At 69.5% G+C, this 57,671-nt stretch carries 51 protein-coding genes, 1 tRNA gene and 1 pseudogene (2 of these 53 only partly in view); 36 read left to right on the forward strand and 17 right to left on the reverse strand.

From position 1 onward, the window contains the following. The 4 genes from OHB49_RS26155 to OHB49_RS26170 form a co-directional block, all read left to right on the forward strand. A protein-coding gene (locus OHB49_RS26155) for an anti-sigma factor family protein (protein ID WP_329163449.1) crosses the window boundary here: on the forward strand, positions 1-10 show its final stretch. 908 nt of this gene lie to the left of the window's left edge; the window shows 10 of its 918 coding nt (coding positions 909-918); its start codon lies beyond the left edge, outside the window; the stop codon is at positions 8-10. 129 nt (positions 11-139) lie between these two features. Beyond that, positions 140-2,548 (forward strand): HelD family protein, encoded by a 2,409-nt coding sequence (locus OHB49_RS26160; protein WP_329163450.1) that lies wholly within the window; start codon positions 140-142, stop codon positions 2,546-2,548. A 404-nt stretch (positions 2,549-2,952) separates the two neighbouring features. After that, positions 2,953-4,389: an NAD-dependent malic enzyme gene (locus OHB49_RS26165; protein ID WP_030971145.1), complete on the forward strand. Its 1,437-nt coding sequence runs from the start codon at positions 2,953-2,955 to the stop codon at positions 4,387-4,389. 421 nt (positions 4,390-4,810) lie between these two features. Then, positions 4,811-5,092, forward strand: coding sequence for an HU family DNA-binding protein (locus OHB49_RS26170; RefSeq protein WP_003968811.1), 282 nt, complete (start codon positions 4,811-4,813; stop codon positions 5,090-5,092). 236 nt (positions 5,093-5,328) lie between these two features. Here OHB49_RS26170 and murA read toward each other — a convergent pair whose 3' ends face one another. Beyond that, complete coding sequence (murA, locus tag OHB49_RS26175; protein WP_030922987.1) at positions 5,329-6,669, reverse strand: UDP-N-acetylglucosamine 1-carboxyvinyltransferase; 1,341 nt, start codon at positions 6,667-6,669, stop codon at positions 5,329-5,331. 277 nt (positions 6,670-6,946) lie between these two features. On the opposite strand from murA, the gene OHB49_RS26180 reads away from it, so the two are divergent. The 13 genes from OHB49_RS26180 to OHB49_RS26240 all read left to right on the forward strand — a co-directional run bounded on the left by OHB49_RS26180 (position 6,947) and on the right by OHB49_RS26240 (position 21,991). Next, a complete protein-coding gene (locus OHB49_RS26180; RefSeq protein WP_030971143.1) occupies positions 6,947-7,507 on the forward strand; it encodes a YqgE/AlgH family protein in 561 nt (186 codons plus the stop codon). A gap of 29 nt (positions 7,508-7,536) precedes the next feature. Continuing rightward, positions 7,537-7,830 (forward strand): DUF3039 domain-containing protein, encoded by a 294-nt coding sequence (locus OHB49_RS26185; protein ID WP_063756076.1) that lies wholly within the window; start codon positions 7,537-7,539, stop codon positions 7,828-7,830. Between the two features lie 229 nt (positions 7,831-8,059). Further along, positions 8,060-9,364, forward strand: a complete 1,305-nt coding sequence (locus OHB49_RS26190) for an extracellular solute-binding protein (RefSeq protein WP_329163454.1) — start codon at positions 8,060-8,062, stop codon at positions 9,362-9,364. Positions 9,365-9,366: 2 nt separating this feature from the next. After that, entirely contained in the window at positions 9,367-10,329 is a 963-nt protein-coding gene (locus OHB49_RS26195; RefSeq protein WP_030971139.1) for a carbohydrate ABC transporter permease, read from the forward strand. Continuing rightward, positions 10,326-11,165, forward strand: coding sequence for a carbohydrate ABC transporter permease (locus OHB49_RS26200; protein ID WP_030971138.1), 840 nt, complete (start codon positions 10,326-10,328; stop codon positions 11,163-11,165). Before OHB49_RS26195 ends, OHB49_RS26200 begins: the two co-directional genes overlap by 4 nt. A 4-nt stretch (positions 11,166-11,169) precedes the next feature. Beyond that, complete coding sequence (locus OHB49_RS26205; RefSeq protein WP_329163459.1) at positions 11,170-12,804, forward strand: beta-N-acetylhexosaminidase; 1,635 nt, start codon at positions 11,170-11,172, stop codon at positions 12,802-12,804. A gap of 295 nt (positions 12,805-13,099) precedes the next feature. Next, positions 13,100-13,996, forward strand: coding sequence for an FAD binding domain-containing protein (locus OHB49_RS26210; protein WP_329163461.1), 897 nt, complete (start codon positions 13,100-13,102; stop codon positions 13,994-13,996). Further along, entirely contained in the window at positions 13,993-15,585 is a 1,593-nt protein-coding gene (locus OHB49_RS26215; protein ID WP_329163463.1) for a 2Fe-2S iron-sulfur cluster-binding protein, read from the forward strand. Before OHB49_RS26210 ends, OHB49_RS26215 begins: the two co-directional genes overlap by 4 nt. Next, positions 15,582-17,918 (forward strand): xanthine dehydrogenase family protein molybdopterin-binding subunit, encoded by a 2,337-nt coding sequence (locus OHB49_RS26220; RefSeq protein ID WP_329163465.1) that lies wholly within the window; start codon positions 15,582-15,584, stop codon positions 17,916-17,918. Before OHB49_RS26215 ends, OHB49_RS26220 begins: the two co-directional genes overlap by 4 nt. Before the next feature lie 101 nt (positions 17,919-18,019). Then, positions 18,020-18,544, forward strand: coding sequence for a hypothetical protein (locus tag OHB49_RS26225; protein ID WP_329163467.1), 525 nt, complete (start codon positions 18,020-18,022; stop codon positions 18,542-18,544). 52 nt (positions 18,545-18,596) lie between these two features. Continuing rightward, the gene (locus OHB49_RS26230) at positions 18,597-20,093 is read left to right on the forward strand and encodes a WXG100 family type VII secretion target (protein WP_329163469.1); all 1,497 of its coding nucleotides are present in this window, start codon (positions 18,597-18,599) and stop codon (positions 20,091-20,093) included. Positions 20,094-20,121: 28 nt separating this feature from the next. After that, positions 20,122-21,504: a type VII secretion-associated serine protease mycosin gene (mycP, locus tag OHB49_RS26235; protein ID WP_329163471.1), complete on the forward strand. Its 1,383-nt coding sequence runs from the start codon at positions 20,122-20,124 to the stop codon at positions 21,502-21,504. A gap of 328 nt (positions 21,505-21,832) precedes the next feature. Further along, positions 21,833-21,991, forward strand: coding sequence for a hypothetical protein (locus OHB49_RS26240; protein WP_329163473.1), 159 nt, complete (start codon positions 21,833-21,835; stop codon positions 21,989-21,991). 354 nt (positions 21,992-22,345) lie between these two features. Here the strand turns inward: OHB49_RS26240 and OHB49_RS26245 are convergent, their stop codons facing one another. Further along, the gene (locus OHB49_RS26245) at positions 22,346-23,527 is read right to left on the reverse strand and encodes an acyltransferase family protein (RefSeq protein WP_329163475.1); all 1,182 of its coding nucleotides are present in this window, start codon (positions 23,525-23,527) and stop codon (positions 22,346-22,348) included. Between the two features lie 569 nt (positions 23,528-24,096). On the opposite strand from OHB49_RS26245, the pseudogene OHB49_RS26250 reads away from it, so the two are divergent. Then, a pseudogene (locus OHB49_RS26250) lies at positions 24,097-24,222 on the forward strand (GntR family transcriptional regulator); the annotation flags it as partial. A gap of 236 nt (positions 24,223-24,458) precedes the next feature. On the opposite strand, the gene OHB49_RS26255 reads toward OHB49_RS26250, so the two are convergent. Continuing rightward, positions 24,459-24,530: transfer RNA gene (locus OHB49_RS26255), tRNA-Cys, on the reverse strand. A 239-nt stretch (positions 24,531-24,769) separates the two neighbouring features. Between OHB49_RS26255 and OHB49_RS26260 the strand changes: the two genes are divergently transcribed. From OHB49_RS26260 to OHB49_RS26275, 4 genes are all read left to right on the forward strand, one after another. Continuing rightward, a complete protein-coding gene (locus tag OHB49_RS26260; protein WP_329163476.1) occupies positions 24,770-26,233 on the forward strand; it encodes an MFS transporter in 1,464 nt (487 codons plus the stop codon). Positions 26,234-26,521: 288 nt separating this feature from the next. Next, a complete protein-coding gene (locus OHB49_RS26265; protein WP_037852094.1) occupies positions 26,522-28,303 on the forward strand; it encodes a DEAD/DEAH box helicase in 1,782 nt (593 codons plus the stop codon). A gap of 508 nt (positions 28,304-28,811) precedes the next feature. After that, the gene (locus OHB49_RS26270) at positions 28,812-29,453 is read left to right on the forward strand and encodes an IclR family transcriptional regulator (RefSeq protein WP_030971111.1); all 642 of its coding nucleotides are present in this window, start codon (positions 28,812-28,814) and stop codon (positions 29,451-29,453) included. A gap of 145 nt (positions 29,454-29,598) precedes the next feature. Beyond that, complete coding sequence (locus tag OHB49_RS26275; protein ID WP_329163479.1) at positions 29,599-30,387, forward strand: S16 family serine protease; 789 nt, start codon at positions 29,599-29,601, stop codon at positions 30,385-30,387. A 65-nt stretch (positions 30,388-30,452) separates the two neighbouring features. Here the strand turns inward: OHB49_RS26275 and OHB49_RS26280 are convergent, their stop codons facing one another. The 7 genes from OHB49_RS26280 to OHB49_RS26310 all read right to left on the reverse strand — a co-directional run bounded on the left by OHB49_RS26280 (position 30,453) and on the right by OHB49_RS26310 (position 37,046). Continuing rightward, positions 30,453-31,745: an MFS transporter gene (locus tag OHB49_RS26280; RefSeq protein WP_329163481.1), complete on the reverse strand. Its 1,293-nt coding sequence runs from the start codon at positions 31,743-31,745 to the stop codon at positions 30,453-30,455. Between the two features lie 315 nt (positions 31,746-32,060). Continuing rightward, positions 32,061-32,669: a winged helix-turn-helix domain-containing protein gene (locus OHB49_RS26285; RefSeq protein WP_030971102.1), complete on the reverse strand. Its 609-nt coding sequence runs from the start codon at positions 32,667-32,669 to the stop codon at positions 32,061-32,063. Between the two features lie 79 nt (positions 32,670-32,748). Next, positions 32,749-33,639 (reverse strand): glycine betaine ABC transporter substrate-binding protein, encoded by an 891-nt coding sequence (locus tag OHB49_RS26290; RefSeq protein ID WP_329166628.1) that lies wholly within the window; start codon positions 33,637-33,639, stop codon positions 32,749-32,751. 101 nt (positions 33,640-33,740) lie between these two features. After that, on the reverse strand, positions 33,741-34,664 hold the full coding sequence (locus tag OHB49_RS26295; RefSeq protein WP_078852672.1) for an ABC transporter permease: 924 nt from the start codon (positions 34,662-34,664) through the stop codon (positions 33,741-33,743). Beyond that, a complete protein-coding gene (locus OHB49_RS26300) occupies positions 34,661-35,917 on the reverse strand; it encodes an ABC transporter ATP-binding protein (protein WP_030971094.1) in 1,257 nt (418 codons plus the stop codon). The genes OHB49_RS26295 and OHB49_RS26300 overlap by 4 nt, the downstream gene beginning before the upstream one ends. Beyond that, a complete protein-coding gene (locus OHB49_RS26305; RefSeq protein ID WP_030923046.1) occupies positions 35,910-36,557 on the reverse strand; it encodes an ABC transporter permease in 648 nt (215 codons plus the stop codon). Before OHB49_RS26305 ends, OHB49_RS26300 begins: the two co-directional genes overlap by 8 nt. 15 nt (positions 36,558-36,572) lie before the next feature. Continuing rightward, the gene (locus OHB49_RS26310) at positions 36,573-37,046 is read right to left on the reverse strand and encodes an Lrp/AsnC family transcriptional regulator (RefSeq protein ID WP_030923048.1); all 474 of its coding nucleotides are present in this window, start codon (positions 37,044-37,046) and stop codon (positions 36,573-36,575) included. Between the two features lie 121 nt (positions 37,047-37,167). Between OHB49_RS26310 and hppD the strand changes: the two genes are divergently transcribed. Then, positions 37,168-38,313 carry a 4-hydroxyphenylpyruvate dioxygenase gene (hppD, locus tag OHB49_RS26315; RefSeq protein ID WP_313937525.1) on the forward strand — a complete coding sequence of 382 codons (1,146 nt, stop codon included), beginning with the start codon at positions 37,168-37,170 and terminating at the stop codon, positions 38,311-38,313. 290 nt (positions 38,314-38,603) lie between these two features. On the opposite strand, the gene OHB49_RS26320 is transcribed toward hppD, so the two are convergent. Next, positions 38,604-40,268: a tetratricopeptide repeat protein gene (locus OHB49_RS26320; protein WP_443079563.1), complete on the reverse strand. Its 1,665-nt coding sequence runs from the start codon at positions 40,266-40,268 to the stop codon at positions 38,604-38,606. A 97-nt stretch (positions 40,269-40,365) separates the two neighbouring features. On the opposite strand from OHB49_RS26320, the gene OHB49_RS26325 reads away from it, so the two are divergent. Then, the gene (locus tag OHB49_RS26325; RefSeq protein ID WP_329163486.1) at positions 40,366-41,733 is read left to right on the forward strand and encodes an FAD-binding oxidoreductase; all 1,368 of its coding nucleotides are present in this window, start codon (positions 40,366-40,368) and stop codon (positions 41,731-41,733) included. 41 nt (positions 41,734-41,774) lie between these two features. Here OHB49_RS26325 and OHB49_RS26330 read toward each other — a convergent pair whose 3' ends face one another. Beyond that, positions 41,775-42,251 (reverse strand): SsgA family sporulation/cell division regulator, encoded by a 477-nt coding sequence (locus tag OHB49_RS26330; protein ID WP_329163488.1) that lies wholly within the window; start codon positions 42,249-42,251, stop codon positions 41,775-41,777. A 212-nt stretch (positions 42,252-42,463) separates the two neighbouring features. Between OHB49_RS26330 and OHB49_RS26335 the strand changes: the two genes are divergently transcribed. Both OHB49_RS26335 and OHB49_RS26340 read left to right on the forward strand, forming a co-directional pair. After that, complete coding sequence (locus tag OHB49_RS26335; protein ID WP_030971084.1) at positions 42,464-44,077, forward strand: RDD family protein; 1,614 nt, start codon at positions 42,464-42,466, stop codon at positions 44,075-44,077. A 108-nt stretch (positions 44,078-44,185) separates the two neighbouring features. After that, positions 44,186-44,956, forward strand: coding sequence for an RDD family protein (locus OHB49_RS26340; protein WP_329163490.1), 771 nt, complete (start codon positions 44,186-44,188; stop codon positions 44,954-44,956). A 12-nt stretch (positions 44,957-44,968) separates the two neighbouring features. Here OHB49_RS26340 and OHB49_RS26345 read toward each other — a convergent pair whose 3' ends face one another. Then, a complete protein-coding gene (locus OHB49_RS26345) occupies positions 44,969-45,316 on the reverse strand; it encodes a hypothetical protein (RefSeq protein ID WP_329163491.1) in 348 nt (115 codons plus the stop codon). Positions 45,317-45,686: 370 nt separating this feature from the next. On the opposite strand from OHB49_RS26345, the gene OHB49_RS26350 reads away from it, so the two are divergent. Beyond that, positions 45,687-48,083: an immune inhibitor A domain-containing protein gene (locus OHB49_RS26350; RefSeq protein WP_329163492.1), complete on the forward strand. Its 2,397-nt coding sequence runs from the start codon at positions 45,687-45,689 to the stop codon at positions 48,081-48,083. A gap of 124 nt (positions 48,084-48,207) precedes the next feature. Beyond that, a complete protein-coding gene (locus OHB49_RS26355; RefSeq protein ID WP_030971076.1) occupies positions 48,208-48,540 on the forward strand; it encodes a hypothetical protein in 333 nt (110 codons plus the stop codon). Positions 48,541-48,677: 137 nt separating this feature from the next. Here the strand turns inward: OHB49_RS26355 and OHB49_RS26360 are convergent, their stop codons facing one another. After that, on the reverse strand, positions 48,678-49,262 hold the full coding sequence (locus OHB49_RS26360) for an isochorismatase family protein (RefSeq protein ID WP_329163493.1): 585 nt from the start codon (positions 49,260-49,262) through the stop codon (positions 48,678-48,680). Between the two features lie 167 nt (positions 49,263-49,429). Further along, the gene (locus OHB49_RS26365) at positions 49,430-50,758 is read right to left on the reverse strand and encodes a nicotinate phosphoribosyltransferase (protein ID WP_329163494.1); all 1,329 of its coding nucleotides are present in this window, start codon (positions 50,756-50,758) and stop codon (positions 49,430-49,432) included. A gap of 79 nt (positions 50,759-50,837) precedes the next feature. Here OHB49_RS26365 and clpS point away from each other — a divergent pair, with 79 nt between their 5' ends. The 7 genes from clpS (at position 50,838) to OHB49_RS26400 (ending at position 55,729) form a co-directional block, all read left to right on the forward strand. Further along, positions 50,838-51,152: an ATP-dependent Clp protease adapter ClpS gene (gene clpS / locus OHB49_RS26370; RefSeq protein ID WP_030971071.1), complete on the forward strand. Its 315-nt coding sequence runs from the start codon at positions 50,838-50,840 to the stop codon at positions 51,150-51,152. A gap of 64 nt (positions 51,153-51,216) precedes the next feature. Then, positions 51,217-51,798, forward strand: coding sequence for a DUF2017 domain-containing protein (locus tag OHB49_RS26375; RefSeq protein ID WP_030971068.1), 582 nt, complete (start codon positions 51,217-51,219; stop codon positions 51,796-51,798). Between the two features lie 378 nt (positions 51,799-52,176). Beyond that, positions 52,177-53,616, forward strand: a complete 1,440-nt coding sequence (locus OHB49_RS26380; protein ID WP_329163495.1) for an amino acid permease — start codon at positions 52,177-52,179, stop codon at positions 53,614-53,616. 89 nt (positions 53,617-53,705) lie between these two features. After that, entirely contained in the window at positions 53,706-54,137 is a 432-nt protein-coding gene (locus OHB49_RS26385) for a M67 family metallopeptidase (protein WP_329163496.1), read from the forward strand. Between the two features lie 135 nt (positions 54,138-54,272). Beyond that, a complete protein-coding gene (locus tag OHB49_RS26390) occupies positions 54,273-54,398 on the forward strand; it encodes a putative leader peptide (protein ID WP_256223732.1) in 126 nt (41 codons plus the stop codon). Between the two features lie 102 nt (positions 54,399-54,500). After that, positions 54,501-54,779 carry a MoaD/ThiS family protein gene (locus OHB49_RS26395; RefSeq protein ID WP_030971063.1) on the forward strand — a complete coding sequence of 93 codons (279 nt, stop codon included), beginning with the start codon at positions 54,501-54,503 and terminating at the stop codon, positions 54,777-54,779. Beyond that, positions 54,779-55,729 (forward strand): PLP-dependent cysteine synthase family protein, encoded by a 951-nt coding sequence (locus OHB49_RS26400; RefSeq protein WP_030923093.1) that lies wholly within the window; start codon positions 54,779-54,781, stop codon positions 55,727-55,729. The genes OHB49_RS26395 and OHB49_RS26400 overlap by 1 nt, the downstream gene beginning before the upstream one ends. 185 nt (positions 55,730-55,914) lie before the next feature. Here the strand turns inward: OHB49_RS26400 and OHB49_RS26405 are convergent, their stop codons facing one another. Then, positions 55,915-56,394, reverse strand: a complete 480-nt coding sequence (locus tag OHB49_RS26405; protein ID WP_030971061.1) for a type II toxin-antitoxin system PemK/MazF family toxin — start codon at positions 56,392-56,394, stop codon at positions 55,915-55,917. Between the two features lie 182 nt (positions 56,395-56,576). Here OHB49_RS26405 and OHB49_RS26410 point away from each other — a divergent pair, with 182 nt between their 5' ends. Then, complete coding sequence (locus OHB49_RS26410) at positions 56,577-57,329, forward strand: MBL fold metallo-hydrolase (RefSeq protein ID WP_329163497.1); 753 nt, start codon at positions 56,577-56,579, stop codon at positions 57,327-57,329. A gap of 80 nt (positions 57,330-57,409) precedes the next feature. Here OHB49_RS26410 and OHB49_RS26415 read toward each other — a convergent pair whose 3' ends face one another. Then, on the reverse strand, positions 57,410-57,671 hold the final stretch of the coding sequence (locus OHB49_RS26415) for a PTS transporter subunit EIIC (protein WP_329163499.1). Its footprint extends 989 nt past the window's final position; 262 of the gene's 1,251 nt are visible here — the last part of the coding sequence; its start codon lies off the right edge, out of view — the gene reads right to left on this strand; its stop codon occupies positions 57,410-57,412.

Below are 57,671 nucleotides of genomic sequence, written 5' to 3' on the forward strand. Positions count from 1 at the left end.
CGACGCATAACCGCCCGACCGGGCCCGACGCACAATCGAGACCTCCCACGAGCCATATCGGTGCTCGTGGCAGGTGCGCGGCGGGGCTTCCTTCGCATAGGGTTGACGGCTGCCCAATGCACGTCAGAAGGGGGCCTCGGTGGCCGCGCAGGATGCCGCTGTCGATTCGTTGCGGGACCGGGAAATCGGTGTCGAGCAGGAACATCTCGACCGTGTTTATCACCGCCTCGAGGAGAAGATCCACGAGGCGGAATTTCTCATGAACGACGCCGTCAAGCGCGGCCAGGTCGGTACGCCCGGCGCGCTCGCGGAGCGTGATGCCCAGGTGTTCCGGGCCGGGATCCACCTCAACCGGCTGAACAGCGAGTTCGAGGACTTCCTCTTCGGGAGGATCGATCTGCTGCTTGGCAAGGACGGCGAGCGCGGCCCGGACGGCGCGTTCACCTCCGTCGAACCGGCCGACGACGCCGTGCGCGACGACAGCACGGCCGAAATCGCGGAGACGCTCCACATCGGCCGGATCGGGGTCCTCGACTCCGACTACGCGCCGCTGGTCATCGACTGGCGGGCACCGGCCGCCGCGCCGTTCTACCGGTCGACGCCGAAGGACCCGGGCCGGGTGGTACGCCGCCGGGTCATCCGCTCCAAGGGCCGCAAGGTCCTCGGGGTCGAGGACGACCTGATGCGCCCGGAGCTGACCTCGTTCAAGGACGGGGACAAGCTGCCCGTCATCGGCGACGGCGCGCTGATGGCGGCGCTCGGCCAGGCCCGCAGCCACACCATGCGCGACATCGTCTCGTCCATCCAGGCCGAGCAGGACCTGGTGATCCGGGCGCCCGCCGCCTCCGTCACCGAGGTCTCCGGCGGCCCCGGCACCGGCAAGACCGCCGTCGCCCTGCACCGCGCCGCGTATCTGCTCTACCAGGACCGGCGGCGGTACGCGGGCGGCATCCTCGTCGTCTCGCCGACCCCGCTGCTCGTCGCGTACACCGAAGGCGTGCTGCCCTCGCTCGGCGAGGAGGGACAGGTCGCGATCCGCGCGGTCGGCTCGCTCTCCGACGAGGCGGCGGGCGTCGAGGGTGCCACCACGTACGACGAACCGGCCGTCGCCCGGATCAAGGGGTCCTCCCGGATGCTCCAGGTGCTGCGCAAGGCGGCCCGCGGGGCGCTGGAACAGCCCCGGACCCCGGGCGTGCCCCAGGGCGGACAGGACGGCCAGCTGTCGTTCGGTGACGAGGAGGGTACCGACGGCTCCGAGGACGAGACGGCCGCGCCCCTCACCACCCCCACCCACCTTCGCGTGGTCGCCTTCGGCGCCCGCGTCGAGCTGAATGCCGACGAGCTCCACCGCATCCGGCAGTCCGTACTCGGCGGCACCACCCCGGTCAACCTGCTGCGCCCCCGCGCCCGCAGGCTGCTGCTGGACGCCCTGTGGAACAAGTCGTCGGGCCGGGGCCGCTACACCGACCCCGAGCTGGCCGCGGAACTGCGCTCCTCCTTCGACGAGGACGTCTCCACCGAGACGCCGTTCGTCGACTTCCTGAACGCCTGGTGGCCCGAGCTCACCCCGCGCGGGGTGCTCGCCGCGATGGCCGACGAGAAGCGGCTCGGCCGCTGGGCGCGCCGGGTCCTCAACCAGGGCGAGGTGCGCCGTCTCGCCCGTTCACTGAAGCGGCTCGACAGTGCGGGCCGGGGTCCCCTGTCCGTACACGACGTGGCGATCCTCGACGAGCTGCACGCACTGCTCGGCACCCCGCACCGGCCGAAGAAGAAGCGTGAGTTCGATCCGCTGGACCAGCTCTCGGGTCTGGAGGAGCTGATGCCGCAGCGCGAGGAGACCCAGCGCGAGCGGGCCGAGCGGCTCGCGGCGGAGCGTACGGAGTACACGCACGTCATCGTCGACGAGGCGCAGGACCTCACGCCGATGCAGTGGCGCATGGTCGGCCGCCGCGGCCGTACCGCCACCTGGACCATCGTCGGCGACCCGGCGCAGTCCTCCTGGTCCGATCCCGACGAGGCGGCCGAGGCGCGCGACGAGGCGCTCGGCAACCGCCCGCGCCGCCGCTTCACCCTCACCGTCAACTACCGGAACCCGGCGGAGATCGCGGAGCTCGCGGCGAAGGTCCTGACGCTCGCGATGCCCGGAATGGAGTCCCCGGCCGCGGTCCGTTCGACGGGAGTGCAGCCCCGCTTCGAGGCCGTACGCGACGGCGATCTGGCCGGGGTCGTACGGGAGGAGGCGCGGCGGCTGCTCGGCGAGGTGGACGGCACGGTCGGTGTCGTCGTCGCGATGAACCGGCGCGCGCAGGCCCGCAAGTGGCTCGCGGAGCTCGGCGACCGGGTGGTGGCGCTCGGCAGCCTGGAGGCGAAGGGCCTGGAGTACGACGCCACGGTCGTCGTCTCGCCGGCGGAGATCGCCGACGAGTCGCCGGCCGGTCTGCGGGTGCTGTACGTGGCGCTGACCCGCGCGACGCAGCAGCTCACGGTGGTGTCGGGGGAGCGGGACCTGCCCGACGAGGACGGAGTTCCGGATCTGCTCAGGGACTGACGGACAAGTCAACCTGCGATGCGGGAATCACTTATCCCGGGGACTTTGTTAGCCTGGTGTCGGCACCGGCTCGATCCAAGCCCCCGGGCCCAACCTTCGTCGCTACGAGCGACCACTTGCCGCGAGGCGAGCATGGCGGGTCGGTGCCGCTCAAGTGAAAAAGACAGACCCGCGTCACCTTCCGGTGGCGCGGGTCTGTTTTTGTCGGTGGCCTGGTCCGGCGGTCGCGGCCGGGGCTGCCAGGGTTCCACCAAGAGATCAAATCTCGTATGGTGGAAAACACTTTCCGAAGAGTGGCAGTCATTACCGGCTACCGGCCAGTAGGTGCGAACATCGGGAAGCGTGTCCGAGGCGAGCGCCCCGGCCGCGCAGCAATGAAGCTAGGGAAAGCGAAGGACTCGGCCATGGCAACGGCGCCCAGCGTCTCGTACTCGATGACGGTCAGGCTGGAGGTGCCCGCGAGCGGTACAGCGGTCTCCCAGCTCACCACGGCCGTGGAGTCCTCCGGCGGTTCGGTCACCGGCCTCGATGTGACCGCTTCCGGTCACGAGAAGCTGCGGATCGACGTCACCATCGCGGCATCCTCCACCGCGCACGCGGACGAGATCGTCGAAGGCCTGCGCGACATCGAAGGTGTCGTGCTGGGCAAGGTCTCCGACCGTACGTTCCTGATGCACCTCGGCGGCAAGATCGAGATGGCGTCCAAGCACCCCATCCGCAACCGTGACGACCTCTCGATGATCTACACCCCGGGTGTGGCGCGGGTCTGCATGGCGATTGCCGAGAACCCCGAGGACGCTCGACGTCTCACCATCAAGCGCAACTCCGTCGCAGTTGTGACGGACGGCTCCGCCGTACTCGGCCTCGGCAACATCGGTCCGATGGCGGCCCTGCCGGTGATGGAGGGCAAGGCGGCCCTCTTCAAGCGGTTCGCCGGCATCGACGCCTGGCCGATCTGCCTGGACACCCAGGACACCGACGCGATCGTCGAGATCGTCAAGGCGATCGCCCCCGGCTTCGCGGGCATCAACCTGGAGGACATCTCCGCACCCCGCTGCTTCGAGATCGAGGCACGGCTGCGCGAGGCCCTCGACATCCCCGTCTTCCACGACGACCAGCACGGCACCGCGATCGTCGTGCTGGCCGCCCTGACCAACGCACTGCGCGTGGTGGGCAAGGGAATTGGGGACGTACGCGTCGTCATGTCCGGCGCCGGAGCGGCCGGTACGGCCATCCTGAAGCTGCTCATCGCCGCGGGCGTCAAGCACACCGTCGTCGCCGACATCCACGGTGTGGTGCACGCGGGTCGCGAGGACCTGGTCTCCGCCGACCCCGACTCGCCGCTGCGCTGGATCGCCGACAACACCAACCCGGAGTCGATGACAGGCACGCTCAAGGAGGCCGTCGTCGGCGCCGACGTCTTCATCGGCGTCTCCGCTCCGAACGTGCTGGACGGCAACGACGTCGCGGCGATGGCGGACGGCGCGATCGTGTTCGCGCTCGCGAACCCGGACCCCGAGGTGGACCCGGCAATCGCCCGCCAGACCGCGGCAGTTGTGGCCACCGGGCGCTCCGACTTCCCGAACCAGATCAACAACGTGCTGGTCTTCCCGGGTGTCTTCCGCGGTCTGCTGGACGCTCAGTCCCGCACGGTCAACACGGAGATGATGCTCGCCGCGGCCGGCGCCCTCGCCGAGACGGTTGCCGAGGACGAGCTGAACCGGAACTACATCATCCCGTCGGTCTTCAACGACAAGGTCGCGGGCGCGGTCGCCGGGGCCGTCCGCACGGCCGCGAAGGCCGCTGGAGGCGCTGTGACGGGCTCGGGGAACTCCATGTGAAGCCACGGCTTCCCTTACCCGCCACGGCCCCTGCCGGGGGCTGTGGCGGGCCGCGGCGCCCCCCACGTAGGCCCGTCCCACGGCGCGTCGCGGGTCGCGGGGCCCCAAACGCCCCTTTAGGGTGGGCGGGCAGCGAGCCCCGCAGGACCCCGCACCCGCTGTGGACCCGCCGCGGGGCGCTCCAGCATCTGCTGAGGGCCGCTTCAGGGAGTCGACGGAACGTCACCACGACGAGGCAGTGGCGGCTTTCGTGTGACTCCGGAGGGTGCCGGATTGGCTTTCCCGCCGCAGGTGGGGGCAGGATGCGTATTCGGGCGCGAGGGTCTGACGTCAGACCCGGGTCCGGGGACTGTCCGAGGGCCCTGGCAGCATCGGCTTCGATCTCACGCCTCACAGGCAAGAAGAACACGGGAGTAACAACATGAACCGCAGTGAGCTGGTGGCCGCCCTGGCCGACCGCGCCGAGGTGACCCGCAAGGACGCCGACGCCGTGCTGGCCGCGCTCGCCGAGACCGTCGGTGAGATCGTCGCCAAGGGCGACGAGAAGGTCACCATCCCCGGCTTCCTGACCTTCGAGCGCACCCACCGTGCCGCTCGCACCGCTCGTAACCCGCAGACCGGCGACCCGATCAACATCCCGGCCGGCTACAGCGTGAAGGTCTCCGCGGGCTCGAAGCTCAAGGAAGCCGCCAAGGGCAAGTAAGCCCCGTAGGCACGACGGAGGGCGGTCACCCCGACCAGGGTGACCGCCCTCCGGCGTGTGCAGGCCACAGAATCCGCTGCAAGGGCGCTGTGAGCCTCTGTGAGGCCACTGCCGGGCCGTAGCGAGGTTCTGGCGGCGAAAGGCCGTGTGCGCAGGGCTGGCCGGCGAACGAGAAGCGGGGGCCCGGGGCAGTGCCCCGAACCCCCGCGTCGGCCCTGGCCGTCGGGCGCCCGCCCTCAGACCAGTGACCCGCCGGGCAGCTCCACCTTCGCGCCCAGCTTCTCCAGCTTGTCCATGAAGTTCTCGTAGCCACGGTTGATCAGGTCGATGCCGTGCACCCGGGACGTGCCCTGCGCCGCCAGCGCGGCGATCAGGTACGAGAACCCGCCGCGCAGGTCCGGGATGACCAGATCCGCGCCCTGCAGCTTCGTCGGCCCGGACACGACCGCCGAGTGCAGGAAGTTCCGCTGGCCGAAGCGGCAGTCGGAGCCGCCCAGGCACTCGCGGTAGAGCTGGATGTGAGCCCCCATCTGGTTGAGCGCGGACGTGAAGCCGAGCCGGGACTCGTACACCGTCTCGTGGACGATGGACAGGCCCGCGGCCTGCGTCAGCGCCACCACCAGCGGCTGCTGCCAGTCGGTCTGGAAGCCGGGGTGCACGTCCGTCTCCAGGGCGATGGCGTTCAGCGCGCCGCCCGGGTGCCAGAAGCGGATGCCCTCGTCGTCGATCTCGAAGGCGCCGCCGACCCGGCGGAACGTGTTCAGGAACGTCATCATCGAGCGCTGTTGTGCGCCGCGCACGTAGATGTTGCCCTCGGTCGCCAGCGCCGCGGACGCCCAGGAGGCCGCCTCCAGGCGGTCCGGGATCGCCCGGTGCGTGTAACCGTCGAGCCGGTCGACACCGGTGATCCGGATCGTCCGGTCGGTGTCCATCGAGATGATCGCGCCCATCTTCTGCAGCACGCAGATGAGGTCCTCGATCTCCGGCTCCACGGCCGCGTTGGACAGCTCGGTGACACCCTCGGCGAGCACGGCCGTCAGCAGCACCTGCTCGGTGGAGCCCACCGACGGGTACGGCAGCCGGATTTTCGTACCGCGCAGCCGCTGAGGGGCCTCCAGGTACTGGCCGTCCGCCCGCTTCTCGATCGTCGCGCCGAACTGCCGCAGCACGTCGAAGTGGAAGTCGATCGGCCGTCCGCCGATGTCACAGCCGCCGAGTCCCGGAATGAACGCGTGGCCCAGCCGGTGAAGCAGCGGACCGCAGAAGAGGATCGGGATGCGCGACGAGCCCGCGTGGGCATCGATGTCGGCGACGTTCGCGCTCTCGACATGGGTGGGGTCCAGGATCAGCTCACCCGGCTCGTCACCGGGGCGGACCGTCACACCGTGCAGCTGCAGCAGGCCCCGCACGACCCGCACATCGCGGATGTCGGGCACATTGCGCAGCCGGCTGGGCCCGCTGCCGAGCAGCGCGGCGACCATCGCCTTCGGCACCAGGTTCTTGGCGCCTCGGACGCGGATCTCGCCCTCCAGCGGGGTTCCGCCGTGGACAAGCAGGACATCGTCTGTGCCGGTCATGAATCTCGCGTTCCGGAGTGGTCGGGCAGGGGGCCAACCGAAAGGGTAATGGGCAGGTACCCCCCTTCCATAAGGCTACGGGGGGTGTACGAATGTCATGAATCCGCTATAACACGTTCTGCTGGCCGAGCCTTGCGGAGGGTCACCATCCACAAGCGCCTCCCGGACCGTGCGCTCTCCGTGCACCCGTGCGCCCTGAGCTGCGCTCCGGCCCCCTTCGGCGCCCGGCGTACCACTTGGTCCCCATGGAGGGCGAAGATGCGGGATCATTTCTGCCATGACCGAGGTGTCCTCGCTCACAGGGCGACTGCTCGTGGCCACGCCCGCCCTGGCGGACCCGAATTTCGACCGGGCGGTGGTGCTGCTCCTCGACCACGACGAGGAGGGCTCGCTCGGCGTGGTCCTGAACCGCCCGACCCCGGTCGGTGTCGGTGACATCCTCGTGTCCTGGGCCGACCTGACCGCCGAGCCGGACGTCGTCTTCCAGGGCGGCCCCGTCTCGCTCGATTCGGCGCTCGGCGTCGCGGTGATCCCTGGCGACGAGGGGCCGCTCGGCTGGCGGCGGGTGTACGGGGCGATCGGTCTGGTGGACCTGGAGGCGCCTCCGGAGCTGCTGGCGGCGGCGCTCGGCTCGCTGCGGATCTTCGCCGGATACGCGGGCTGGGGGCCCGGACAGCTGGAGACCGAGCTGACCGAGGGGGCCTGGTACGTGGTGGAGTCCGAGCCCGGAGACGTCTCCTCGCCGCGTCCGGAACAGCTGTGGCGGGCGGTCCTGCGCCGTCAGCGCAGCGAGCTCGCCATGATCGCCACCTATCCGGACGACCCTTCGCTCAACTGAAGCCCGGGCCTTTCAGTACCCTGGCTGTTATGAGCACTCTTGAGCCCGAGCGCGGGGCAGGTACGGGGACCCTCGTAGAGCCGACGCCGCAGGTGTCGAGCGGCGACGGCGACCACGAGCGCTACGCCCATTACGTCCAGAAGGACAAGATCATGGCGAGTGCCCTGGAGGGCACCCCCGTGGTGGCACTGTGCGGGAAGGTCTGGGTACCGGGGCGTGACCCCAAGAAGTATCCGGTCTGTCCCATGTGCAAGGAGATCTACGAGTCCATGGGCGCCGGTGGCGACAAGGACAAGGGCAAGGGCGGCAAGGACAAGAAGTAGTCCGTCCCCGACCGTTCGGGCCGAGGCCCCCGGGAGCGCGCTGACGCGTGCTCCCGGGGGCCTTTTCGTATGCCCTTTCGTAGGCCCTGGGTTGTTTGCCCGTATCGCTCGGTCACAGATTGGTTGAGACCACTTGTCGGCGTCCGTGACCGCTCCTACTCTCCTGCCAGTTGTGGAGAACGAAACGCGCGTTGCATATGTTGCAACGCTCAATCGGTAGGGGTTCCGGATGAAGCTTTCCGCCCGAATTGCCGCCCCGGTCGCGGCGCTTGTGCTGGCCGGCCTGACCGCCACCGCCTGCGCGCCGCAGACCTCCGACACCGGCGCCAAGGGGGACGAAAAGACCGGGACGCTGCGCGTGTGGCTGTTCCAGGAGGTCGGCAACAAGCCCAAGGAGCAGGTCGTCGACGCGGCGGTGGCCGACTTCGAGAAGACCCACAAGGGTGCGAAGGCGGAGATCGAGTACATCCCCGTCGACACCCGCGCCCAGCGCATCAAGGCCGCCTTCAACGATCCCAAGAGCGCCCCGGACCTCATCGAGTACGGCAACACGGACACGGCCGGCTACGTCAAGGACGGTGGACTCGCCGATGTGAGCGAGGAGTTCGCGGCCTGGGACGAGGCCAAGGACACCGACCCGACCGCGAAGCAGTCGGTGACGGTCGGCGGCAAGGTGTACGGGGCGCCGCTCTTCGTCGGCGTACGCGCGCTGTACTACCGCACCGACATCTTCAAGGACCTGGGCATCGAACCCCCCAAGTCGCAGGCCGAACTCATCTCCACCGCCAAGAAGATCCACAAGAAGAAGCCGGAGCTGTACGGCCTCGCCGTCGGTGGCGCGTACACGTACGGCGCGATGCCGTTCATCTGGGCGAGCGGCGGCGAACTCGCCACCGAGAGCGGTGGTACGTACAAGGCGGCCATCAACAGCGACCGGGCCCGCAAGGGCATCGAGGCGTACACCTCGCTCTTCGGTGACAGCAACTGCCCGGCCGCCAAGTGCGCCGCTATGGGCGGCAATGCGACGGTCACCGCCTTCGCCTCCGGCAAGGCGGCCATGGCGATCGGCGGCGACTTCAGCCACGCGGCCGTCGAGGCGGGCTCGGTGAAGGGCAAGTACGCGGTGGTTCCGCTGCCCGGCGCGTCCGAAGGATCGATCGCCCCCGCGTTCGCGGGCGGGAACAACATCGGCGTACTGAAGAGCAGTTCGCACCGCACTCTCGCCGTGGACCTGATGAAGTCGCTGACCGGCAAGCAGACCCAGGAGAAGCTGTTCGACGCGATGGGCTTCCTGCCGACGTACACCGATGTGCGGGCCACGGTCGCGCAGAAGGAGCCGTTCGTCGAACCGTTCGTCAAGACGCTGGGCGCGGGAGCCAAGTTCGTCCCGGCCTCGCCGGGCTGGGGCCAGATCGACTCCTCGCTGATCCTGCCGACGATGTTCCAGGAGATCGTCAGCGGCCGTAAGGACGTGGCACAGGCCTCGGACGACGCGGCGAAGAAGATGGACGCGGCGTTCGCCGACGCGGGCTGACGATGACGGCGAACAGCACGGCGTACAAGGCTCCTGCGGCGGCCGGGACGGGCAGCACGCCCCGGCGCCGCCTCTCCCGGGGACCGGCTCGCCGCCCCGGCTGGACCCCCTGGCTCTACCTGCTGCCCGCGCTCGTCCTCCTCGGCGGGCTCCTCCTCTACCCGATCTACCAGCTCGGCCTGATCTCGTTCCTGGAGTACACCCAGGCCCAGGTCAGCGGCGGTGAACCGACCACCTTCCAGGGGTTCGGGAACTACGCGACGCTCTTCGGCGACAGCCAGTTCTGGCAGGTGCTCCTCGCGACCGTGGTCTTCGCCGCGGCCTGTGTGCTCGCCACCCTGCTGGTCGGCTGCGCGCTCGCCGTCCTGCTGACGCGCGTTCGGGCCCTGCCCCGGCTCGCGCTGATGCTGGCGGCGCTCGGCGCCTGGGCGACGCCCGCGATCACCGGCTCCACCGTCTGGGTGTTCCTTTTCGACCCGGACTTCGGACCGGTCAACAGGGTGCTGGGGCTGGGCGACTTCTCCTGGACGTACGGGCGCTACAGCGCCTTCGCCCTGGTGCTCCTCGAAGTGCTCTGGTGCTCGTTCCCGTTCGTGATGGTGACGGTGTACGCGGGCATCCGGGCGATCCCCGCCGAGGTACTGGAGGCGGCCGCGCTGGACGGCGCCTCGCAGTGGCGGATCTGGCGGTCGGTCATGGCGCCGATGCTGCGACCGATCCTCGTCGTCGTCACCATCCAGTCGATCATCTGGGACTTCAAGGTCTTCACGCAGATCTATGTGATGACGGGCGGCGGCGGCATCGCGGGCCAGAACCTGGTGCTCAACGTGTACGCGTACCAGAAGGCGTTCGCGTCCTCGCAGTACAGCCTGGGCTCGGCGATCGGGGTCGTGATGCTGGTGATCCTGCTGGCCGTCACGCTGGTCTATCTGCGCCTGGTACGGCGCCAGGGGGAGGAACTGTGAGCGTGCTGCGCATCCGTCGTCCGGGCAGGCTGGCCGCCGAGGCCGCCGCGCTCCTGATCGCCGCCGTGGTCGCCTTCCCGCTGTACTGGATGGTGCTCTCCGCACTCAAGCCGGCGGGAGAGATCCAGTCCACCGACCCCCGGCCGTGGACGCTGTCGCCGTCCCTGGACTCCTTCCGCCGGGTCCTCGAACAGCACGATTTCGGCCGCTACTTCCTCAACAGCCTGATCGTCGCCGGCACGGTCGTCGTCGCGTCCGCACTGGTCGCCTTTCTGGCGGCGACGGCGGTGACCCGCTTCCGCTTCCGGTTCCGCACCACCCTGCTGATCATGTTCCTGATCGCACAGATGGTGCCGGTGGAGGCGCTGACCATCCCGCTGTTCTTCCTGATGCGGGACTTCGGCCAGCTCAACACGCTCGGTTCGCTGATCCTGCCGCACCTCGCCTTCTCGCTGCCGTTCGCGATCTGGATGCTGCGCGGCTTCGTCAAGGCCGTCCCGGACGCACTGGAGGAGGCCGCCTACATCGACGGCGCGAGCCGCACCCGCTTCCTGTGGCAGATCCTCTTCCCGCTGGTCCTCCCGGGGCTCGTGGCGACCAGTGTCTTCTCGTTCATCTCGACCTGGAACGACTTCCTGTTCGCCAAGTCCTTCCTCATCAGCGACACCTCGCAGTCGACGCTTCCGATGGCGCTGCTGGTCTTCTTCAAGCCGGACGAGAACGACTGGGGAGGGATCATGGCAGCCTCGACGGTGATGACCGTCCCCGTTCTGGTCTTCTTCGTACTCGTACAGCGACGCCTGGTCTCGGGGCTGGGCGGAGCGGTTAAGGACTGACGTCATGGACATGGAACTGATCCCGGCACCGGTGAGCGTCGGCGACCAGGGACGGTGCGGCTTCCTGATGGACCGGGGCACGACCATCACCGGGCAGGACGGCACCGAGTCCACCGAGCGCTGGCTCCGCTCCACGCTCGGCGCCGCCTTCGGCCTGTCGCTCCCACCGGGCGACGAGGGCAAGGACAACACCATCCTGCTGCGCATCGACCCGGCCCTGGAGCCCGAGGGCTACCGGCTGTCCACCGGGACCGGCCAGAGCGTCGTGATCACCGGCGGCAGCCCCGCCGGGGTCTTCTGGGGCGCCCAGACCCTCCGGCAACTCCTGGGACCGGAAGCCTTCCGCCGGGCTCCCGTCTCCGACGGCGTTCCCGCGCGCATTCCGTTCGCGGACATCGAGGACCGGCCCCGCTTCTCCTGGCGCGGCATGATGCTCGACGTCTCGCGGCACTTCCTGCCCAAGGACGATGTCCTGCGCTACCTCGACCTCCTCGCCGCCCACAAGCTGAACGTCTTCCACTTCCACCTCACCGACGACCAGGGCTGGCGGGTGGAGATCAAGCGCTACCCGAGGCTCACCGAGGTCGGCTCCTGGCGCTCCCGTACCAAGCACGGGCACCGGGCCTCGGAGCTGTGGGACGAGACCCCGTACGGCGGCCACTACACCCAGGACGACATCCGCGAGATCGTCGCGTACGCCGCCGAACGGCATATCCGCGTCGTCCCCGAGATCGACATCCCGGGCCACTCGCAGGCCGCCATCAGCGCATACCCGGAACTGGGCAACACCGACGTCATCGACACCACCACCCTCTCCGTGTGGGACACCTGGGGCGTCAGTCCGAACGTACTCGCGCCCACTGACGACACCCTGCGCTTCTTCGAAGGCGTCTTCGAGGAGCTCCTCGACCTCTTCCCGGCCGCCACCTCGCCGTTCATCCACGTCGGCGGGGACGAGTGCCGCAAGGACCAGTGGAAGGAGTCCCCGACCGCCCAGGCCCGCATCAGGGAGCTCGGCCTGGCCGACGAGGACGAGTTGCAGTCCTGGTTCATCCGGCACTTCGACCGCTGGCTCACCGCGCGCGGCCGCCGACTCATCGGCTGGGACGAGATCCTCGAAGGCGGCCTCCCGGACGGCGCGGCCGTGTCGTCGTGGCGCGGGTACGCGGGCGGCATCGCCGCAGCCGAAGCGGGGCACGACGTGGTGATGTGCCCGGAGCAGCAGGTGTATCTGGACCACCGTCAGGACGGCGGCCCCGACGAACCGATGCCCATCGGGTACGTGCGCACCCTCGAGGACGTCTTCCGCTTCGACCCCGTACCGCCGGGCCTGACCGAGGAGGCGGCCGGTCACATCCTCGGCACCCAGGCCAACGTGTGGACCGAGGTCATGCAGAACCGGTCGCGCGTCGACTACCAGGTCTTTCCGCGGCTCGCGGCCTTCGCCGAGGTCGCCTGGTCGGCACTGCCCGCCCCCGCCGACCGGGACTTCGCCGACTTCGAACGGCGAATGACGGCGCACTATGCCCGACTTGACGCGCTCGGCGTCGAGTACCGCCCGCCGGGCGGCCCGTTGCCGTGGCAGCGACGCCCCGGCGTTCTCGGACGCCCGATCGAGGGGGCGCCCCCGAACGTGTGAGCCCGGCCGCAGTGCGGGTCCGGCCACCACGGTTCCTGGGAACGTGGTGGCCGGTAAGCGTCCACCGCACGAACGGAACAAGTCGTACAACCATGGCTGAAGAGTGCCAATTCACACTCTGCGCCGAAGAGGTGCGAAACGGGACCATCTTCCAGATCGGGGACGGATGCACCCTTCGCGGACCCTCGCGTCGGTCCGATCGGAAGATGTGCCAGAGTTGCCACGTCCGGCCTTCGAGCACGTACCGTACGGCGAAACAAGCCGGACGCCGGGACACCGGGAAGGGGCAGCTGGGTTGACCACGCACGCACCGCAGGCGGCGCAGTCCGTGACGCTGCCCGCCTCGCTCGACGAGGCCGTGGCAGCGCTCGGCGCCATGCCTGCCGCCGTTCCCGTGGCCGGTGGCACGGATTTGATGTCGGCCGTCAACAAGGGGCTCCTGCGCCCCTCCGGGCTGGTCGGCCTCGGCCGGATCAGTGAGCTCCGCGGCTGGCACTACCAGGACGGTCACGCCCTGCTCGGCGCCGGCCTCACCCACGCCCGGATGGGGCGGCCCGACTTCGCCGCCCTGATCCCCGCCCTGGCCGCTTCCGCGCGCGCTGCGGGCCCGCCCCAGATCCGTAACGCCGGGACACTCGGCGGCAACATCGCCACCGCCGCCCCGACCGGCGACGCCCTGCCGGTGCTCGCCGCCCTGGAGGCCGAGCTCGTCATCGCGGGACCCGGCGGCGCCCGCCGCGAGATCCCCGTCTCGCACCTGCTGGCCGGCCGCGAGATGCTGGAGCCCGCGGAGCTGATCGGCTTCGTCCGCGTACCGCTGCTGCACGCGCCGCAGGTCTTCCTGAAGGCGACCGGCCGCACCGGCCCCGGCCGGGCCACCGCATCCGTCGCGATCGTCCTCGACCCGGCCCGGCGTGGGGTGCGCTGTGCGGTCGGCGCCATAGCGCCGATGCCGCTGCGCCCGCTGGAGGCCGAGCGGTGGATCGCCTCGCTGATCGACTGGGACGGTGAACGGGGCCTGGCATCCGACGCGCTGGCCGCGTTCGGCGAGTACGTCGCGGCGGCGTGCATCCCGGACCAGGCACCGCCCGCCGACGGGGGCGAGGCACCACCGCTGCCGCCCGCCGTACTGCATCTGCGGCGCACGGTCGCCGCGCTCGCCCGACGCGCGCTGGGGAGGGCACTGTCGTGAGCAACAACAACCACGAGGACCACAACGAGCAGCACGGGGGCTGGCAGCCGACCCCGCAGGGCGGTGAGTACGACTCCGAGGCCACCGCCTTCGTCCACCTGCCGCCGGAGGACCTGGCGAGCGCGCCGCTGGCTGCCCCCGGCCATGGCTACGTGCCGCCGATGATCCTGCCGCTGACCCCTGCGGCCGGGCTCGACCCGGCGGCGACGGGCAGCTGGGTGGTCCGGACGCAGGGCCCGCCGGAGGGCGGCGCGGAGCAGCAGGCGCAGGGCACGGTGCATTGGCCGGATCCGAACCAGCAGCAGCACGGGTACCCGCAGCACGAGCAGCACTCGGCGGCCGAGCAGTACGCCCAGCACGAGCAGCACTCCGCGGGCGAGCAGTACGCCCAGCACGAGCAGCACTCCCCGGGCGAGCAGTACGCCCAGCACGAGCAGCACGGTGAGCCGCCGGCCGCGACGGGCCAGTGGGACTTCGCCGAGGCGACGGCCGCAGAGCCCCTCGGCCACACCGGCCAGTGGACGATCCCGGTCGCCGAGGGCGACCTCCCGGACGAGTCCGGTGAGTTCACGACCTCGGCGCTGGCCTCCCAGTGGTACGGGGACCGGACGCCGCCGGCCACGCTGCCGGGCGGCGCCCCCGCGCCGTGGGCGACGCAGCCGGAGCCGGCCCCCGAGTCCCCCGAAACGGCCGTGGGGACGCCGGCGCACGGTGTGGACCTCACGCAGGCGCCTGTCCCGGAGTCCACGCGCGTCCACGTGCAGCGCGATGCGGACGCCGAGCTGCCGACGGAGCCGGCCGCCGACCCGACGGCGGACCTCGTGCCGGACCTGGTCCCGGACCCGGCCCCGGACCTGGTCCCGGACCTCTCCACGGACCTGGTCCCCGGCGTCGAGACCGACACCGACACCCCCGCCGCCGCACTCGCTGCGGAGGAGGTCCCGGCCGACGCACCGCCCCTCGACACAGCGAGCGAGCACCCCGCCGCCTCCTACGTCCTGCACGTGAACGGCGCCGACCGCCCGGTCACCGACGCCTGGATCGGCGAGTCGCTGCTCTACGTGCTGCGCGAGCGGCTCGGCCTCGCCGGTGCCAAGGACGGCTGCTCGCAGGGCGAGTGCGGTGCCTGCAACGTCCAGGTCGACGGCCGGCTCGTCGCCTCCTGCCTGGTCCCCGCGGCCACGGCTGCGGGCAGCGAGGTCCGTACGGTCGAGGGCCTGGCCGTCGACGGCGAGCCGTCCGACGTCCAGCGGGCCCTGGCCAACTGCGGCGCCGTCCAGTGCGGCTTCTGCATCCCCGGCATGGCCATGACCGTCCATGACCTGCTGGAGGGCAACCACGCCCCCAGCGAGCTGGAGACCCGCCAGGCGCTCTGCGGCAACCTGTGCCGATGCTCCGGTTACCGCGGCGTGCTCGACGCCGTGAGCGAGGTCATCGCGGGCCGCGAGGCCAGCGCCGAAGCCGCCGCCGTGCCAGGCTCCACGTCCCCGTCCGCGGAAGCGCACGCCGACGAGGCGCGCATCCCGCACCAGGCAGCCCCGGGTGCCGGTAGTGTCCAGCCACATCTGCAGGACGGAGGCATGGCGTGAGCAACGACGCAGCCACCGCGGCCAACGCGACCCGCACGACACTCACCACCCCGCCGGTCGACAGCCCCGACACCGAGCCGCCCGTGTTCGGCCTCGGCGCCTCGCTGCCGCCCGCCGACGCCCGTGCGAAGACCGAGGGCACCTTCCCGTACGCGGCCGACCTCTGGGCCGAGGGACTGCTGTGGGCGGCGGTGCTGCGTTCCCCGCACCCGCACGCCCGAATCGTGTCCATCGACACCAGCGCCGCCGCCGAGATGCCGGGCGTACGCACGGTCGTCACGCACGAGGACGTCCCCGGCGACGGTGCGTACGGCCGCCGGGTGGTCGACCGCCCGGTCTTCGCGTCCGAACTGGTCCGCCACCACGGCGAGCCGATCGCCGCCGTCGCCGCCGACCACCCCGACACGGCCCGCCTCGCCGCGGCGGCGATCGTCGTCGAGTACGAGATCCTCGAACCGGTCACCGACCCGGAGAAGGCCTTCGAGGCCGAGCCCCTGCACCCCGACGGCAACCTGATCCGTCACATCCCGCTGCGCTACGGCGACCCGGACATCGCGGGCGAGGTCGTCGTCGAGGGCCTGTACCGCATCGGCCGCCAGGACCCGGCCCCGATCGGTGCCGAAGCCGGACTCGCCGTGCCCCGCCCGGACGGCGGCGTGGAGATCTACACCGCCTCCACCGACCCGCACACCGACCGCGACCTCGCCGCCGCCTGCTTCGGTCTGGAACCGGACCGGGTGAAGATCGTCGTCACCGGTGTCCCCGGCGCGACCGGCGACCGCGAGGACCCGGGCTTCCAGCTGCCGCTCGGCCTGCTCGCCCTGCGTACCGGCTGCCCGGTCAAACTGGCCGCCACCCGCGAGGAGTCCTTCCTCGGCCACGCCCACCGCCACCCGACGCTGCTCCGCTACCGCCACCACGCGGACGCGGAGGGCCGACTGGTGAAGGTGGAGGCGCAGATCCTCCTCGACGCGGGCGCGTACGCCGACGCCTCGTCCGAGTCCCTGGCCGCAGCGGTGGCCTTCGCCTGCGGTCCGTACGTCGTTCCGCACGCCTTCATCGAGGGCTGGGCGGTCCGTACGAACAACCCGCCGTCCGGCCATGTGCGGGGCGAGGGCGCGATGCAGGTCTGCGCCGCGTACGAGGGACAGATGGACAAACTGGCGGCGAAGCTGGGCATCGAACCGGCCGAAGTCCGCCTGCGCAACTCCCTCTCGACCGGCGACATCCTGCCCACCGGCCAGACCGTGACGTGCCCCGCCCCGGTCGCGGAACTCCTGCGAGCGGTACGGGACTTCCCGCTCCCCACACTCCCGAAGGACTCTCCCGAGGACGACTGGCTGCTGCCAGGCGGCCCGGAGGGCGCGGGCGAGCCGGGCGCGGTGCGCCGCGGCGTCGGCTATGCACTGGGCATGGTCCACATGCTCGGCGCCGAGGGGGCGGACGAGGTGTCCACGGCCACGGTCAAGGTCCACGACGGCGTTGCCACGGTCATCTGCGCGGCGGTCGAAACCGGCCAGGGTTTCTCGACCCTGGCCCGCCAGGTGGTCCAGGAGACCCTGGGCATCGAGGAGGTCCTCGTGGCCTCGGTCGACACCGACCAGCCCCCGGCCGGCCCCGCCACGCACGGCCGTCACACCTGGGTCTCCGCCGGAGCCGTCGAACGGGCCGCCAAGATGGTCCGTACCCAGCTCCTCCAACCGCTGGCCCACAAGTTCGGCATGTCCACGGAGCTGCTCCAGATCGCCAACGGCAAGATCACCTCGTACGACGGAGTGCTGTCCACGACGGTCACGGAAGCGATGGACGGCAAGGAGCTCTGGGCCACCGCCCAGTGCCGCCCCCACCCCACCGAGCCACTCGACGAGTCCGGCCAGGGCGACGCCTTCGTCGGCCTCGCCTTCTGCGCGGTCCGCGCGGTCGTGGACGTCGACATCGAACTCGGCTCGATCCGCGTGGTGGAGATGGCCGTCGCCCAGGACGTCGGCCGGGTCCTCAACCCGTCCCAGCTGGCGACCCGTATCGAAGCGGGCATCACCCAGGGCATCGGCACGGCACTGACCGAGAACCTCCGCACGGCCCGCGGTCTGATCCGCCACCCCGACCTAACGGGTTACGCACTGCCGACGGCGCTTGACGCTCCGGACATTCGCATCGTCAAACTCGTCGAGGAACGCGACGTGGTGGCCCCCTTCGGCGCCAAGCCCGCCTCGGCGGTCCCGGTGGTGACGTCCCCGGCAGCGGTGGCCGCGGCAGTCCGCGCGGCGACGGGCCGCCCGATAAACCGCCTCCCGATCCGACCGCAGGCGGCTGTGGCGGCGGTCAACTCCTGACCGATTTGCGTTGCACATGCAACACGGAGATGCGCGCTGTCACCGCTGCTGACTACAGTGATCCCCAAAGCTGAAGGAAGCTGCATACGGGGGAGGGTGCTGTGCTGCCGAGTGACGCCGGGGGATCGGCGGAAACACCGGGCGGGCCGTTCGGGTCCGTCGTCGGTTTCGCGCAGAACGCGGTCGGCGAACTGGTCACCGAGCTTTCGTCGTTCACGAAGTTCCGCGACCGGATCGACGAACTCCTGCGCGACCTCAAGGCATCGCCCGCCGGACCGAAGAAGGTGGGCGAAGAGCCCATGGTCCGCACCCAGTTCGGCGGCGGCCACAGCGGTTGGGCCGAGGCGGCCGATCTGTTCCTCTCGTATCAGACGGTCATCACCCAGCTCGAATCGCTGTCGAAGCTGCTGTCGGACTCGATAGAGGGCATGGGCATCGCGGTGCTCGCATCCCACAAGGGCTACGAGAACCTCGACGTGGACATCCGGCGCCGCATGCTCGCGATCAACGACAACGCGCAGGAGCACTACGGGGGTTCGTACGACCCGACGGTGCCGGCCAAGCAGCACACCGACCAGGGGGCGGCGGCGAAGCCGGCGCCCGGCGAGTCCACCGGGACCATCTGACCGATGAAGACGACGATCAGCGGCTTGGCACGGGCATAGACGGGGGCACGAGATGGACCACGGGGAAAGCGGCTCGGGTACGCCGTTCGAGAGCATGTCCCACGAGGAGATGCTGACGTGGCTGGACCAGGCCAACAGCGGGGCGATACAGGGCGCGGCCGACCGACTGGTGAGCGCGGCCACGGAGATCCGCAAGATCGCGGAAGACCTGAAGGTCCGCCCGCAGTGGGTCGAATGGAAGGGCGAGGGCGCCGACGCATTCCGCACATGGAGCGCGGACCTGGCCAACTCCACGTTGCGCCTGGGTGATTACAGCGAGGGCGCGTCGAAGTGGCTGACGCAGGCTTCGAACGCGATTGCGTCGGCCCAGGCGGCGATCCCGCGCACCCAGGCCGGTGCACAGGCCAACTTGGACGCGGCGTTGGCGGCGCGCAATGACCCGGACGCGTCGGCGGTTGCGCAGAAGTCGGCCGAGACGCTGATCGCAACCCAGGAGGCGAACCGCCAGGAGGCGGCTGCGCAGATGCGGAAGCTGGCGCAGACGTACTCGTTGTCGGCGTCGCAGATGGACGGACTGGAGAAGCCGGCATTTCCGCCGCCGCCGCAGGCGATTGTGCCGCCTGACGAGGACCGTCGTGGCGGAGAAGGCGATGTGGGGCTTCGCGAAGCCGGGCAGAGTTCCAGTACCACGGGCAAGGATTATGGATTGGCGGCAGAGGGGCAGAGCCGCGAATCATCGGGCGGTGTGGCTACACCCTCAGGGAACACGGTGGCGTCCCAGTCATTGAGCCACGCGTCCGTGGCACGGCCGGTCGGCATGGGGATTGACGGAGTCGCCGCGCTCCAGGATCCCCCGTCAATTTCGTCCGTGCCCCCATCGGGCGTGCCCCGGGCAAGCCCGTCCGAAAGTATTTTTCCTGCAACGGGAGTTGTCGTTCCTCCCGCCTCTGGTGGCGGCCTCGCGATGCCATCCAGCACCGGTGGTGGAAGGCCAACTGGAGCCCTGCGCACGTCGACTCCGGGGACTGGCGCGGGTCCTCTCGGTTCTGGCGCGATCGGTCGGCCTTCTGGAGGTGGCGGAATCACCGGGGGACGTGCTGTTCCCCAGGCTTCAGGGCGTCCGGCGGGTGGAATTCCTCGTGGGACAGTGATCGGCGGCGAAGGGGGGCAGGGGCGAGCCTCGATGGGCCGTGTCATGGGCACGGGAGGCATGGGTACCGGCAACGCTCCCGGCCAAAGTGGGGTGAGCGGCGGCCGTCGTCTGGCAGGCGAAACGGGCGGCGTTGTCGGCGGTCGTTCTCAGCAGCCAGGCCGTACCGGAACGCGCCCATTCACGCCCGGGGGCTCCGGTTTGGTGAGGGCCGCGACGTCGACCGAAAGTGTGCGTGGCACTGGTTCTGTAGGGCGAGGTGCGCCGTTGTCTCCCCACGGTTCCCGGACGAGCGATTCGCGCCGAGACGCGGGCGGTGAGCGGCCGAACTACCTCACAGAGGACGAGGAAACCTGGCAGCAAGGCGCTCGACGCGTTGTCCCTCCAGTCATCGACTGATCAGCACAGCACTGGCAAAGGAATGCAGATGCGCACCAGCAGTAGAGGACTCACCCGACAACGAACCACGGTGTCGACCGTGTTGGGGCTACTACTGGTGGCCGTCGCTGCCACACCAGCACATGCGGACTCCGTCCGCTCCATGCAGTGGCACCTTGATGCCATGAAGGCCGAGGAGATGTGGGAGACGAGTACCGGTGACGGCGTCACCGTTGCTGTCATCGACTCCGGAGTGGACGCGACGAATCCGGACCTTGCAGGACAGGTTCTCAAGGGATTGAACCTGGAACACAATGTCTCAGGAGATGAATTCAAGGACTACAACGGTCACGGCACTGCAATGGCTGGCATCATCGCCGGGACGGGCAAAAGTCGTGATGGCGACGGGGCTTTCGGACTGGCCCCCGGGGCGAAGATTCTTCCTATTAGGATGTTCAACCCCACTAAGGCCGCGAACCAGGCATCAGCTGACCGGAAGTTCAATATTGACGCCCCCACCGCAATTCGGTATGCGGTTGACCACGGGGCGAAGATTGTCAACATTTCCCTCGGACATGAGACTGGGTCGCAGCAACTGACGGATGCCGTAAAATACGCGCTCGACAAAGATTCACTGATCTTCGCTGCCGTTGGAAACAGCGGTGACAAGGCGAACATGGTCGAGTATCCGGCCGGAACGCCAGGCGTCGTCGGGGTGAGTGCCATCGGCAAAGATCTCCGCAGGACGGATGAATCCCAGTACGGGGGGCAGGTGGACCTCTCAGCGCCCGGTGAAGACGTGGTCTATGCATGCGCAGGGGAGACTGGCGTGTGCCGGGGGCACGGCACAAGTGACGCGACCGCCATCGCCTCCGCCTCCGCCGCGCTCATCTGGTCCAAGCACCCGGACTGGACGAACAATCAGGTCCTTCGCGTCATGCTCAACACGGCCGGTGGCCCGACCAGCGGCGCTGAGCGCACCGACTACATCGGTTACGGCGTCGTGCGCCCCCGCATCGCTCTGAAGACCCCCGGTGACCCCGGCCCGGCCGACGAGTACCCGCTCCCCGATCTCGCGGCAGCCGAGAGTGCTCAGCCCTCAGTCAAGCCCTCCAAAGCGACCGGAAGTTCAGAGAGCGACGACAAGCCGGCCACTGCCCCGGCATCCGGCACCGACAGCAACACCGGTCTCTGGATCGGCCTCGGTATCGGTGTCGCCGCTCTCGTCGGCGCAGCGGTCACTGCCTTGGCCATCCGCTCCCGTCGCCGCAAGGCCGCCGCAGCCGCGCCGCCCGCGTATACGCACCAACCGCCGTACCCGTACCCGTCTCAGCACCAGCCCGCACCGTCGGCCTTCGGGCCCCCTCCCACCGCCCCTCCCGGCTCCAACTCGCCGCACGGAGGCCCCCCGAGGCAAGGCCCTTACGCCTGAATTCGCAAACGGGAGTTTGCGGACAAGGCGGTGTGCGGGTGTAAGGGTTCTGCGGGCATGACTTGAACGTGCTGCTCCACGCTTGCGCCCGTCAGATAGCGTTGATCTGCTCGGGCGATTCGCGTTGCCGGTTGTGCCCGTAACTTCACGCCGGCAACGAGTCCACCTGCGCGTGTGAGCAGAGTCTGAAACGGGGAAAGAGTGTCGTTCGACGAGGAATGGGCTGAGCTGCGCGCCGAAGCGGCGGCAAGGAATTGCGATCGATCGCGAACTGGCAAAGCAGGAAGCTGATTTCGATCGCACGGAGGAAGCGGAGAAGCGAACTCTGGTGAACGTCGGCCAACAGCGGGCCATATCTCCTCTGGACGCATACATTGCGGTGCATCCTGAGGTGGATGGAACCGATTGGTATCAAGATGTCTCCTTCGCCATAGAGGCCAAATATGGCACTGGCGACAACGAAGCCGATCAGACAGATGCGGATTGAGCGTGATGCTTCGGCTAAAACGGTTGTTGCGAGCCTGAAGTGCAAGAACAAGGTGATTCTGCCTGAGGCAGATGTCGTGATCCCAGAGAATCCTCGTCTCAAGTGAGGAAGAAGGCGGGGGCGGCGGGGCCGGGATGTTTTTGGTGCACGCGCTGGTGACGGAAGCTTCGCGCACAGGGTTCTGAACCTCCGCCGGACCCGGGTGAGGCAGTTTGTTCGGCGGGCGTGGCTTCTCCCAGGGCTCGGCATGCTCTGGCTCAGTGGCAGGACCCCCGATGCTCAGAGCACGGTCGCTCGGCACCGGGCACCACTCCTCGATGACGCGCTGGCAGCGCGACAGATGTATGGATGTGGCTACGGCGCCTTCGTGGCTGTGGTCGACTGCTCGGTGGCACTGCGGGGCGCCGGAATCGTCGCCGTCACCGTGGACGGGGCCGGTGCTGTGGTCGTCTCCGTGAATACCGGCTGCGGACGTGGCGGGGCAGGGGCGAACATCCAGCCGATGGACGGCCGGGTCAGTGGCTGAACCAGTCGGCGGACCGGCGGAGAGCCGAGCGTCATCGTCAGCAGGACCGCGCAGAGCACCAGGCCGACGATCTCGACGGGGGTATTCACTCGGGAGATCCAGCCGTGTTCCCGGAACGGCATGATGACCAACGGATGCAGCAGATAGATGGTGAAGCCGCCCGCACCCAACGCGGAGATCAGTGGCAGCCGCCGTCGGGGCATCAGCCTCAGCAGACAGAGCACCAGGGCCGCGGCCGAGGCCAGCACCAGCAGCCGGATGACCCAGGCCCATTCCAGGCTCATCGGATCGGCGACGGAGTAGGGGTGGCGCATCGACAGCCAGTTGCCCTTGATGTCCCGGTGCCACAGCCAACCGGCGACACAGGAGGCCAGAATGCCCGCGACCGCGACGGGCAGGCTCCAGCGGCTGGTGAACCAGGTGCGCAGATAGCCTTGGCCGATCCGCCAGCCGAGGTAGAACAACGGCATATAGACGAGGGTCCGGCTGGCGGAGAAGGCCATCCCGAACTCGTCGATGTACCCCACCGCGAGGGCGACGCCGGTGGTGACCACCAGCGGGTGACGCAGCTGCACCACCAGCGGCAGCAGCAGCCGCCAGAAGAAGAGGGACATCAGGAACCACAGGGTCCACGGCAGTTGGACGACATGCAGGGTGAACTCCGCGCCCAGCCAGCGGCTCTCCAGCGAGAACAGCAGACTGAACACCAGGGCGGGCAGCACGATGCTCTGCAACAGGGAGCGCAGGGGGCGGGTGCCGAGCGGACCCGGGCTGCTGAACACACCGGCCAGCATGACGAAGGCCGGCACTCGGAAGGCCCAGCTTGCGATGTGGAAGGAGTGCAGCACGTCCTCCCGCTCCATGATGCTGCCCACGGTGTGCAGAACCACGATCAGTGTGGCGGAGACGAACCGGGCGTTGTCCCACCATGGATCCCTGGCCCGTTCGGCCCGCGCAGTCCCTTGGGGACTGCCGGCGACGGTGGCGGATCTCGGGAGTGGCTGGGCCATCGCGGCGACGCTCCTGACAGCGGGCCGGCCGTGACATGGCCTGACGCACTGGTGATCGAATCGGGTGGGTGGGCAACACTGTGCCCGATCGTCGCGAAGGGCCCGGTTGCCGCTTCGGGTTCATACGGTGAACCCCGCATGTACATCAGGGGCAAGGGGTGCTGTGAGTGTGACGATGCTTGCGCCGGAGTATCAGGAGTGCGTGTCGGCCCCGGGGGCGGAAGCGGCGGCGGGCCCGGGGCGGGACGGGGGCACGGGACCTGGGCGTCTGGTTCGGCCTGGGCGTCGCCGCAGCGGCACTGATCGGCGCAGCTCTCGCTATCACGGTCATTCGTTCTCGCCGCTACAGGCGTGAAAGACGACTCTCGGTTCCGTCGGTGACCAGGTGGGCAGGTTGCCCGTCCGCCCCGCACCAGGGCAGTAATCGCACATGGCTAGTCCGGCTCACGTCATCAGCTCCTCAGTAGCTGCTGGCCATGCCCCGGGCCGGTCGCACGGTCGCGGGGGTGAGCGCTTGCTTCGGATCACTGCAGTCGCGCGGTGTACCGCGGATATCTAGCGTCAACTGCATGAGTGAGGATCTTGGCCGAACGCGCCCTGTATGGCGCCAGGTGGCGGCAGTGATCACTGCTCGCATCGCGGAGGGCGCTTACCCGGTGGGCGGAAAGGTCCCCAGCGTGGTGGAGCTGTCGACGGAATTCGGGATTGCGGCCTCGACGGCTCAGAAGGCGTTGACCCACCTGAAAGCTGAAGGGCATCCGTACCGAGGTCGGGCTCGGCTCGTTCGTTGCCGATGGGTCGTCGTAGCTCCGGTTGTGGCTTCGAGGCGACCTGGCCGTGGGGCGGAACCCGGGCGCGAAATAAGGTGGGGAAGCGGCCCGTTCGGAGCCGCTTCCCCACCTTCAGCAGATCCGCGTGACTCCCGGACCGGAGACCGTGACCGGATTCGAACCGGTGTAACTCGAGTTGCAGTCGAGCCCCTGAACCACTCGGGCACACGGTCGTGCGCTTCTTGCGTTTTTGCGTGTCCTGCTGATGCGTCGACCGTAGGCGCGGTGGGGGCGGGTGCTCAAGAGCGCGGGGCGGGGTGCAATGCGACTGCCATACGCCGTTCATGGTCGGCGCCCCGCTCCACGCCCGTTCCGCGCCCGTTCCGCGCCCCGGGTCCTACGACCAAGGGACCAGTGCGCGACCGACTCGCGACAGGCCTCAAAGCGGATCTTGCCCCTTACTCTTGTGCGCATGACCGCCCTCGAACCGCGTGACGCCGATGTCTCGCCCCATGCTGTGGACGCTCCCGTCGTCGCCGAATCCGAAGGGCTGCTCGGCCGGACCTATCGGGCGCTCAGCATCGGCATCGTCTCCGTCGTGTTCCTGATCGCCTTCGAGGCGACCGCTGTCGGGACCGCGATGCCGGTCGCCGCCCGTGAGCTGCACGGCATTCCGTTGTACGCGTTCGCGTTCTCCGCGTACTTCACGACCAGTCTCTTCGCCATGGTGCTCTCCGGGCAGTGGGCGGACCGGCGCGGGCCGCTGGCGCCGCTGGCCACCGGGATCAGTGCTTTCGGGGCCGGGCTGCTGCTGTCGGGGACCGCGGGCAGCATGTGGATGTTCATCGCCGGGCGGGCCGTGCAGGGACTCGGTGGCGGGCTGGTGATCGTGGCGCTGTACGTGGTGGTCAGCCGGGCCTATCCGGAGCGGATCCGGCCGGCGATCATGGCCGCTTTCGCCGCGAGCTGGGTCGTCCCGTCCGTCGTCGGGCCGCTCGCCTCCGGCAGCGTGACCGAGCATCTGGGCTGGCGCTGGGTGTTCGTCGGGATTCCGGTGCTGGTGGTCTTCCCGCTGGCCCTCGCGCTGCCCGAGATCCGGCGCATGGCGTCCGGGCCTGCCGACTCGTCGGCGCCCGTCGAACCGTACGACCGCCGGCGCATCGGTCTGGCGCTCGGCATTTCGGTGGGGGCCGGTCTGCTGCAGTACGCGGGGCAGGAGCGGAACTGGTTTGCGCTGGTCCCGGCCGCCGCGGGTGTCGCTCTGCTCGTTCCCGCCGTACGGGGGCTGCTGCCCGCGGGCACCGGGCGGGCAGCGCGCGGGCTGCCGTCGGTGGTGCTGCTGCGGGGGATCGCAGCCGGGTCGTTCATCGCCGCCGAGTCCTTCGTGCCGCTGATGCTGGTGACGCAGCGCGGGCTGTCCCCGACGATGGCCGGGCTGTCGCTCGCCGCCGGGGGCGGGACCTGGGCGCTCGGCTCGTACGTACAGGCCCGGCCGCGCCTGGAGCCGTACCGGGAGCGGCTGATGGTGGGCGGCATGGTGCTGGTCGTGGCGGCGATCGCGGGGGCGCCGTCGGTGCTGATCGCTTCGGTGCCGGTGTGGACGGTGGCCGTCGCCTGGGCCGTCGGGTGCTTCGGTATGGGCATGGTGATCGCTTCGACGAGTGTGCTGCTGCTGAAGCTGTCGGCGCCGGAGGAGGCGGGGGCCAACTCCGCCGCGTTGCAGATCTCCGACGGTCTGTCGAACGTGCTGTTGCTGGCCGCGGGGGGCGCGGCGTTCGCCGCGCTCGGCGGCGGTGCGGTGGGGGCGGCGCACGAGGCCGTGGAGGCGGGGGCGTCCGGGGCGCATCCGGGGGCGTTCGCGGTGGTGTTCCTGCCGATGGCCGGGGTGGCGCTGATGGGGGCGTGGGTGGCGGGGCGGGTGCGGGAAAAGGCGTAGTACCGCGTTGTCCCACGGCATACCGTTCAGCGATGCCGGTCCGAATCTGCGGTCCACCGACCGAAGAGCCGGGCCGTCCCGACATGCCCGGGATCGCTGCGGAACTGTCCGTGTCCGCTGCGTGGCCCTCCCTGTGAAGCGGGTCTCAACGGAGCCGAACCATGGTTCGTCCATACGGGGTTCCGGCCGGGCCCCCGGTAGGGTGGCCCGGTTGTCGTATCGCGTGCGAGCCCGTCCCGGCCCGTGCGGACAGCGCCCCACGTACCCGAGAGCCCCGAACCGGAGACCGTGACTACTACCGCCTCCCACCACCTCTCACCCGCCTTTCCCGGCCGCGCCCCCTGGGGCACGGCCGGCAAGCTGCGAGCCTGGCAGCAGGGCGCCATGGAGAAGTACATCCAGGAGCAGCCGCGTGACTTCCTCGCGGTCGCCACGCCCGGCGCAGGGAAGACCACCTTCGCGCTGACCCTCGCGTCATGGCTGCTGCACCACCATGTCGTGCAGCAGATCACCGTCGTCGCGCCGACCGAGCATCTGAAGAAGCAGTGGGCGGAGGCGGCCGCCCGGATAGGGATCAAGCTCGACCCCGAGTACAGCGCGGGACCCGTGAGCAAGGAGTACCACGGGGTCGCGGTCACGTACGCGGGTGTCGGCGTCCGTCCGATGCTGCACCGCAACCGGTGCGAGCAGCGCAAGACCCTCGTGATCCTCGACGAGATCCACCACGCCGGTGACTCGAAGTCGTGGGGCGAGGCCTGCCAGGAGGCGTTCGACCCGGCGACCCGGCGGCTCGCGCTCACCGGTACGCCGTTCCGGTCCGACACGAACCCGATCCCGTTCGTCGCGTACGAGGAGGGGAACGACGGGATCCGGCGATCCTCGGCCGACTACACGTACGGGTACGGGAACGCCCTCGCCGACGGCGTCGTCCGCCCCGTGATCTTCCTCAGCTACAGCGGAAACATGCGCTGGCGCACGAAGGCCGGTGACGAGATCGCCGCCCGCCTCGGCGAGCCCATGACCAAGGACGCGATCGGGCAGGCCTGGCGGACCGCGCTGTCGCCCACCGGTGACTGGATCCCGAACGTCCTCTCGGCCGCCGACAAGCGGCTGACCGAAGTGCGCAAGGGCATTCCGGACGCGGGCGGTCTCGTCATCGCGACCGACCAGGAATCGGCGCGCGAATACGCCAAGATCCTCAAGAAGGTCACCGGCGAGAAGGTGACCGTGGTCCTCTCCGACGAGAAGGCCGCGTCGAAGAAGATCGACAAGTTCAGCGAGGACGACTCGCGCTGGATGGTCGCGGTCCGGATGGTGTCGGAGGGCGTCGACGTGCCGCGCCTCGCGGTCGGTGTGTACGCCACCACCATCTCGACCCCGCTCTTCTTCGCCCAGGCCGTCGGGCGTTTCGTGCGGTCGCGTCGGCGCGGCGAGACCGCTTCCGTCTTCGTGCCGACCATCCCGATGCTCCTCGACTTCGCCAACGAGATGGAGGTCGAGCGGGACCACGTCCTCGACAAGCCCAAGAAGGGCAGCGACGAGGAGAACCCGTTCTCGGAGGAGGACAAGCTCCTCGCCGATGCGGAGCGGCTGGAGGACGAGGAGACCGAGGAGCAGCTGCCGTTCGAGGCGCTGGAGTCCGACGCGGTCTTCGACCGGGTGCTGTACGACGGTGCCGAGTTCGGCATGCAGGCGCACCCGGGCAGCGAGGAGGAGCAGGACTACCTGGGCATCCCCGGGCTGCTCGAACCCGACCAGGTGCAGCTGCTGCTCCAGAAGCGGCAGACCCGGCAGATCGCGCACAGCAGGCAGAAGCCGGCCGGGGAGGCCGACCTGCTGGAGAAGCCGGCCGAGGCCCGGCCGGTGGTCACGCACAAGCAGCTGCTGGGACTGCGCAAGCAGCTCAACACGATGGTGTCGGCGTACACGCACCAGAGCGGCAAGCCGCACGGTGTGATCCACACCGAGCTGCGGCGGGTCTGCGGCGGCCCGCCGAGCGCGGAGGCGACGGCCGGGCAGATCCAGCAGCGGATCCAGAAGGTGCAGGAGTGGGCCACGCGCATGACGTGAGGTCGTGAGGCCGCCCGGTCGTGAGGCCGCGCGGTGTCGGGTGCCGGTCGGGACGGGGACGGTGAGCCCCGGACCGGCCCCCGGCTCTGCCGTCCGGGGCCCGGCGACGGCGGTGGTCCGGGCCTCGCGAGGTCCTGACGGACAGAAAAATTGCGCCACATTCGTTCACGGTGAGTTAACGACGGTTCACTTCCGCACACGGAGCGTCGCGAAGGCGTCCGCCGACCTGGACGCGCGTAGATGGTCGGAACTCGATCGGCGCCGCGCTGACCGGCACTTATGCTTCCGAAGCACAACCGCATGTCAGTGGACGCCCGGATTCTGGACGAGGTCTTCCGCTGAGCGGACTGGCTCGCTACTGTCCCCAAAAAGTGAACGCCCCGTGGCAATGCCGCCGCGGAGCGCAGCCGGTGCCTTGGCCGCCGGCGGCCTCTCCGTGCGTCGCCGCTGGGACCGGCGACGCAACCTCCGTGAGAGTGCCGCCACTCACCAAAGAGGAGAGGGCGTCGTGACCGCGGAGACCTCCCAGACGCTCGACCGGGGACTACGCGTCCTCAAGCTGCTTGCCGACACCGACCACGGGCTGACTGTCACCGAGTTGTCCAACAAACTTGGCGTGAACCGCACCGTGGTCTACCGTCTGCTCGCCACTCTGGAGCAACATGCCCTGGTACGCCGCGACTTGGGCGGCCGGGCAAGAGTCGGCCTGGGCGTGCTGCGCCTGGGCCGCCAGGTGCATCCGCTCGTACGGGAGGCAGCGCTGCCCGCGCTGCGGTCCCTCGCCGAGGACATCGGAGCCACCGCCCACCTGACCCTGGTCGACGGCAGCGACGCGCTGGCGGTCGCGGTCGTCGAACCGACCTGGACCGACTACCACGTGGCGTACCGGGCCGGCTTCCGCCATCCCCTCGACCGCGGGGCCGCGGGCCGGGCGATCCTTGCCGCCCGGGCGAAGCCGGTGGCCGAACCCGCCTTCACCCTCACCCACGGCGAACTCGAAGCGGGCGCGAGTGGCGCTGCGGCGGCGCTGATGGGTGTGACGGGGGTCGAGGGCAGTGTGGGCGTGGTGATGCTCGCGGACGCGGTACCGGAGCGGGTCGGCCCACGGGTCGTCGACGCGGCCCGAGAGGTGGCGGACGCGCTGCGGTAGTGACCGGCGCCGTCCGGTGGCTGTGCTGACCACGAGCACCGGACGGGTCGGCCCGGCGGGTCGGGTGTCCTCGGGTGTCCCGGGGCGTCGGACGGGCCGGGGGTGGCCGCACCCGCCCTCCGCCCCCGGCGGCTAGATTGGGCGGGTGGTCACTCGTCTCTCGCGCCCCCGCACCCTCGCCCTCTGCGCTCTGCCCGTCCTCGCGCTGTTCGGCGTGGCCGCCTTCGCGCCGCTGCCGTTCACGCTGGCGCAGCCCGGTACGACCGCGAACGTGCTCGGGGACGTGCGCGGTACGCCCGTGATCAGCGTCGAGGGCACGCCGACGCGGTCCACCAGCGGCCAGTTGCGGATGACGACGATCATTGCGACCGGGCCGAAGGCGGACGTCGGCCTGGGAGATGTGATCGACAGCTGGTTCCGGACGGACCGTGCGGTCCTGCCCCGCGACTCGGTCTACCCGACCGGCGGCTCCGAGAAGGAGATCGAGAAGCACAACCTCGAGGACATGAAGAAGTCGCAGAACTCCGCCGTCGACGCTGCCCTGACGTATCTCGGAAAGCCCCCCGGCTCGGTGGACGTCACCCTGCATCTCGCCAATGTGGGCGGGCCCAGCGCCGGCCTGTTCTTCGCGCTCGGCATCGTCGACAAGCTCGACGGCAACGGCTCCGGCGGCGATCTCACCGGTGGCCGCACCATCGCCGGCACGGGCACGATCGAGGCGAACGGCGATGTCGGCGCGGTCGGCGGGGTCTCGCTCAAGACCCAGGCCGCCAAGCGCGACGGGGCGACCGTCTTCCTCGTCCCGAAGGCCGAGTGCAAGGAGGCGGGCGCCGAGCTCCCGAAGGGGCTCAAGCTGATCCCCGTCACGACGCTGAAGAGCGCGGTGTCCTCGCTGCAGGCGCTGGAGCAGGGCCACAAGGTCCCCAGCTGCTGACGCCGGCCCGGTGCGACCCGGTCGTGGCGATCCGCCCCGATCCGGTCGGTGTGCGGGCCGCCCGGCTACTCGCGTGAGACGTCCGCCTTCACCTCGGCGGCCGGGTCACCGCCCCGCGCCCCCTCGGACGGCCTGCCGTCCATCGTGCGCCACACGGGGAAGACCATCGGACTCACCGTCGCCAGCAGGTACACCCCACCCAGCGCCAGCAGCGCCCCGTCCACACCCACGCTCTCGACCAGCAGCCCCGCCACCAGCCCGCCCACCGGCAGTGCAAGCTCGCAGCCCGCGGTGATCGCCCCGGAGACGCGGCTGCGGAGCCGTTGCGGTACGCGTTCGTACATCACCGTGGTCAGGATCGGGTTCAGCACCCCACCCGCGAGACCGCCGAGCAGCATCGTCACGGCGAGCGGCAGCGTCGTGTCCGTCAGCGCGGCCACCACGAACCTCGGCCCGCCGCAGAGCACCACGCACACCGTGAACACGGCCCGCCGTGAGAACCGGTGCCCCACCGCTCCGTACACCAGCGCGCCCGTCAGGCCGCCCGCCCCGAACAGTGCGGTGAGCAGCCCAAGTTGGGTCGCGCCGCCCAGTTCACGCTCGGCGTGCACCGGAAGCAGCACGGCGTTCCAGCCCTGGTCGGTGCCGTTCATGAAGAGCACCATCACCACGACGGCCAGCAGCAGCCGGTTGCCGAACAAGTAGGTATAGCCCTCGCGCAGTTCGGCGCGGTACGTACGCAGCGAGACCGGCGCGGCCGACCTGCGCGGCTCGGCCGACCGTACCCCTCGTACGCCTGCCGCGATCAGCAGTGCGGACGCGCCGAACGTCGCGGCGTCCAGCAGCAGTACGGTCTCCGCGCCCACGAACGCGATCAGCACCCCGGCCAGCGCAGCCCCGGTCATCCTGGCGCCGCGCGAGGTTGCGTCGAAGAGGCTGGCGGCGCGGGTGATCGTGGTCCCGGCGTGTTCGGCGAGATCCGGCAGGAGGACGTAGCGCGCGGTGTTGCCGGGCGTGTGGACGAGTCCGTTCAGCGCCATCAGCCCGCAGAGCATCCAGAACTCGAGCGCCCCCGCGTAGTGCAGCAGCGGGACGGTGGCGATGGCGAGACCGCACACCGTGTCGGAGGCGACGGAGACCCGCCGCCGTCCTGCTCGGTCGATGACGGGTCCGCCGATCACCGCGGAGACGACGATCGGCAGCGTGGCGCAGAAGGCGACGACGCCGGCCCGGCCGGCGCTGCCGGTGGTCTGCAGGACGAACCACGGGACCCCGATCAGGGTGAGCGAAGTGCCCGCAGTCGATATGGAGTTGGCTGCGAGAAGGGCAGCGAGCGGTTTGCGGTTCCCCCCGTCCATGGCTAAGCCGTGCGAGGAGAGCTGGGGGCGGGAAGGCCGTGGCGGTTCGGTAGGACGTGCAGACCCAACTCGACCAGGGCCCATCCCAGGTGCATGCGGAGACTCTGCCGCGGTGACCGGCGGGGCCGACGGCACAGGCGGAACTCGGAGGCACGCTGCTGCAGTTCGGCGGAGCGGAGGTGGTGTAGCGGCAGGTGCATGTCAGGGTGCATGGCGAAGTCCTCTCGGGCGGCGAGGTCGGGCGGTGCGGACAGGCGGTGCGGCCGGGCGGTGGGGTCGGGCGGTGCGGACAGGCGGCGCAGCCGGGCCGTGGGGTCAGTCGGTGGGGCGCGGGAAGACGTGCAGATGGGTGCGGACGACGGCCGAGCCCTCGGTGTCCTCGGGGACCCGGTCCCGGTAGCTCTCGACCAGATCGTGGATCTTCTCGGCGAGCTCCAGCGAGAGCTCCGGGGTGAGCCGCAGCTTGAAGTCGCTCACGTCCCACGAGTGCTGCCACTCCTCGGACCACTCGTGCATGGTGCCGAGCCAGGTGTTCAGCTCCTGCGTGTGCGAGCCGGCGATCTCGTGCAGGACGACTCCCATGGCGCCGCGCACTTCGGGGTTCGGGTCACGCAGGAAATCCGCCGTCCGGTCGAACGCCGTCCCCTTGTGCACGGCTCGCCACCACCGCTCGCGTCCCTTGCCGAGCGTCGGGTCGTCCTCGACGAAGCCGTACGTGGCCAGTTGGCGCAGGTGGTAGCTGGTGGCGCCGCTGGACTCGCCGAGCCGGTCCGCCAGTCCCGACGCGGTGGCGGGGCCGAACTCCCGGAGGGTGTTGAGCAGGCGGAGCCGCAGGGGATGGGCGAGGCCGCGCAGGGTGCGGGCGTCGACGCGGTGGATGTTCGGGTCGAGCGGCTTCTCGCCGTCGGCTTCGTTCGCTGCCATGCTTCGACGATAGACATGCAAAGGTCTCTTTGCAACGCTTCTTTGCAACGAATCCTTTGTAACTTCTCGGCCGGTGCCCCTAGCCGTTCTTGATGAAGCCTTCCTGGATCAGCCAGTCCTTCGCCACGATGTGCGGGTCCTGCCCGTCCACGTCCACCTTCGCGTTCAGCTCCTGCGCGACCTCCGTGGTCAGCCGTCTGCTGACCGGATCCAGCAGCCCCGCGATCTCCGGGTACTTGTCGAAGGTCGCGGTGTGGATGACGGGCGCCGCGTTGTAGTTGGGGAAGAAGTGCTTGTCGTCCGCGAGGACGTCGAGGTCCATCGCCTTGATCCGGCCGTCTGTGGTGTACACCTCGCCCAGCAGGCAGGAGTTGGACTTCGACACCTGTGTGTAGATGATCCCGGCGTCCATCTTCTTGATGTTGCCGGGCGGGATCGACATCCCGTACGCCTTTTCCATGCCCGGCAGTCCGTCGTCGCGCGAGGCGAACTCGTTCTCCACGCAGATCGTCACCGCCGACGGGTTCTTCTTCGCCAGCGCGGCGACGTCGGAGAGCGTCCTCAGGTGGTACTTCGCGTTGTTCTTCTTGCTGATGGCCAGGGCGTAGGTGTTGTTGAGGGTGGACTGCGGCAGCCAGGTCACCCCGTTCTTCCGGTCCTCGTCCCGGACCGCCTCCCACTGCTTCAGCGGGTCGGTGATCGGCTTCGCATGGCCGAGGTAGGTGATCCAGGCGGTGCCCGTGTATTCGTACATCGCATCGGCGTCGCCCTTGATGATGGCCTCGCGCGCACTGATCGACCCGGGCAGGTTCGTCCGGTCCAGGACCTCGGCCCCGGCGGCCTTGAAGACCAGGCCGATCATCTGGCCGAGGATGATGTTCTCGCTGAAGTTCTTCGAGGTGACGGTCAGCGAGGCACCGTGCAGCGGTTGGCCCTGGCCGACGGAGCCCGGCACGACGTCGTCGGCCATCGGCGAACCGCTCTTGAGCCCGCAGCCGGCGAGCACGGTGGGGAGCACCAGCACACCGACGAGACCGGCCCGGAATGTGCGCGACGCCCCCGCGGTACGCATCACCCCACCTCCAGTCCGCGTGGTGTCAGCGCCACCTCGACCAGGGAGGCCATCCAGTCCACCAGCAGCGCCAGCACCACCGTCAGCACGGAACCGAGCACCAGCACCGGCATCCGCTGCGTCTGGATGCCCGAGGTGATCAGGTCTCCGAGCCCGCCACCGCCGCCGAACGTCGCCAGGGTCGCCGTGCCGACGTTGAGCACCAGCGCGGTCCGTACGCCCGCGAGGATCAGCGGGACGGCGAGCGGCAGTTCGACCTTCGTGAGCGTTCCCATCGCCGACATACCGATGCCGCGTGAGGCCTCGACCAGGGTCGGTTCGATCGCCTTCAGGCCGGCCACCGTGTTGGAGAGCACCGGCAGCACCGCGTAGATCACCATGCCGATGATCGCCGTCCGCGGGCCGATGCCCAGCCAGATCACCAGCAGCGCCAGCAGCCCGATCGCCGGGGTGGCCTGCCCGATGTTGGCGACCGCCGTGACCAGCGGGGCGCCCTTGCGGAGTCTGCGCCGGGTGAGCGCGATCCCGAGCGGGATGGCGATGATCAGCACCCAGAAGGTGGAGATCGCAGTCAGTTCGACGTGCTGCCACCAGCGCAGTTGCACATTGCCGCCGGAGAGCGAGTTCCTCGCGATCGAGTCGAGATGGACGTTGGTGATCCACAGATAGGTGGCGACGAGGACGATCGCCAGGGCGGCCGGCACCAGCACCAGCTTGCGCCAGGTGATCCGGCGCGGCGGTCCTGCGGGCGGCGGTGCGGGTTCCTCCTCCTCGTCGTGGAAGGCTCGGCCCCTGACCTCGAGCTCGCCGGGCGGCCGGACGGACGTCGGTCGCTCACCGGCCTTCGAAGGCGGAACGATGGGGGGAATCGAACCGTTGGGGGGAATCGGCTGGTCGGGAGGGACCGGCTGGTCGGGGTTCATGCGCCTGCACCGCCCTCCTGGTCCCGCTCGGTCTGATGGGCGCGCAGCTCCTGCAGATCGTGCTGGTGCTCCATGGCGGTGAGCCGGTCTGCCTCCAGAAGTTCATGGACGGAGTTCATCAGGGTCTGCATGTCGACGACGCCGATGAACTCGCCGCGCCGCCCGGTCACCGCGACCCGCCCGCCGCTGTCGATGAGCACGGCCTCCAGTGCGTCGTGCAGCGTGCCGTCCCGGGTCACCGTGTCGTGGACCAGCTGCCCGGCACGCGCCAGCGAGCCACGGGCCCGCATCAGGTCGCCGCGCCGCAGCCATTTGTACGGACGGTTCCTGCGGTCCAGCATCAGCAGCTCGTTGTGCGGACCGGAGCGCAGCTTGTTGAAGATCTCCTGGAGCGGGTCGTCGACCGTCACCGTCGGGAAGTCGGCGATCTCCACTTCCCGCACGCGGGTGAGGTTGAGCCGTTTCAGGGCCGCGCCCGCGCCGACGAACCCGGACACGAAATCGTCTGTCGGGTTGGTGAGGATCGCCTCCGGGGTGTCGAACTGCGCGATGTGCGAACGCTCCCGCAACACGGCGATCCGGTCTCCCAGCTTGATCGCCTCGTCGAAGTCGTGGGTGACGAAGACGATCGTCTTGTGCAGCTCGTGCTGGAGCCGGATCAGCTCGTCCTGGAGGTGGTCCCGGGTGATCGGGTCGACGGCGCCGAACGGCTCGTCCATCAGCAGCACCGGCGGATCGGCGGCCAGCGCCCGCGCCACACCCACCCGCTGCTGCTGGCCGCCGGACAGCTGGCGCGGGTAGCGACCGTGGAACTCCCGCGGGTCCAGTCCGACCAGGTCGAGCATCTCCTCGACGCGGTCCTTCACCTTCGACTTCGACCAGCCGACCATCTTCGGTACGAGGGCGATGTTCTCGGCGACCGTCATGTGCGGGAAGAGCCCGGACGACTGGATCGCGTACCCGACCTTGCGGCGCAGCTTCACCGGGTCGATGTCGGTGACGTCCTCGTCGTTGATCCTGATCCGGCCGGATGTCGGCTCGATCAGCCGGTTGATCATCTTCAGGGTGGTGGACTTCCCGCAGCCGGACGGACCGACGAAGATCACCGTCTCGCCGGCCTTGATGTCCATGGAGACACTGTCCACGGCCGGGTTCGGGTTGCCGGGATAACGCTTGGTCAGCTCCTCCAGCTGGATGGTTGCCCCGGAGGTGGTGGCGGGCTTGTCGGCGGCCCCGGTGGCGGTCTCAGGCACGGATCCCCCTGGGGATGGTGAGCCTCCCGAGCAGGACGTACGCGGCGTCGAAGAGCAGGGCGAGGATGACGATGCCGAGGGTGCCGGCGAGGACCTGATTGATCGCGTTGGCGCTGCCCAGCGAGGCGATGCCGCGGAAGATCTCGTTGCCGAGACCGGGGCCGGAGGCGTACGCGGCGATGGCGGCGATGCCCATCAGCATCTGCGTCGACACCCGGATGCCGGTGAGGATCGGCGGCCAGGCGAGCGGCAGTTCCACCCTGCAGAGCCGGGCGATCCGCGACATCCCGATGCCCTTGGCCGCGTCGACGAGGGCCGGATCGACGCCGCGCAGTCCGACGATGGAGTTACGGACGACGGGCAGCAGTCCGTACAGCGTCAGTGTGATCACGGTGGGCGGGACCCCCAGCCCGACGAGCGGGATCAGCAGACCGATCGCGGCGAGGGAAGGGATGGTGAGGATCGCCGCCGTCGAGGTGATGGCGAGTGAGCCGCCCCAGCTGCTGCGATAGGTGACGATCCCGATCAGGATGCCGAGCACGGTGGCGATGACCATGCACTGGAACACGGCGCTGACATGCTGGTACGCGTCGGTGAGCAGCTGCTGGTGCCGATTGACCAGGTACTCCCAGAAGCTCACGCGCCACTCCTTGACTCAGTCGCTGTCCTCCGCTGCCTGCTGGACGAGCGGGATGATGCGCAGAGGTACCGGGTTCTCCATGACGATCGCCGTAGAGGCTCGGACAATGCCATCAAAACCGACAACGCGGTCGATCACCCGCTGAAGGTCGGCGTTGGAACGGGCGACGAGCCGGCAGAGCATGTCGCCGTGCCCGGTCGTGGTGTGCAGCTCCAGCACTTCGGGGACGCCGTCCAAATGGGCCCGTACATCGGCACCTTGGCCCTGCTTGATCTCCAGTGTGGCGAATGCGGTGACGGGGTAGCCCAGCGCTGCCGGATCGACGTCCGGGCCGAATCCGCGGATGACGCCATTCGACTGAAGCCGGTCGAGCCGCGCCTGCACGGTCCCGCGGGCCACTCCGAGCCGACGGGACGCTTCCAGTACGCCTATCCGCGGTTCGCGGGCGAGCAGCACGATGAGCCGCCCGTCCAGATGATCGATCGCCACGTACGACTCCCTATGGTCACCCTGTACAGATAGTCCGCCCATTCAAGCGAAGGCCTGTACATATTGACCAGCAGATACGCGAACTATTGCGCACCTTGCGATGCAGGGAGAGTCTTCGAGCATGACTGAGACGCTGCACAACGCCCCCGTTACCGCCAGGCAGGCCGATCCCTTCCCGGTCAAGGGAATGGACGCCGTCGTCTTCGCCGTGGGCAATGCCAAGCAGGCCGCGCACTACTACTCGACCGCCTTCGGTATGAAGCTCGTCGCCTACTCCGGACCGGAGAACGGCAGCCGCGAGACTGCCAGTTATGTGCTGACCAACGGTTCGGCACGCTTTGTATTCACCTCCGTCATCAAGGCATCCACCGACCACGGCCGCTTCCTCGCCGACCATGTGGCCGAGCACGGCGACGGCGTGGTCGACCTGGCCATCGAGGTCCCGGACGCGCGGGCGGCCTACGCGTACGCAGTCGAACACGGCGCGCTTGGTCTCGCCGAGCCGCACGAGATCAAGGACGAGTACGGCACGGTCGTGCTGGCCGCGATCGCCACGTACGGCAAGACCCGTCACACCCTCGTCGACCGCAGCGGTTACGACGGCCCTTACCTCCCCGGCTTCGCAGCAGCCGCGCCGATCGTCGAGCCTCCCGCCAAGCGCACCTTCCAGGCCGTCGACCACTGCGTCGGCAATGTGGAGCTGGGCCGGATGAACGAGTGGGTCGGCTTCTACAACAAGGTCATGGGCTTCACCAACATGAAGGAGTTCGTGGGCGACGACATCGCCACCGAGTACTCCGCCCTCATGTCGAAGGTCGTCGCCGACGGCACCCTGAAGGTGAAGTTCCCGATCAACGAACCGGCGATCGCGAAGAAGAAGTCGCAGATCGACGAGTACCTGGAGTTCTACGGCGGCGCGGGCGTCCAGCACATCGCCCTCGCCACGAACGACATCGTCGCGTCGGTGCGTGCGATGCGCGCGGCCGGCGTCCAGTTCCTCGACACCCCCGACTCGTACTACGACACCCTCGGCGAGTGGGCAGGCGAGACCCGTGTCCCGGTGGAGACGCTCCGTGAGCTGAAGATCCTCGTCGACCGCGACGAGGACGGCTACCTGCTGCAGATCTTCACGAAGCCGGTCCAGGACCGCCCGACGGTCTTCTTCGAGATGATCGAACGCCACGGCTCGATGGGCTTCGGGAAGGGCAACTTCAAGGCCCTGTTCGAGGCGATCGAGCGCGAGCAGGAGAAGCGCGGCAATCTCTGAGCGGGACGCTCGGATGTGAAGGGCGGGGCCTCCGGCGAACGCGGAGGCCCCGCCCTTCGTGCTGCTCCGCGCCAAAAGAGGAGCGCCCGGCAACAGGGCCCGCAGGCCGATCGGGTCCTCGGCCGGTCCGATCGAGTGAGGTGGCGGAGGGGCCACGTGGTCGCCGCTCGTTCCGGTCAGTGAGGGAAAGCGCCGGACGGCCTGAAGCCGGGCCGTCCGGCGATCGATGTGCACCACCGCCGGTGGCCCGGCGACTACGTCCCGCGTACGGCGTCGGGTACCGCGCCCGGTCAGTGGCCGCCCGGCGCCGGCGATGCGGCCCCAGCCGGAGCGTGCGTGCTGCGGCCCGGGCCGGCGGCCATGCGATCCGGCCCCGGAGTGGGCTGTACGTCCCGCGGGCCGGTCGCAGACGGCGGGCTCAGGGCGTCCAGGGCCTTCCGGGCCGCCGGGGCCGCCAGCGGTGAGAACTGCGCGTTGGTCCGCAGCGCCTCCTCCAGGTGGCGGCGGGCCGGGCCGTACTCCCTCAGATCCTGCTCGATCACGCCCAGGTGATACGCGTACAGCGCCGTCCCGCCGCCCGTGTCCGCCGCCTTCTGCGCGTACTGCAGCGCACTCGCCGAGTCGCCCGAGCGGTGCAGTGCCCAGCCCAGCGCGTCGGCGACCGCAGCGCTGTGGTGCCGACGCTGCCACTCCGTCTTCAGGAGTTTCACCGCCGCGGCCGCGTTCCCGTGGTCGGCCTCGAAGCGGCCCAGCAGCAGCGCGTCGTCGACCCCGTAGCCGTCGGCTCGGGTCAGGCTCTTGCGAAGCCGGGTGTACTGGCCGAGGGAGTCGTCGTCCCGGCCCAGCGACTCGTACAACTCGCCCAGTTCCAGCATGTATTCGGGGCGGGGGAGCCGGGACAGCGCCGCCCGGTAGTCGCGCTGTGCCTCGTCCGTGCGGCCCAGGGCCGCCAGTGCCCGTGCCCGGCCGGCGAGCGAAGGATGGTGGGCCGGGTCGGTCCGCAGGGCCGCGCTGTACTGTGCCACCGCCTTCTCGGACTCGCCCCGCTCCCAGGCCAGTTCGCCCAGCCGGTGCAGGCAGTCCGCCTTCTCGGCGGGTGCGGTGGCCCGGTCCGCCGCGTTCTGCGCGGTGGCGAGCGCGTCCTCGCGACGGCCCTGGTTCCGGTACATCTGCGCCGTCCGCGAGAGCGCCGGGACGCCCGAGCGCAGCGCCGTGAACTTTTCCGCCGCCTTTCCCGCCGCCGTGTAGTCACCGAGCCCGTCGTACGCGTCGATCAGTACCGGGTACGCCGTCCAGTCCTTCGGCTGCCGAGCCCGTACCGTCTCGCCCCACTTCTTCGCCGTGACGAAGTCGTGCCGCGCGTTGGCCAGCGCCGCCAGCCCCACCAGGGCCGCCGTGTTCCCGCGGTCACCCGGCTGTGCGTCCAGGGAGCGCTTCAGCGCCTGCTCGGCCCGCCCGTAGTACGCCGCGTCCGCGGAACGCTGCCCCCACTCCACGTAAGCCGTCCCGAGCACCGCCCACGACCGCGCGTCGGACGGATGCCCGCCCACCCAGCTCTGCCGGTCCCCGATCATCGCCTTCAGATCCGAGAGAGAGGCGGGAGAGCCCGAGTTCGTCGCCGCCAGGGCGCGCGAGACCCCTCCCGGCACGGACGGCGGCGCGGCCTTCTTGCCGTCGTCCGGTACGGCCACGACCGCACCCGTCACCAGCACGGCGGCCGCCACCATGCCGAACGCCGCCCTGCGCAGCGTCGTGTGCAACGAGGCGGGCGGCGGTTCCGCCGACGACTCCGGGTCCAGGCCGGAGGGCGGTTCGCAATCGGGCGCCGGCTGCGTCTCCGGCGGCACGTCGTAGGGCCCGGAGGGCGGCGAGGTGGGGGGCGGGCGATCCAGATGGTCCGGATCCGAGTGGTCCGAGTGCGGGGGCTCCGGAGGGTGCTGCGGCATGACGTCCATGCCGATCACTCTGCGTCAGTACGAAGAGCACACCGCACCTTGCGAAGGCTGCCGCAGACGGGTTCACACCACTGGCCCCGGGTGTCACGCTTGGATCATGGACGATCTTCTCGAACGACTGCGCGCGGGCCTTCCCGCCGAGGCCCTGATCACCGACCCGGACGTCACCGCCTCGTACGCCCACGACATGGCGAGCTTCTGCGACGCGGGCGCACCGGCCGTGGTGGTGCTGCCGCGCACCGTCGAACAGGTCCAGCACGTCATGCGGACCGCGACCGCACTGCGTGTCCCGGTCGTACCGCAGGGGGCCCGTACCGGTCTGTCCGGCGCGGCCAACGCCTCCGACGGCTGCATCGTGCTGTCCCTGGTGAAGATGGACCGGATCCTGGAGATCGACCCCGTCGACCGGATCGCCGTCGTGGAGCCCGGTGTCATCAATGCCGTGCTGTCCCGCGCGGTGAACGAACACGGGCTGTACTACCCGCCGGACCCGTCCAGTTGGGAGATGTGCACCATCGGCGGCAACATCGGCACCGCGTCCGGCGGACTGTGCTGTGTGAAGTACGGGGTCACCGCCGAGTACGTGATCGGCCTGGAGATCGTCCTCGCCGACGGGCGGCTTCTGACGACGGGGCGCCGGACGGCGAAGGGTGTCGCCGGATACGACCTCACCCGGCTCTTCGTCGGCTCGGAAGGCAGTCTCGGCATCGTCGTCGGTGCCGTACTCGCGCTGAAGCCGCAGCCGCCGCAGCAGCTCGTCCTCGCCGCCGAGTTCCCGTCGCAGGCGGCCGCCTGCGACGCGGTCTGCCGGATCATGGAGCGCGGTCACACCCCCTCACTCCTCGAACTGATGGACCGTACGACGGTGCGCGCCGTCAACGAGATGGCCCACATGGGCCTCCCCGACTCCACCGAGGCGCTCCTGCTCGCCGCCTTCGACACCCCGGACCCCACGGCCGATCTGACCGCTGTCGCCGAACTGTGCACCGCCGCGGGCGCCACCGAGGTGGTCCCCGCAGCCGACGCCGCCGAGTCCGAACTCCTCCTCCAGGCCCGCCGGATGTCGCTGACCGCCCTGGAGACCGTCAAGTCCGCCACGATGATCGACGACGTGTGCGTACCGCGCTCCAAGCTCGGCGCCATGATCGAGGGGACGGCGGCCATCGCGGAGAAGTACGACCTCACCATCGGCGTCTGTGCCCACGCGGGCGACGGCAACACCCATCCCGTCGTCTGCTTCGACCACACCGATGCCGACGAGTCCCGGCGGGCCCGCGAGTCCTTCGACGAGATCATGGCGCTCGGCCTGGAACTCGGCGGCACCATCACCGGCGAGCACGGCGTCGGCGTCCTGAAGAAGGAATGGCTGGCCCGCGAACTCGGTGAGGTGAGCGTCGAGATGCACCGGGGCATCAAGGCGGCGTTCGACCCGCTGGGGCTGCTCAACCCCGGCAAGGTCTTCTGATCTCCTCGACAAGCCTTCCGGCCTCCCCGAGGGGCTGCGCATCAGAGCTCGCCGTCCGCCGACTCGTCCGACGGCCACGGGTCGCTCAGCCACAGGTCGTCGGCCGGCAGCGGTGCGAGCAGTTCGGCGAGACCGGCGTCGATACCGAGCCGTTCGGTCTCGGTGCCGGGCGGCACCAGGCGCAGCGTCCGCTCCACCCAGGCCGCCACGGCCGCGGACGGCGCCTCGAGCAGCGCGTCGCCGTCGGGCGAGGTCAGCGCCACACAGATGATGCTGCGCCGCTGGATCTTGGTCGGCCAGATCCGTACGTCGCCGTGCCCGGACGACCGGAACACGCCATCGACCAGCAGCTCGCGGGCGAACGTCCAGTCCACGGGGTAGTCGGTGCCGATGTGAAAGGTGATGTGCACGGCATACGGGTCCTCCGTGCGGTAGGTCAGCCGGGCAGGCACGGGGATGCTTCGCTCCGGCGACAGGACCAGCCTGAGCTCCAGCTCGCGTTCGACAACGGTGTGCATGAGGTGCGTCCTTTCGGTGCCTGTGAACCGGTCCCCTGACCGGCCCGCACATGGAGAGAGCGCCCTCCCCGCCACCTATTACGCGACTTCAGGGAAAAACTTCACGGCGACCGGAAAGTGGCCCAAACACCGGGACTGGCACGGGGGTACGCGGCTGTCTGGTAGATGTGGTCCGTTGACTTGAAGCTTCGAAGAGATACGGGACCACGGTGATGAGCGCCCCAACCCCGGCACCCGGTGACGACAGGCCCCGCGAGGGGTACTACCCCGACCCGTCCATTCCCGGATACGTCCGGTACTGGAACGGCGCTTCGTGGGTGCCCGGTACCAGCCGTCCTGCGCCTCTGCAGGGCGAGTCGGCGCCCGAGACGCCTGCTGGAGCGGACCCCGAACCGCAGCGGCCGTCGGCACCGGGCCCGGCACCCGCGCAGCCGTCCGGCCCGGCCCACACGCCGGTGGACGAAACCGGTCCGGTCTTCCTGGACGAGGAACCGTACGGTCCCGACCGCCCCGAACCCGCATCCGCCTGGCAGGCCGACGCCTCGCGGCAGACCGGCTTCGGTGGCGAGCGCGACCGGCGGGTGTCCTGGGGTGGCACCGGGCAGGCAGGCGAGACCGGCGGACCGGGGGAGCGGGGGGCAGCCGCGGCTCAGGATCCGCGTACGCCGGCTGGGCGCGGCCCTGCCGACCGGATGCCCGACGACCGCGCATCGGGCGGCAACGCCCCCGCGGACCGCGTTCCCACAGATCCGCGGGGGCCCGGCGCGCAGGACCCCACTGGCGGCGCGCTGCCGGGCATGCGGGACGGCAACAGCCACGTCCCCGAGAGCACCGTCGCGATCCGGGTCAACCGACCGGGCCGCGGCGGTGGCGCCGGCGGGACGGGGAGCGGCACCGGTGCCGGGTCCGGCGAGGCGGGGCGTCCGCCTGCCGACGGCACGGTCGAGATCCGCGCCATGGGCCAGGGCGGCCGGCCGCCCCGGCCCCATGAAGCCGATCAGGAGTCAGGCGGCGGGACGATGTCGATCCGCGCGGTCGCTCCCGGCACCCCCCCGCAGGCCTCTGCGCCTGCCCCGGCACCCGGGCCCGCACCCGCACCGGCTCCCGCTCCCGCCGAGCTCAACAATCCGCTCACTCCGGGGCCCGGCGGCGGTGCTGCCTCCTGGGCGCAGCAGGTCCATCAGCTCGCCGCCCCCCAGCAACAGCAGCAGCAACTTCCGCACCAGCAGCAACAGCGTCAGCCGCAGTTCCGCGGCCCGCAGCCGGCTCAGCCGGACCAGCCCGTCGTGCCCTGGAAGCCCCCGGTCAACGACCACTTCCAGCAGCTCGCCCAGGCCCAGGCGGCGGCCCGCCCCGCCGGGCTGGGCAAGCGGTTCGCCGCCCGGCTCGTCGACACGGTCGTGCTGGGCGCGCTCGCCGGCGCGGTCGCGTTCCCCCTTGTCACGCAGGCGATGGACCACATCGAGGAGAAGATCGACGCGGCGAAGCTGTCCGGGGAGACGGTCACCGTCTGGCTGGTGGACTCCACCACGTCCGTCCTGTTCGGCGGGGCGCTCGCGGCGTTCCTGGTGCTCGGTGTGCTGCTGGAGGCATTGCCGACCGCGAAGTGGGGCCGCACGCTCGGCAAGAAGCTCTGCGGGCTCGAGGTGCGGGACATCGAGTCCCACAGCGCGCCCGGCTTCGGGGCCGCGCTGCGCCGGTGGCTGGTCTACGGCGTGCTCGGCATCCTGGTGATCGGCGTGGTCAACGTGGTGTGGTGTCTGTTCGACCGCCCGTGGCGGCAGTGCTGGCACGACAAGGCCGCCCACACCTTCGTGGCGGGCTGACCCCGCGTACTGACGGCTCGTCGGGTGACGGGCCGTCGCGCGGTGCCGGGTTCCCCCGAACGCACCTGAGCCGTTGCGGGGGCCCCCGGGCCGGGATGCACTGCCCCCATGAGCAACGATCAGCCGACGCCCGGCCAGCCACCCGAGGACGACCCGTTCCTCAAGAAGCCGCAGGAGCCCCCGACGCCGCCGTCGGGGTCCGGGGCCGGGTCGCAGTCGGGGCCCGGAGCCGGGGCGGGGTCCGAGTCCGGGCCCGGCTCGGGGCCGGGGCCGGGGCCTGGCTCGGGCTCGCCCTACGACCGTTCTCAGCCGCCGCCTCCGCCGCCTCCGCCGCCTCCCCCGTACGATCCCAATGCCTACGGCGGCGGCCCGTACGGCGGCACCGACCCGCTGGCGGGCATGCCTCCGCTCGCCGAGCCGGGCAAGCGGATTCTGGCCCGGCTGATCGACTTCCTGATCATCTCGATCCCGCTGTATCTGATCTCGCTGCCGTTCGGCGGCGCGGTCGACGTGTCGGACAACAACGGCAACAGCGAAAGCGCCGGCGATGTGTTCACCCAGACCTACAACGGGCATCAGCTGCTCTGGTCGCTGATCGCCCTCGTGGTCTACGTCGCGTACGACACGTACTTCACGCACAAGGACGGTCGCACGATCGGCAAGCGGCTGTTCAAGATGCGGGTCGCGATGCTCAACGACGGCCGGGTGCCGGACACCAGTGCCTCGTTCCTGCGGGCCGTGGTGCTGTGGCTGCCGGCGCTGCTGTGCTGCCCGTGCCTGTGGTGGCTGATCAACATCGTGCTGATGTTCACGGACAAGCCGTACCGGCAGGGGCTGCAGGACAAGGCGGCCAAGACCGTGGTGGTCTCGACCGCGTAGGCAGGAGCCCGATCAGCGGCGCAGGGAGTGCTCGCCCACGCGCTCGGAGGTGTGGACGGCCGGGATCCTGGCCCGGTGGATGTCGTCGATGGCGACGTCTTCCGTAGACGTGGCGGAAGTGGTGGTGGGGACGGCAGGGTTCGTACGAACCCCGGTTGCCGTCCTCGCCGCCTTCTGCGTTTTCGTCCGCAGCGGCAGGGGTACGGTGACGGCCACCAACAGGCCGAGCGCCATCGCAGCCGTTCCGATGACGGCGATGCCGGCGCCCGAACTTGTCCGGGACAGCAGCAGCATGGCGAGCGTCGAGAAGACGACGGTGACCGATCCGTAGGAGAGCTGTGCAGCAGTGGGACGCGGCATGGCGGTATCCGTCCTCGGGACATCGGATGGGCAGTCTCTCAACGCGGTCGCACTGTCAAGCGACTCTACGACGGTGGATGCCCGGGAGGAACGGGTAGTAAGCGTGACCTAACCCACGGTGCCGGTGCACGGGGGGCGCACTGAGTCATCCCGGGTTCCGAGGGGGCGCTTCGGCGCGCCGGTTACCTGCTTGATGAACGTCCGGATAACGGAAATGCGCTACTACATAGTGCACTTGGCCTGTCCAAGTCAAGATCTGTCTTTTCTCTCGTAACTCCGGTCGAATGTCGTCACTTGTGACGCGTATCCGCGCGCAGCCCCGCCACACCCCAAGGCTGCAGCCGCGGACGCCGGGGAGGGACAGCATCAAGTGACCACTAAGAGACGGGCGCTTCGCGCCACGGCGGTTGTCGTGGCCATGGCCGCCACCGCCGCTACGGCGTCGACTTTCGCCACAGCCCAGGCGGACGACAAGGCCCCAGGAGCGAGCAGCTCCATCGTCGACCGCCGTGATCCGGGGTCGGCCAAGGGCGGCGCGCACGACCTGGAAGGCCCTTACAGCGAGCAGCAGGACGCACAGCGTCAGGCCGCTCTGGAGCAGGTCATCGCGGGCGACAAGAAGGTGTCGACGCGCAACGGCTCCAAGGTCGTCAAGCTCGACGACAAGAAGTACGTCGAGCTCGGCCGCGAGAAGACGGACAAGATCTTCACGGTCCTGGTGGAGTTCGGCGACAAGGTCGACGACACGACCATGATCGACCCGGACGGCGACGGGCCCAAGCCGCCCGTCAAGAAGTACGGCGGCACGCCCGGACCGCTGCACAACACGATAGCCAAGCCGGACCCGGCGAAGGACAACAGCACCGCCTGGCAGGCCGATTACAACCAGGCCCACTTCCAGGACCTCTACTTCGGTGAGGGCGCCGGCAAGAACTCGCTGAAGACGTACTACGAGAAGACGTCCTCCGGGCGCTACTCGGTCGACGGCGAGGTCTCCGACTGGGTCAAGGTCCCGTACAACGAGGCCCGTTACGGCTCCAACTACTGCGGCTCGTCCAACTGCGCCAACTCCTGGGACATGATCAGGGACGGCGTGAACGCCTGGGCGGCCGACCAGAAGGCCAAGGGCCGCACGCCGGAGCAGATCAAGGCGGACCTGGCGAATTACGACCAGTGGGACCGTTACGACTTCGACAACGACGGCAACTTCAACGAGCCCGACGGCTACATCGATCACTTCCAGATCGTGCACGCCGGTGAGGACGAGTCCGCGGGCGGCGGCGTCGAGGGCCCGAACGCCATCTGGGCGCACCGCTGGTACGCGTACGGCACCAACGCCGGTGCGACCGGCCCGGCCGACAACAAGGCCGGCGGCACCCAGATCGGTGACACCGGCATCTGGGTCGGCGACTACACCGCGCAGCCCGAGAACGGCGGCCTGGGTGTCTTCGCCCATGAGTACGGCCACGACCTCGGTCTGCCGGACCTCTACGACACCACCAACACCGCTGAGAACTCGGTCGGTTTCTGGTCCCTGATGTCGGCCGGTTCCTGGCTCGGCACCGGCAAGAACGCCATCGGTGACCTGCCCGGCGACATGACCGCCTGGGACAAGCTGCAGCTGGGCTGGCTGAACTACGCCTCGGCCAAGGCCGCGACGAACTCGGTCCACAAGCTGGGTGTCTCGGAGTACAACACCAAGGACAAGCAGGCGCTCGTCGTCACGCTGCCCGACAAGGCCGTCACCACCTCTGTAACGAAGCCCGCCGAGGGCTCCAAGCAGTGGTGGAGCGACATGGGTGACAACCTCAACAACACCCTGTCCCGTTCGGTCGACCTCACCGGCAAGTCCAAGGCGTCCCTGGACCTTTCGGGCTGGTGGGACATCGAGAAGGACTACGACTACCTGTACACCGAGGTGTCGGAGAACGGTGGCACCAGCTGGACCGCGATCGACGGCACGGCCGACGGCAAGGCGATCCCGCGTGACGCCAGCGACAAGCCGGCCCTGACCGACGTCTCCGGCAAGTACCAGAAGCTCTCGTACTCGCTGGACGCCTACGCCGGCAAGAAGATCGACATCCGCTTCCGCTACACCACCGACGGCGGCGCGGGCGGTGTGGGCTTCGCGGCCGACACCATCGCGGTCAACGCCGACGGTGCTGCGCTCTTCTCGGACAACGCCGAGGGTGACGACAACGGCTGGACCGCCAAGGGCTTCTCCCGCGTCGGCGAGTCGTTCACCAAGGAGTACCCGCAGTACTACCTCGCGGAGAACCGCCAGTACGTCTCGTACGACCAGACCCTCAAGGTCGGCCCGTACAACTTCGGCTCCGCGGCCCGTCCGGACTGGGTCGAGCACTACCCGTACCAGAACGGTCTGCTGATCTGGCTCTGGGACACCTCCCAGAAGGACAACAACGTCTCCGCCCACCCGGGCAAGGGTCTGATCCTGCCGATCGACGCGCACGCGAAGCCGCTGAAGTGGGCTGACGGCACCGTCATCCGCAACAAGATCCAGCCCTTCGACGCGCCGTTCAGCTGGTGGCCGACCGACGGCTTCACGCTTCACAAGGCAGACGCGGCGGTCAAGATCAAGCCCCAGCTGGGCGTCCCGGTCTTCGACGACCACAAGGGCACCTACTGGTACGCGGAGAACAAGACCGGAAGCGTGCAGGTCGCTGACACCAACACGCGGATCACGATCGTCAGCGAGCCGCTCAGCGGCTCGACGATCACCGTCAAGGTTGGCGCCTCGCACAAGTAATTCCGTATCACCGCAGGTCAGAGCATGATCGGCCGTCGCCCTCTAGCGGGCGGCGGCCGATCGTGTTTAGGTGCCTCCTATTCAGTCTCTTATTGACACGACGTCTCATGGGGGAGTGCGGAGTATGGCCGGCGGAGGATTCAGCAAGTTGCCGAACGGCAGTGTGGTGGTAGCGATCACCCTGACCGGTCCGGCGGACGGAACGGGTCCGGGCAGCCCGGTCCGCGTCCTGGTGCATGCGGCCAACCGGGCCCGCGCGCTGACCCGCCTGCGCAACCTGGGCCTGCGCGCGGTCTACCTCCGGGGTAACGCGGAACCCCCCACCCCCGACGAGGTCACCGCGGTGCTGCACCACCCGGACGGCCTCCTCTGGCGGGCCAGACCCGAAAACGCCCAGGAACTCTGGCACCCCATACGAACGCTGCTCTCCCCGTCGGTGCCGGCCCAGCAGAATTAGGGCCGGGCCATGATCCGGCCCGCGCACTCGAGCGCCAGGTCGGCAGAAACGAGCGCGTCGAGGGGGCCCGATGCCTTGAGGCCAGGGGGAAGATCGAGGACAGAGCGGCCGCCGGGCGATCCGGGCAAGCCCCGGCCCTACACCACCGGCTTGCCGGAAAGCTCCACGCCGGCTCCGCGGAGCTCCTCCAGCGCCTGCCCCGTGGTCGCCGCGGCGACCCCCGCCGTCAGGTCCAGCAGGACATGCGTCGTGAACCCCTCCCGTACCGCGTCCAGCGCCGTGGCCCGCACACAGTGGTCCGTGGCGATGCCGACCACGTCGACCTCCGTCACGTCCCGGTCCCGCAGCCACCGCGCCAGCCCCACCCCGTTCTCGTCTAGGCCCTCGAAGCCGCTGTACGCCGCCGCGTGCGCCCCCTTGTCGAACACCGCGTCGATCGCGCCGGAGGCGACCGCCGGTGCGAAATTGGGGTGGAAGCCGACCCCCTCCGTACCCGCGACGCAGTGCGCCGGCCAGGAGTGCTCGAAGTCCGGATGCTCGGAGAAGTGGTCGCCCGGGTCGACATGGTGGTCCCGGGTCGCCACCACATGGCGGTAACCGGCCTGGGCCTCGCCGATCAGGTCGGTGATGGCGGCGGCGACATCGGCGCCCCCCGCCACGGCGAGGCTGCCGCCCTCGCAGAAGTCGTTCTGAACGTCCACGACGATCAACGCGCGATGCATGGCGGGTGTCCTTCGATCGGGAGGTCCGACTGGGGGTGTCCGACCGGGGAGGGAATGCGAGCGGAACGGTGGGGGAAGGGCCGGAATCGAGCCTAGAGACTGGGGCCGCCTTGCGGGAGGGGGCGTCCGCTGCTATCGCCGCCCGTCTCCTTCCCACCGTCGCACGTTCAGACGAACTCCGTAGGAATGACCGGCTCTCCCTTGGACAGCTGCATCGCCGACAACGGCAGCCCCTGCCGCGCCGCGATGTGCCGCTCCCGGGCCGCGTCCAGCGACTCGCGGGCGACCACCTCACCACCCCTGACCAGCTCGGCCAGCAGCTGCCGGTCGGCCAGACCGTCCGGCACCGGACCCGTGCCGATCACCTCGGCCTCGGCCACCCCGTGCTCGTCCAGCCGTCGCGCGGCCCACTTGCGACCGCCCACCGAGGACTTCGCCCCCAACGACTTCTTCGCAACCGGCTGGAGCGGTTCCGCCGGATCGGCGGAAACCGCCCGGGCGACCAGCTTGTAGACCATCGAGCAGGTCGGCTGACCACTGCCGGTCACCAGCTGGGTGCCCACGCCGTACGCGTTCACCGGCGCCGCGGCCAGCGACGCGATCGCGTACTCGTCCAGGTCCGACGTCACCACGATCTTCGTCCCGGTGGCGCCCAGCTCGTCGAGCTGCTGGCGCACCCGGTGCGCGACCAGCAACAGGTCCCCGGAGTCGATCCGTACCGCCCCCAGCTCGGTCCCGGCGACCTCGACCGCCGTACGGACCGCCTCGGCGACGTCATAGGTGTCGACCAGCAGGGTCGTGCCCCGGCCGAGCGAGTCGACCTGCGCCCGGAACGCGTCGCGTTCGCTGTCGTGCAGCAGGGTGAACGCGTGCGCGCTCGTCCCGACCGTCGGGATGTTGTAGCGGAACCCCGCCGCCAGATCGGACGTCGTGTCGAAGCCGCCGACGTACGCGGCACGCGCCGACGCCACCGCCGACAGTTCATGGGTGCGTCGTGCACCCATCTCGATCAGCCCGCGCCCACCGGCGGCCACCGACATGCGGGACGCCGCCGCGGCGATCGCCGAGTCGTGGTTGAGGATCGACAGGATCACCGTCTCCAGCAGCACACACTCGGCGAAGGACCCCTCGACCCGCAGGATCGGCGAGCCGGGGAAGTACACCTCGCCCTCCGGGTAGCCCCAGATGTCGCCGCTGAAGCGGAAGTCCGCCAGCCAGGCGAGTGTCGGCCCGTCGACGACGTTCCGCTCGCGCAGGAAGGTGAGCATCTCGTCGTCGAAGTGGAAGTTCTCCACCGCGTCGAGCAGCCGTCCGGTGCCCGCGACGACGCCGTAGCGCCGCCCCTCGGGCAGCCGACGGGTGAATGCCTCGAACACCGAGTGCCGGTCGGCTGTGCCCGCCTTCAGTGCGGCCTGCACCATCGTGAGCTCGTACTGGTCGGTGAAGAGCGCTGTCGACGGCACACCGACCCGTCGCCCAAGGTCCGCAGAGTTCATGGCACGGATGCTACCCCTATTTCGTCAAAGTGACGAGATCTAGGGTCGGTTTGTGCGCCGGCCCCTCCTGAGTGGCAGCATGGGGTGGGTGAGCGTCGCCCCCGTAGAGATCGAGCGTCCAGAATCGGCCGAGGAGAACCTCGTCGTCCCCGAGCCCGATGTGCCGTGGGTGACGCTGGTCCACAACGACCCGGTCAACCTCATGAGCTATGTGACCTATGTCTTCCAGGCCTACTTCGGCTACTCCAAGGACAAGGCCCACAAGCTCATGCTCGACGTGCACCAGAAGGGCCGCGCGGTCGTCTCCAGCGGCAGCCGTGAAGAGATGGAACGCGACGTCCAGGCCATGCACGGCTACGGGCTCTGGGCCACCCTCACGCAGGACCGCAACTAGCACGCTCCCTTCCCCTGACCCGCCCCGTCCTCTGCCCCGCCCGACCCACCATCGGAGAGAACCCATGGCCGGCCACTTCGAGGCCACCCCCGGCGGCGGCGCGGCCGTCGCGCTCGACGAGGTGGAGATCGCGATCCTGCGCTCCCTCGCCGTCCAGCTGCTGGAGCTGATCGGTCCCGGTGACGAACCGGCCGACGGTGAGGACCCGCTCGCCGCCCTGTTCGCCGAAGGGCCCAGCGAACCGCCGACCGATGCGGCCCTCGCTCGCCTCTTCCCGGAGGCGTACGGCGACGACGACAGCGAACTGCGCGCCGCGTCCGCCGAGTTCCGCCGCTACACCGAGAACGATCTGCGCTCCCGCAAGCGCGACGACGCCCTCGCCGTCGTACGCACCCTGGATGCGATCCCGGCCGGGGAGGACGGCGGGATCCTCACGCTCACCGCCGACGAATGCCGCAACTGGCTCGGCGCGCTCAACGACCTCAGGCTGACCATCGGTACCCGACTGGACGTCTCCGACCAGGACGAAGGCGGCGAGGGATCGCTCTACCGGCTGCCCGACAGCGACCCGCGCAAACCCATGGTCATGGCCTATCTCTGGCTGGGTGCGCTTCAGGAAACCCTCGTCGAGACCCTGATGCCGTAAGGGGTGTCCGGCCGTTCCCGCGGCCGGATCGAACGGCCATTCCCACGTAGCCGGATCCGAAGATCACCCGTGCCGTCCCGCCGGGTGTTCGCTCAACGAACGCTCAAATCCGAATAACGATCCCGTCACCTGAACGGCCTTTTTTGTAGCGGCTTGAAAACGCTTGTCCGCTTTTTCCTGTGGTGTGCGCCACATAATGTCCGGCGGATCACCGGTTGGCCCGTGATAAATCTTCACGACCACCCGGGGACGCCACCCCTGTTCCCGGGGGCGCTACAGCCGGCGGATCGCCGGTCGCACTCCATCCATATCCGGGGGGATCAGGACCTGATCCGCAGCCTCAACGGCGCGGATCGGCGTGGAGAAAGGCGCATCACCATGACATCGGCGAAGGTCGACAAGGGACAAGACGGCCGTCCGGCCGCAGCAACAGCGGACGCGGCCGCCTCGGGCGAGGGATACCAGCGCGCCCTCGGCGCCCGCCAGATCCAGATGATCGCAATCGGCGGGGCCATCGGCACCGGCCTCTTCCTCGGTGCGGGCAAGGCCATCGCCAAGGCGGGGCCCAGCCTCATCCTGGCCTATGCCATCGCCGGCCTGGTGATCTTCTTCATCATGCGGGCGCTCGGTGAACTCCTCATGTACCGGCCGGTCTCGGGCTCCTTCTCGGAGTACGCCCGCGAATTCGTCGGGCCCTTCGCAGGCTTTGTCACCGGCTGGACCTACTGGCTCTTCTGGGTCGTCACCGGAATCACCGAAGTCACCGCGGCAGCCCAGTACATGACGTACTGGTTCGACATCGCCCAATGGGTCTCAGCACTGATCTTCACGGTCATCCTGTACGGCGTGAACCTGATCTCCGTGAAACTCTTCGGTGAGCTGGAATTCTGGTTCTCGATGGTCAAGGTCACCGCCATCGTCGGCATGATCCTCATCTGCGCCGGAATTCTCACCCTGGGCTTCTCCGACGCCGGGGACACCGCGAGCGTGACCCACCTCTGGTCCGACGGCGGCTTCTTCCCGCACGGCATCAGCGGCACCCTCATGACCCTGCAGATCGTGATGTTCGCCTTCCTCGCCGTCGAGCTCGTCGGCGTCACCGCGGGCGAGTCCAAGGACCCGAAGACCGTCCTGCCCAAGGCCATCAACACCGTGCCGTGGCGCATCGCCGTCTTCTACGTCGGCGCGCTGATCATGATCCTGTCGGTCGTCCCGTGGACCGAGTTCGAGCCCGGCATCTCCCCGTTCGTCGCCGCCTTCCAGAAGATGGGCCTCGGCGTCGGCGCCGCGATCGTCAACTTCGTCGTCCTGACCGCGGCCCTCTCGTCCTGCAACTCCGGTATGTACTCCACCGGACGCATGCTGCGCGACCTCGCGCTCAACGGACAGGGCCCGAAGTTCTTCACCAAGCTGACCAAGAGCGGCACCCCGCTCGTCGGCACCACCTTCTCCGCCGCGCTCATGCTCGTCGGCGTGTGGATCAACTACCAGTGGCCCGGCGACGCCTTCACCTACGTCGTCTCCTTCGCCACCATCTCCGGCATGTGGGCCTGGATCATGATCCTCGTCTGCCAGATCCGCTACCGCTTCCTGGCCGACCGCGGTGCGCTCCCGCAGTCCACCTTCCGGGCCCCCGGCGCCCCGTACACCAGCATCTTCGCGCTCGCCTTCATCGGCATGGTCATCGTCATGATGGCCGTCGACAAGGACGCCAGGATCTCGCTGTACTGTGCCCCGCTCTGGGCGCTGATCCTCGGCGTCTCGTACCTGGTGCTCAAGGCCCGTAACCCCGAGAACAAGGCCTTCGCCAAGCGCTGACCCAGCGCCCTCGGCACCTTCTGTCCAGCATGCGGGCCCTCGCGTACCACTCCTCGGAGTCGCGGGGGCCCTCTGCTTATCCTGGCGCCATGCTGACCCTCACCCAGGCGCTGTTCGACCAGATCGTCGCGCACTCCCGCGCGGACCACCCCGACGAGGCGTGCGGCGTGGTCGCGGGCCCGGCCGGAACCGGCCGTCCCGAACGGTTCATCCCGATGCTCAACGCCGCCCGCTCGCCCACGTTCTACGAGTTCGACTCCGCGGACCTGCTGAAGCTGTACCGCGAGATGGACGACCGCGACGAGGAGCCGGTGATCGTCTACCACTCGCACACCGCGACCGAGGCCTACCCCTCGCGCACCGACATCACCTACGCCAATGAGCCCGGCGCCCACTATGTGCTCGTCTCCACCGCCGACACGGACGACGCGGGCCCCTTCCAGTTCCGCTCGTACCGCATCGTCGACGGCGTGATCACCGAGGAGGACGTCAAGGTCGTCGAGGCGTACGAGCCCGCCTGACCGGCCCCGGGCCGGGGACGGCACCCCGCCCCCGGCCCCTCCTCCCGCCGACAACAGTCCACCAGGCGAACGCTCACCATCCAGCAGGTGAGATCACATGCCGGAATCCGGACCGGGAATCGATACGATGAGCCCATGGTTCCCCATGACGTGAGCGAGAAGACGCCGGGCACGCTGCTCGTCGCGCGCCTGCACGTCGACCTGTGCAGGCTCTCCAGCGCGATCTGTACGAGCCGCCTCCCCGTCGCAGGCAAGGCCTGAGCCGGGTCCCGGCCCGAAGCGCCGACCATCGCACCTTTCCCTGCGCGGGGGCAGAGCCGCGCGCCCCACGCCACCACTCCGCTTTCGACAGGAGCCCACGCCATGGCCATCGAGGTCCGCATCCCCACCATCCTCCGCACCTACACCGACGGCGCGAAGGCCGTCGAAGGCAACGGAGAGACCCTCGCCGACCTCTTCACGGATCTCGACAGCCGCCACAACGGCATCCGTGAGCGCATCGTCGACGGCGGCGAACTCCGTCGCTTCGTGAACGTCTACCTCAACGACGAGGACGTCCGCTTCCTCGACGGCATCTCCACCAAGCTCAGCGACGGCGACAGCGTCACCATCCTCCCGGCCGTCGCGGGCGGCATGAACTGATGCGGTACGACAGCCCGCTCGCCGCGGTGGGCAACACCCCGCTCGTCCGCCTGCCCCGGCTGTCACCGTCGGACGACGTCCGCATCTGGGCCAAGCTGGAGGACCGCAACCCCACCGGCTCGATCAAGGACCGCCCCGCGCTCCACATGGTCGAACAGGCCGAGAAGGACGGCCGGTTGACCCCCGGCTGCACCATCCTGGAACCCACCAGCGGCAACACCGGCATCTCGCTCGCCATGGCGGCCAAGCTCAAGGGCTACCGCATCGTCTGCGTCATGCCGGAGAACACCTCCCAGGAGCGGCGCGACCTGCTCGCCATGTGGGGCGCCGAGATCATCTCCTCCCCGGCGGCCGGCGGCTCCAACACGGCCGTCCGCGTCGCCAAGGAGCTCGCCGCCGAGCACCCCGACTGGGTGATGCTCTACCAGTACGGCAACCCGGACAACGCCGGCGCCCACTACGCCACCACCGGCCCGGAGATCCTCGCCGACCTGCCTTCCATCACCCACTTCGTGGCGGGCCTCGGCACCACCGGCACCCTGATGGGCGTCGGCCGCTTCCTGCGCGAACACAAGCCGGACATCAAGATCGTCGCCGCCGAGCCGCGCTACGACGACCTGGTCTACGGGCTCCGCAACCTCGACGAGGGCTTCGTCCCCGAGCTCTACGACGCCTCGGTCCTCACCACCCGCTTCTCCGTCGGCTCCGCCGACGCCGTCACCCGTACCCGCGAACTCCTCCAGCAGGAAGGCATCTTCGCGGGCGTCTCCACCGGTGCGGCACTCCACGCGGCGATCGGCGTCGGCAACAAGGCGGTCAAGGCCGGCGAGCCGGCGGACATCGTCTTCGTCGTCGCGGACGGCGGCTGGAAGTACCTGTCGACGGGCGTCTACACCGCCCCGACCACGGAAGCGGCCATCGAAACACTGCACGGCCAGCTCTGGGCGTAGCACGGCACTCAGGCGGTTCCCAGATGCCGGGCGGGCTGGAGACATCCAGCCCGCCCGGCGTTTTCAGCTCCTCGGGCGGTCGAGGAGCGGGGTGCCCACGTGGCGGAGCCGCACATGGTCATGCCGGGAGGGGCAGGCAGCGGACAGCCCGCCGCATGCATCCCACCGCCACCACCCCCTGCACCTCACCCGAACCGTCGCACCTGATCCCACACCCCCGGATCCACCACCCCCACCCGCCGCCGGAACCCCCGCACCGCCACATCCCGCAGCTCATCCGTCTCCAGGAAGCTCGCCCGCCCCCGCGGATCGCCCACCGTGCCCGGCGGCAGCGCGATCACCCCCGGCCGCTCCTCGTGATGCTTGCTGGTGATCTTCGCGACGCGCGCGGCGCCATCCCGTACCGACAGCACCAGGCACGGCCGGTCCTTCGACCCCGGCCCGTCCTCGTACGGAACCTCGGCCCACCAGATCTCACCCGGCCGCGGCGTGCGCTCCGGCCCGCCCCGGGGCCCCTCCGTCCTGCCCGGCGGGCGCGTCCGACCCCTCGGGCGCCCACCCGGGCGCCGGTCACCGCGCCCGATCCGGCCCCGCCCGTCGGCAATCGCGGCAATGAGCGCCAGCAGTACGACCGCGCCGAGCGCCGGCCACCAGGACATGTTCATGCACCGACGGTACCGGCGCTCCGCCGGGCCGCACCTCGCAACCGCTTCCATCGAACCGGTGACAGAGCAGGTGAGTTCGCCCACAACGGCAGGCCCTGAAGGAGCGACCAGGTGTTTGGCGCCTTACGCTCAACAAATCGCACGAACCCTCCCCGTTCCCACGTCTCGGAGGTTCACGCTCCATGAAGCTCACCGTCGTCGGCTGCTCCGGCTCGTTCCCGTCCGCGGGCTCGGCATGCTCGAGCTACCTCGTAGAGGCCGACGGCTTCCGGCTGCTCCTCGACATGGGTAACGGCGCCCTCGGCGAGCTGCAGCGCCACATCGGTCTCTACGACCTGGACGCCATCTTCCTCAGCCATCTCCATGCCGATCACTGCATCGACATGTGCGCGTACTTCGTGGTGCGCTACTACCGGCACGACGGCGGACGACCGGAGCCCATCCCGGTCTACGGCCCCGACGGCACCGAGCAGCGCCTGACGGCCGCGCACGGCGACACCCCGTCCGACCGGGCGATGAGTGAGGTCTTCGACTTCCACACGCTGAAGTCCGGCTCGTTCGACATCGGCCCCTTCTCGGTCCGTACGGAGAAGGTCTGCCACCCCGTCGACACCTTCGCCATCCGTATCGAGCACGACGGCCGCTCGCTGACGTACTCCAGCGACACCGGAGTCTGCGAGGTGCTGGACGAACTCGCCGAGGGGACCGATCTGTTCCTCTGCGAAGCGTCGTTCACCCACGGCAAGGAGGACATTCCGGATCTCCATCTCAACGGTCGCGAAGCAGGCGAAATCGCCGCGGGCGGGAAGGTGGGCCGGCTCGTCCTGACCCACATCCCGCCGTGGACGGACGCGAACCGCAATCTGGCGGACGCCCGCGCGATCTACGGCGGCCCGGTGGAACTGGCGGTCCCCGGCGCGGTCTACGAGATCTAGGGCCCCGCGTACGGCGGGTACGACAGAGCCCCCACCTTCCGGACGGAGGGTGGGGGCTTCTGTGTTGGTGCCGCTCAGGCTTACGCCTTCGTCAGGTCCTCGAACTCCTCCTCGGGCTCGCGGCCCGGGGTGGTGAGGTTGAACTTGGTGATCGCGAAGCGGAAGACCACGTAGTAGATCGCCGCGAAGACGAGACCGATCGGGATGATCATCCAGGGCTTGGTCGCCAGGTTCCAGTTCAGGAAGTAGTCGATGGCGCCGGCGGAGAACGTGAAGCCGTGATGCACGCCCAGCGCCCAGGTAACGGCCATCGAGATGGCGGTGAGAACCGCGTGGATCGCG

It is taken from the genome of Streptomyces sp. NBC_01717, from assembly GCF_036248255.1.
Taxonomy (GTDB): Bacteria; Actinomycetota; Actinomycetes; order Streptomycetales; family Streptomycetaceae; genus Streptomyces.

Coding starts and splice junctions, on each gene's coding strand:
- OHB49_RS26165 (WP_030971145.1), top strand. CDS start 2,953: ATGGCAACGGCGCCCAGCGTCTCGTACTCGATGACGGTCAGGCTGGAG.
- OHB49_RS26170 (WP_003968811.1), top strand. CDS start 4,811: ATGAACCGCAGTGAGCTGGTGGCCGCCCTGGCCGACCGCGCCGAGGTG.
- murA (WP_030922987.1), bottom strand. CDS start 6,669: ATGACCGGCACAGACGATGTCCTGCTTGTCCACGGCGGAACCCCGCTG.
- OHB49_RS26180 (WP_030971143.1), top strand. CDS start 6,947: ATGACCGAGGTGTCCTCGCTCACAGGGCGACTGCTCGTGGCCACGCCC.
- OHB49_RS26185 (WP_063756076.1), top strand. CDS start 7,537: ATGAGCACTCTTGAGCCCGAGCGCGGGGCAGGTACGGGGACCCTCGTA.
- OHB49_RS26190 (WP_329163454.1), top strand. CDS start 8,060: ATGAAGCTTTCCGCCCGAATTGCCGCCCCGGTCGCGGCGCTTGTGCTG.
- OHB49_RS26195 (WP_030971139.1), top strand. CDS start 9,367: ATGACGGCGAACAGCACGGCGTACAAGGCTCCTGCGGCGGCCGGGACG.
- OHB49_RS26205 (WP_329163459.1), top strand. CDS start 11,170: ATGGACATGGAACTGATCCCGGCACCGGTGAGCGTCGGCGACCAGGGA.
- OHB49_RS26230 (WP_329163469.1), top strand. CDS start 18,597: ATGGACCACGGGGAAAGCGGCTCGGGTACGCCGTTCGAGAGCATGTCC.
- mycP (WP_329163471.1), top strand. CDS start 20,122: ATGCGCACCAGCAGTAGAGGACTCACCCGACAACGAACCACGGTGTCG.
- OHB49_RS26245 (WP_329163475.1), bottom strand. CDS start 23,527: ATGGCCCAGCCACTCCCGAGATCCGCCACCGTCGCCGGCAGTCCCCAA.
- OHB49_RS26260 (WP_329163476.1), top strand. CDS start 24,770: ATGACCGCCCTCGAACCGCGTGACGCCGATGTCTCGCCCCATGCTGTG.
- OHB49_RS26280 (WP_329163481.1), bottom strand. CDS start 31,745: ATGGACGGGGGGAACCGCAAACCGCTCGCTGCCCTTCTCGCAGCCAAC.
- OHB49_RS26285 (WP_030971102.1), bottom strand. CDS start 32,669: ATGGCAGCGAACGAAGCCGACGGCGAGAAGCCGCTCGACCCGAACATC.
- OHB49_RS26290 (WP_329166628.1), bottom strand. CDS start 33,639: ATGGCCGACGACGTCGTGCCGGGCTCCGTCGGCCAGGGCCAACCGCTG.
- OHB49_RS26295 (WP_078852672.1), bottom strand. CDS start 34,664: ATGAACCCCGACCAGCCGGTCCCTCCCGACCAGCCGATTCCCCCCAAC.
- hppD (WP_313937525.1), top strand. CDS start 37,168: ATGACTGAGACGCTGCACAACGCCCCCGTTACCGCCAGGCAGGCCGAT.
- OHB49_RS26320 (WP_443079563.1), bottom strand. CDS start 40,268: ATGGACGTCATGCCGCAGCACCCTCCGGAGCCCCCGCACTCGGACCAC.
- OHB49_RS26325 (WP_329163486.1), top strand. CDS start 40,366: ATGGACGATCTTCTCGAACGACTGCGCGCGGGCCTTCCCGCCGAGGCC.
- OHB49_RS26330 (WP_329163488.1), bottom strand. CDS start 42,251: ATGCACACCGTTGTCGAACGCGAGCTGGAGCTCAGGCTGGTCCTGTCG.
- OHB49_RS26335 (WP_030971084.1), top strand. CDS start 42,464: ATGAGCGCCCCAACCCCGGCACCCGGTGACGACAGGCCCCGCGAGGGG.
- OHB49_RS26340 (WP_329163490.1), top strand. CDS start 44,186: ATGAGCAACGATCAGCCGACGCCCGGCCAGCCACCCGAGGACGACCCG.
- OHB49_RS26345 (WP_329163491.1), bottom strand. CDS start 45,316: ATGCCGCGTCCCACTGCTGCACAGCTCTCCTACGGATCGGTCACCGTC.
- OHB49_RS26355 (WP_030971076.1), top strand. CDS start 48,208: ATGGCCGGCGGAGGATTCAGCAAGTTGCCGAACGGCAGTGTGGTGGTA.
- OHB49_RS26360 (WP_329163493.1), bottom strand. CDS start 49,262: ATGCATCGCGCGTTGATCGTCGTGGACGTTCAGAACGACTTCTGCGAG.
- OHB49_RS26365 (WP_329163494.1), bottom strand. CDS start 50,758: ATGAACTCTGCGGACCTTGGGCGACGGGTCGGTGTGCCGTCGACAGCG.
- clpS (WP_030971071.1), top strand. CDS start 50,838: ATGGGGTGGGTGAGCGTCGCCCCCGTAGAGATCGAGCGTCCAGAATCG.
- OHB49_RS26375 (WP_030971068.1), top strand. CDS start 51,217: ATGGCCGGCCACTTCGAGGCCACCCCCGGCGGCGGCGCGGCCGTCGCG.
- OHB49_RS26380 (WP_329163495.1), top strand. CDS start 52,177: ATGACATCGGCGAAGGTCGACAAGGGACAAGACGGCCGTCCGGCCGCA.
- OHB49_RS26385 (WP_329163496.1), top strand. CDS start 53,706: ATGCTGACCCTCACCCAGGCGCTGTTCGACCAGATCGTCGCGCACTCC.
- OHB49_RS26390 (WP_256223732.1), top strand. CDS start 54,273: ATGGTTCCCCATGACGTGAGCGAGAAGACGCCGGGCACGCTGCTCGTC.
- OHB49_RS26395 (WP_030971063.1), top strand. CDS start 54,501: ATGGCCATCGAGGTCCGCATCCCCACCATCCTCCGCACCTACACCGAC.
- OHB49_RS26400 (WP_030923093.1), top strand. CDS start 54,779: ATGCGGTACGACAGCCCGCTCGCCGCGGTGGGCAACACCCCGCTCGTC.
- OHB49_RS26405 (WP_030971061.1), bottom strand. CDS start 56,394: ATGAACATGTCCTGGTGGCCGGCGCTCGGCGCGGTCGTACTGCTGGCG.
- OHB49_RS26410 (WP_329163497.1), top strand. CDS start 56,577: ATGAAGCTCACCGTCGTCGGCTGCTCCGGCTCGTTCCCGTCCGCGGGC.